The organism is Alkalihalobacillus bogoriensis ATCC BAA-922, assembly GCF_000621445.1.
Classification (GTDB): domain Bacteria; phylum Bacillota; class Bacilli; order Bacillales; family Bacillaceae_F; genus Bacillus_AO; species Bacillus_AO bogoriense.
Genome location: NZ_JHYI01000035.1, coordinates 1 through 51,193, shown reverse-complemented (window position 1 = coordinate 51,193; position 51,193 = coordinate 1). Strand labels below are relative to the sequence as shown.

50 protein-coding genes are annotated in these 51,193 nt (G+C 33.4%); 41 read left to right on the top strand and 9 right to left on the bottom strand.

The genetic code is table 11. The features are described from left to right. Nucleotides 1-683: hypothetical protein (locus T323_RS29190; RefSeq protein ID WP_026673787.1), on the top strand; the 683-nt coding region annotated here is incomplete at its 5' end. Nucleotides 684-751: 68 nt separating this feature from the next. Here the strand turns inward: T323_RS29190 and T323_RS28875 are convergent. After that, nucleotides 752-922: a hypothetical protein gene (locus tag T323_RS28875; protein ID WP_156942451.1), complete on the bottom strand. Its 171-nt coding sequence runs from the start codon at nucleotides 920-922 to the stop codon at nucleotides 752-754. A 163-nt stretch (nucleotides 923-1,085) separates the two neighbouring features. Here T323_RS28875 and T323_RS0113590 point away from each other — a divergent pair, with 163 nt between their 5' ends. The 13 genes from T323_RS0113590 (at nucleotide 1,086) to brxL (ending at nucleotide 19,884) form a co-directional block, all read left to right on the top strand. Beyond that, nucleotides 1,086-1,613 carry a dihydrofolate reductase family protein gene (locus T323_RS0113590; protein ID WP_026673786.1) on the top strand — a complete coding sequence of 176 codons (528 nt, stop codon included), beginning with the start codon at nucleotides 1,086-1,088 and terminating at the stop codon, nucleotides 1,611-1,613. A gap of 28 nt (nucleotides 1,614-1,641) precedes the next feature. After that, a complete protein-coding gene (locus T323_RS0113585; RefSeq protein ID WP_026673785.1) occupies nucleotides 1,642-2,301 on the top strand; it encodes a DNA alkylation repair protein in 660 nt (219 codons plus the stop codon). 714 nt (nucleotides 2,302-3,015) lie between these two features. Further along, nucleotides 3,016-3,456: a helix-turn-helix domain-containing protein gene (locus T323_RS28010; protein ID WP_051556528.1), complete on the top strand. Its 441-nt coding sequence runs from the start codon at nucleotides 3,016-3,018 to the stop codon at nucleotides 3,454-3,456. Nucleotides 3,457-3,747: 291 nt separating this feature from the next. Beyond that, nucleotides 3,748-4,851: a hypothetical protein gene (locus T323_RS28005; RefSeq protein WP_051556527.1), complete on the top strand. Its 1,104-nt coding sequence runs from the start codon at nucleotides 3,748-3,750 to the stop codon at nucleotides 4,849-4,851. Between the two features lie 161 nt (nucleotides 4,852-5,012). Next, nucleotides 5,013-5,276 (top strand): TIGR04540 family protein, encoded by a 264-nt coding sequence (locus T323_RS0113570; RefSeq protein ID WP_026673783.1) that lies wholly within the window; start codon nucleotides 5,013-5,015, stop codon nucleotides 5,274-5,276. Between the two features lie 15 nt (nucleotides 5,277-5,291). Then, nucleotides 5,292-5,888 (top strand): DUF1819 family protein, encoded by a 597-nt coding sequence (locus tag T323_RS0113565; RefSeq protein ID WP_026673782.1) that lies wholly within the window; start codon nucleotides 5,292-5,294, stop codon nucleotides 5,886-5,888. Nucleotides 5,889-5,898: 10 nt separating this feature from the next. After that, a complete protein-coding gene (locus T323_RS0113560) occupies nucleotides 5,899-6,465 on the top strand; it encodes a DUF1788 domain-containing protein (protein ID WP_026673781.1) in 567 nt (188 codons plus the stop codon). Nucleotides 6,466-6,480: 15 nt separating this feature from the next. Then, nucleotides 6,481-10,047: a BREX system P-loop protein BrxC gene (brxC, locus tag T323_RS0113555; protein ID WP_026673780.1), complete on the top strand. Its 3,567-nt coding sequence runs from the start codon at nucleotides 6,481-6,483 to the stop codon at nucleotides 10,045-10,047. Nucleotides 10,048-10,062: 15 nt separating this feature from the next. Beyond that, nucleotides 10,063-13,551 (top strand): BREX-1 system adenine-specific DNA-methyltransferase PglX, encoded by a 3,489-nt coding sequence (gene pglX, locus T323_RS0113550; RefSeq protein WP_026673779.1) that lies wholly within the window; start codon nucleotides 10,063-10,065, stop codon nucleotides 13,549-13,551. A 65-nt stretch (nucleotides 13,552-13,616) separates the two neighbouring features. Further along, nucleotides 13,617-14,621, top strand: a complete 1,005-nt coding sequence (locus T323_RS0113545; protein WP_026673778.1) for an AAA family ATPase — start codon at nucleotides 13,617-13,619, stop codon at nucleotides 14,619-14,621. A 2-nt stretch (nucleotides 14,622-14,623) separates the two neighbouring features. After that, nucleotides 14,624-15,139 (top strand): hypothetical protein, encoded by a 516-nt coding sequence (locus T323_RS26710; protein ID WP_051556526.1) that lies wholly within the window; start codon nucleotides 14,624-14,626, stop codon nucleotides 15,137-15,139. Between the two features lie 41 nt (nucleotides 15,140-15,180). Further along, the gene (gene pglZ / locus T323_RS0113535) at nucleotides 15,181-17,808 is read left to right on the top strand and encodes a BREX-1 system phosphatase PglZ type A (protein ID WP_308417650.1); all 2,628 of its coding nucleotides are present in this window, start codon (nucleotides 15,181-15,183) and stop codon (nucleotides 17,806-17,808) included. 18 nt (nucleotides 17,809-17,826) lie between these two features. After that, nucleotides 17,827-19,884, top strand: a complete 2,058-nt coding sequence (gene brxL / locus T323_RS0113530; RefSeq protein ID WP_026673776.1) for a protease Lon-related BREX system protein BrxL — start codon at nucleotides 17,827-17,829, stop codon at nucleotides 19,882-19,884. 46 nt (nucleotides 19,885-19,930) lie between these two features. On the opposite strand, the gene T323_RS0113525 is transcribed toward brxL, so the two are convergent. Together T323_RS0113525 and T323_RS0113520 are read right to left on the bottom strand one after the other, a co-directional pair. Continuing rightward, entirely contained in the window at nucleotides 19,931-20,203 is a 273-nt protein-coding gene (locus tag T323_RS0113525) for a hypothetical protein (RefSeq protein WP_026673775.1), read from the bottom strand. Next, nucleotides 20,203-21,183 carry a ParM/StbA family protein gene (locus tag T323_RS0113520; protein WP_026673774.1) on the bottom strand — a complete coding sequence of 327 codons (981 nt, stop codon included), beginning with the start codon at nucleotides 21,181-21,183 and terminating at the stop codon, nucleotides 20,203-20,205. The genes T323_RS0113525 and T323_RS0113520 overlap by 1 nt, the downstream gene beginning before the upstream one ends. A 201-nt stretch (nucleotides 21,184-21,384) precedes the next feature. Here T323_RS0113520 and T323_RS0113515 point away from each other — a divergent pair, with 201 nt between their 5' ends. From T323_RS0113515 to T323_RS0113485, 7 genes are all read left to right on the top strand, one after another. Beyond that, nucleotides 21,385-21,837, top strand: coding sequence for a hypothetical protein (locus tag T323_RS0113515; RefSeq protein WP_026673773.1), 453 nt, complete (start codon nucleotides 21,385-21,387; stop codon nucleotides 21,835-21,837). Between the two features lie 303 nt (nucleotides 21,838-22,140). Beyond that, nucleotides 22,141-22,770: a hypothetical protein gene (locus T323_RS0113510; RefSeq protein ID WP_156942450.1), complete on the top strand. Its 630-nt coding sequence runs from the start codon at nucleotides 22,141-22,143 to the stop codon at nucleotides 22,768-22,770. A 169-nt stretch (nucleotides 22,771-22,939) separates the two neighbouring features. Continuing rightward, on the top strand, nucleotides 22,940-23,656 hold the full coding sequence (locus T323_RS28000; RefSeq protein WP_026673771.1) for a helix-turn-helix domain-containing protein: 717 nt from the start codon (nucleotides 22,940-22,942) through the stop codon (nucleotides 23,654-23,656). 132 nt (nucleotides 23,657-23,788) lie between these two features. Beyond that, complete coding sequence (locus tag T323_RS0113500; protein WP_026673770.1) at nucleotides 23,789-26,152, top strand: hypothetical protein; 2,364 nt, start codon at nucleotides 23,789-23,791, stop codon at nucleotides 26,150-26,152. Between the two features lie 1,675 nt (nucleotides 26,153-27,827). Beyond that, entirely contained in the window at nucleotides 27,828-28,748 is a 921-nt protein-coding gene (locus tag T323_RS0113495) for a DnaB-like helicase C-terminal domain-containing protein (RefSeq protein ID WP_026673769.1), read from the top strand. Nucleotides 28,749-28,783: 35 nt separating this feature from the next. Next, complete coding sequence (locus tag T323_RS0113490) at nucleotides 28,784-29,176, top strand: four helix bundle protein (protein WP_035178686.1); 393 nt, start codon at nucleotides 28,784-28,786, stop codon at nucleotides 29,174-29,176. Nucleotides 29,177-29,178: 2 nt separating this feature from the next. Continuing rightward, a complete protein-coding gene (locus tag T323_RS0113485; RefSeq protein WP_026673767.1) occupies nucleotides 29,179-29,553 on the top strand; it encodes a four helix bundle protein in 375 nt (124 codons plus the stop codon). Here the strand turns inward: T323_RS0113485 and T323_RS0113480 are convergent. After that, entirely contained in the window at nucleotides 29,542-30,084 is a 543-nt protein-coding gene (locus T323_RS0113480) for a helix-turn-helix domain-containing protein (protein WP_026673766.1), read from the bottom strand. The two genes, T323_RS0113485 and T323_RS0113480, sit on opposite strands and share 12 nt — an antisense overlap. Nucleotides 30,085-30,201: 117 nt before the next feature. On the opposite strand from T323_RS0113480, the gene T323_RS0113475 reads away from it, so the two are divergent. Together T323_RS0113475 and T323_RS0113470 are read left to right on the top strand one after the other, a co-directional pair. Continuing rightward, the gene (locus T323_RS0113475) at nucleotides 30,202-30,486 is read left to right on the top strand and encodes a hypothetical protein (protein WP_026673765.1); all 285 of its coding nucleotides are present in this window, start codon (nucleotides 30,202-30,204) and stop codon (nucleotides 30,484-30,486) included. A gap of 97 nt (nucleotides 30,487-30,583) precedes the next feature. Then, a complete protein-coding gene (locus tag T323_RS0113470) occupies nucleotides 30,584-31,237 on the top strand; it encodes a hypothetical protein (protein ID WP_026673764.1) in 654 nt (217 codons plus the stop codon). A gap of 345 nt (nucleotides 31,238-31,582) precedes the next feature. Here the strand turns inward: T323_RS0113470 and T323_RS0113465 are convergent, their stop codons facing one another. Continuing rightward, the gene (locus T323_RS0113465) at nucleotides 31,583-32,908 is read right to left on the bottom strand and encodes an MATE family efflux transporter (protein ID WP_051556525.1); all 1,326 of its coding nucleotides are present in this window, start codon (nucleotides 32,906-32,908) and stop codon (nucleotides 31,583-31,585) included. Nucleotides 32,909-33,092: 184 nt separating this feature from the next. Between T323_RS0113465 and T323_RS0113460 the strand changes: the two genes are divergently transcribed. Further along, nucleotides 33,093-34,046: an arsenic resistance protein gene (locus T323_RS0113460; protein WP_026673762.1), complete on the top strand. Its 954-nt coding sequence runs from the start codon at nucleotides 33,093-33,095 to the stop codon at nucleotides 34,044-34,046. A 22-nt stretch (nucleotides 34,047-34,068) separates the two neighbouring features. Here T323_RS0113460 and T323_RS0113455 read toward each other — a convergent pair whose 3' ends face one another. Beyond that, on the bottom strand, nucleotides 34,069-34,536 hold the full coding sequence (locus tag T323_RS0113455; protein ID WP_026673761.1) for a putative iron-sulfur cluster-binding metallochaperone: 468 nt from the start codon (nucleotides 34,534-34,536) through the stop codon (nucleotides 34,069-34,071). A 125-nt stretch (nucleotides 34,537-34,661) separates the two neighbouring features. Then, nucleotides 34,662-35,090 (bottom strand): hypothetical protein, encoded by a 429-nt coding sequence (locus T323_RS0113450; RefSeq protein WP_026673760.1) that lies wholly within the window; start codon nucleotides 35,088-35,090, stop codon nucleotides 34,662-34,664. A 276-nt stretch (nucleotides 35,091-35,366) separates the two neighbouring features. Between T323_RS0113450 and T323_RS0113445 the strand changes: the two genes are divergently transcribed. From T323_RS0113445 to T323_RS29770, 11 genes are all read left to right on the top strand, one after another. Next, nucleotides 35,367-36,296 carry a hypothetical protein gene (locus T323_RS0113445; protein WP_026673759.1) on the top strand — a complete coding sequence of 310 codons (930 nt, stop codon included), beginning with the start codon at nucleotides 35,367-35,369 and terminating at the stop codon, nucleotides 36,294-36,296. Then, nucleotides 36,293-37,855 carry an AAA family ATPase gene (locus T323_RS27995; RefSeq protein WP_051556524.1) on the top strand — a complete coding sequence of 521 codons (1,563 nt, stop codon included), beginning with the start codon at nucleotides 36,293-36,295 and terminating at the stop codon, nucleotides 37,853-37,855. Before T323_RS0113445 ends, T323_RS27995 begins: the two co-directional genes overlap by 4 nt. A 183-nt stretch (nucleotides 37,856-38,038) precedes the next feature. After that, entirely contained in the window at nucleotides 38,039-38,605 is a 567-nt protein-coding gene (locus tag T323_RS0113435; protein ID WP_026673758.1) for a site-specific integrase, read from the top strand. A gap of 182 nt (nucleotides 38,606-38,787) precedes the next feature. Next, nucleotides 38,788-39,633, top strand: coding sequence for a heteromeric transposase endonuclease subunit TnsA (locus tag T323_RS0113430; protein WP_026673757.1), 846 nt, complete (start codon nucleotides 38,788-38,790; stop codon nucleotides 39,631-39,633). Then, nucleotides 39,617-41,737, top strand: a complete 2,121-nt coding sequence (locus T323_RS0113425; RefSeq protein WP_026673756.1) for a TnsB C-terminal domain-containing protein — start codon at nucleotides 39,617-39,619, stop codon at nucleotides 41,735-41,737. The genes T323_RS0113430 and T323_RS0113425 overlap by 17 nt, the downstream gene beginning before the upstream one ends. Then, the gene (locus tag T323_RS0113420; RefSeq protein WP_026673755.1) at nucleotides 41,730-43,340 is read left to right on the top strand and encodes an ATP-binding protein; all 1,611 of its coding nucleotides are present in this window, start codon (nucleotides 41,730-41,732) and stop codon (nucleotides 43,338-43,340) included. The genes T323_RS0113425 and T323_RS0113420 overlap by 8 nt, the downstream gene beginning before the upstream one ends. Nucleotides 43,341-43,342: 2 nt before the next feature. Further along, nucleotides 43,343-45,157: a TnsD family Tn7-like transposition protein gene (locus tag T323_RS0113415; protein ID WP_035178679.1), complete on the top strand. Its 1,815-nt coding sequence runs from the start codon at nucleotides 43,343-43,345 to the stop codon at nucleotides 45,155-45,157. Nucleotides 45,158-45,260: 103 nt separating this feature from the next. Continuing rightward, nucleotides 45,261-45,623, top strand: coding sequence for a hypothetical protein (locus T323_RS0113410; protein WP_026673753.1), 363 nt, complete (start codon nucleotides 45,261-45,263; stop codon nucleotides 45,621-45,623). Between the two features lie 192 nt (nucleotides 45,624-45,815). Then, nucleotides 45,816-46,088 carry a hypothetical protein gene (locus T323_RS0113405; protein ID WP_026673752.1) on the top strand — a complete coding sequence of 91 codons (273 nt, stop codon included), beginning with the start codon at nucleotides 45,816-45,818 and terminating at the stop codon, nucleotides 46,086-46,088. 32 nt (nucleotides 46,089-46,120) lie between these two features. Next, nucleotides 46,121-46,696, top strand: coding sequence for a hypothetical protein (locus T323_RS0113400; protein WP_026673751.1), 576 nt, complete (start codon nucleotides 46,121-46,123; stop codon nucleotides 46,694-46,696). A gap of 15 nt (nucleotides 46,697-46,711) precedes the next feature. After that, nucleotides 46,712-47,008 carry a TIGR04104 family putative zinc finger protein gene (locus tag T323_RS29770; protein WP_026673750.1) on the top strand — a complete coding sequence of 99 codons (297 nt, stop codon included), beginning with the start codon at nucleotides 46,712-46,714 and terminating at the stop codon, nucleotides 47,006-47,008. A 28-nt stretch (nucleotides 47,009-47,036) separates the two neighbouring features. On the opposite strand, the gene T323_RS0113390 is transcribed toward T323_RS29770, so the two are convergent. Further along, the gene (locus tag T323_RS0113390; protein ID WP_026673749.1) at nucleotides 47,037-47,378 is read right to left on the bottom strand and encodes a hypothetical protein; all 342 of its coding nucleotides are present in this window, start codon (nucleotides 47,376-47,378) and stop codon (nucleotides 47,037-47,039) included. An 11-nt stretch (nucleotides 47,379-47,389) separates the two neighbouring features. Then, nucleotides 47,390-48,043, bottom strand: coding sequence for a hypothetical protein (locus tag T323_RS0113385; RefSeq protein WP_026673748.1), 654 nt, complete (start codon nucleotides 48,041-48,043; stop codon nucleotides 47,390-47,392). A 103-nt stretch (nucleotides 48,044-48,146) separates the two neighbouring features. On the opposite strand from T323_RS0113385, the gene T323_RS27990 reads away from it, so the two are divergent. The 6 genes from T323_RS27990 to T323_RS0113350 all read left to right on the top strand — a co-directional run bounded on the left by T323_RS27990 (nucleotide 48,147) and on the right by T323_RS0113350 (nucleotide 50,987). Next, a complete protein-coding gene (locus T323_RS27990; RefSeq protein WP_026673747.1) occupies nucleotides 48,147-48,404 on the top strand; it encodes a hypothetical protein in 258 nt (85 codons plus the stop codon). A gap of 84 nt (nucleotides 48,405-48,488) precedes the next feature. Next, nucleotides 48,489-48,788 carry a hypothetical protein gene (locus tag T323_RS0113375; protein WP_026673746.1) on the top strand — a complete coding sequence of 100 codons (300 nt, stop codon included), beginning with the start codon at nucleotides 48,489-48,491 and terminating at the stop codon, nucleotides 48,786-48,788. Continuing rightward, a complete protein-coding gene (locus T323_RS0113370) occupies nucleotides 48,785-49,288 on the top strand; it encodes a hypothetical protein (protein ID WP_026673745.1) in 504 nt (167 codons plus the stop codon). Before T323_RS0113375 ends, T323_RS0113370 begins: the two co-directional genes overlap by 4 nt. A 36-nt stretch (nucleotides 49,289-49,324) precedes the next feature. After that, complete coding sequence (locus T323_RS0113365) at nucleotides 49,325-49,900, top strand: hypothetical protein (RefSeq protein WP_026673744.1); 576 nt, start codon at nucleotides 49,325-49,327, stop codon at nucleotides 49,898-49,900. Between the two features lie 22 nt (nucleotides 49,901-49,922). Then, nucleotides 49,923-50,081, top strand: coding sequence for a hypothetical protein (locus T323_RS28870; RefSeq protein WP_156942449.1), 159 nt, complete (start codon nucleotides 49,923-49,925; stop codon nucleotides 50,079-50,081). 330 nt (nucleotides 50,082-50,411) lie between these two features. After that, nucleotides 50,412-50,987: a hypothetical protein gene (locus T323_RS0113350; protein WP_245613728.1), complete on the top strand. Its 576-nt coding sequence runs from the start codon at nucleotides 50,412-50,414 to the stop codon at nucleotides 50,985-50,987. Nucleotides 50,988-51,193: the final 206 nt, after the last annotated feature.

Below are 51,193 nucleotides of genomic sequence, written 5' to 3'. Positions count from 1 at the left end.
AGGTATACGATGATATCAATGATACTGCGGTATCAAAAACATGGGCTGATCATTTACAAATAGAAATTTATGGAGCAGAAGATGATTTTGATAGTGATTTCGTTAGTTACAAAGATAAAGACATTCGCTTCGATGAACATGTATTCTTTATGACAAATGAAACGCTTGAAAGCTTTAAAGAAAGATATGAATGGTATAAAGAAGAATTCGAAGCACTGCTTGAATATATAACAAATGATAGTGAGGCTATGGTCGATTCAGCTCTCAATAGATTAGTAGGGGAATTTCCACAGTTAACAGAACTTAAAGAGAACATCCGTAAGAGACTTACTGAAAAAGTAGATTATTTAGAATATAGTCACATGAGGTTAGAAGTAATCGAAGTAAAATTAGACAAATCAGACTTAATTATAGAACAAATTATGAAAAAGGCAAGATCTCTGGCAAATGGTTTAATAGATGAGATTAAAAGAAGGAATAAAAATAAATATACAAATGTAGTAATGGCGAAGAAGATAGATAATGCTATTACTGAAATAAAGCAATATAACGTAACAAATGACAGCAATATAAACGAGGCAATAGGGTATCTAACTGAATTAAAGGCTTTATTTGAAAAGGGAGAAGAAGTAGACGAAATGTTAGCTGATATTTGGAATGCAATATATAAGCAGAAGGCTTAAACGAGTTTACAAGTTAACAAGATGGAACTTAGAGAAAGGAGAAATGTAGTCAGCATCTCTCCTTTTTCTTATTTTTGCTCCTTTTTTAATCGTTCCAGCTCTTTTTCAGCAATTTCTTGTAAACCTTTTTGAAAATTCTCTGAGTTCCAAATTGCCAAAGGTTCTTTTCCGCTCAAACGTGCAACTTCAGTCGCAATTTGAAAAGCATAGTCTTTCAAGTCTTTCGGTACTGTAGTCATGTGTCGGCTCCTTTACTTACGAACGTATATTCCTATATATATTAAATTAAGTAAGGGTAGGTTGCAAGAGTAATACAGTATTTAATCTGGCTGGGCTTTTCTGTATAATTAAGGAAGTTGGTAGTATTTATTCGTTGTTTGAAGTGATGAGAAGGTGGTTATTATGGCTGAAAAGCGAAGAGTAGTTGTATTTATCGCTTCGAGTTTAGATGGATACATTGCTACAAAAGACGATTCATTAGATTGGTTATTTAATGTAGAAGGTGACGGAGATAACGGTTATTCGGAGTTTTATGCTACTGTTGATACAGTTTTGATGGGGAAAAGAACATATGATTGGATAATACAACATGTAACCGAGGAATTTCCTTATAAAGAAAAGGAGTGTTATGTGTTTACAAGTTCTAATCAAGAGCATACGGAATATACAAGATTTATAAACGAGGATATCGTTGATTTTACAAATAAGCTAAAAAAACAAAAAGGCAAAAACATATGGCTGGTTGGTGGTGGAGAAATAATACAATCATTCATAAAAGAAGAGTTGGTTAATGAAGTGATTTTAACTGTTGCACCAGCGGTTTTAGGAAACGGTATACCTTTATTTAAAGAAGTACAATTAGAACTATCACTTATTGGAACAAGAACGTTTAATCAGTTTGTAGAGCTTCACTATGAAGTGAAAAAGTGATCATCTCTATGTGTAGGAGTGACAATCAATGAATGTTCAAGATGTAACAAACCATTTTCAGTTGTTAAAAAACTCGGAAAAAGCAATCGGAATGTCTGCTTATATGAAAAACCATTTTGAATTTATGGGAATTCAAACGCCTGATAGAAAAAAAGCTACTTCTACTCTATTTAAAGAATGGCAAGTTGGCAAGAAGGCGGTTGATTGGGAATTTATTTTTGACCTTTGGGAACAGCGTGAGAGAGAATACCAATACGTAGCCATTGATTATTTAAAAAAATCAAAGAAATTATTGGTTTCTGAGGACTTACCTAAAATTAAGAAACTCATAATTACAAAATCATGGTGGGATACAATAGATAACCTTGCAAGTGGTGTAGTAGGACATATTATTTTGGAATTTCCAGAACAAGTAAAAGTAATGGATGAATGGGTTAATGATGACAATATGTGGGTAAGAAGAACAGCTATTTTACATCAATTATCATTTAAAGATAAGACGGATGAAAAGCGATTGTTTTCCTATTGTCAGAGGCATGGGGATGATAAAGAGTTTTTTATCGCAAAAGCAATTGGTTGGTCATTGAGGCAGTATGCAAAAACAAATCCGCAGTCTGTCATTACGTTTGTTGAAAATACGCCATTGCAAAACCTTAGCAAACGTGAAGCACTAAAACATGTTAAGTAAATCAATCTGCACAGAGGAGAAATAAGGATATAGGGGAATAGTGTTGTATTACGTTTTACCTAAGTCATTCTCCTCCCTTTATCCTGAAACCTAATCTCTACTTAGCAACTTTCGGAAAACATAATACTATATATAGCGATTCATTTTTTAGGCTTCTATTCTTTTCTGGGATGGAAGTCTTCTATGTTTCCTTTGAACATCTTCTATGATTGGCAATCTTCTATATCTGTATTACGTGTCTCCTATATCCACATTCAATGAAAAAAACACCTACAAAGAGCACCGAAAATTATTTAGAATAATTCTAAATAAGATATGATGGACTTTCTCTTGCTTTTTATTACAGTTAGTTTCTTAACTCAATAAAAACGAACTTATGTTCCTTGCAAACTAAGAATCTTAACCATACTGTATGAAAGACTTTCATATAAACTATGGAAACTGTATCTTAACTTCCTACCAACCAAGCTTTTTATATGAATATCGTTCATATGTTTTACAGAAAATGGACATAACATATATGAAAAATATGCATATAACTTATGTAACTTATTCATAGAACTACCACATTCACATAACTGACATGCCGAATTTAAGACTTACTATCAAATTTTCTGTTTTTAAGTTATAAAATCACTCTACTAATCTATAATATAAAGATTTTTAATCAAAAAGGATTTCTATAATGGAAAAAGTAGAACAGGAGTGATTGAGATGGGAAAAGGTAGAAAACAAATGCCAGCGGAGTTTGGTAAATTGATTCGTAGGTTAAGAGAGGAAAAGGGCTATAGTTTAGAACAACTATCTAAAAAAGTAGATGTAAGTGCAAGTTATGTTCATAGGATCGAAACGGGGGAGAAGAAGCGACCAAGCTTCGTTATCATTGAGGAAATTGCAGAAGCATTAGATGTGGATGTGTTTGATTTGTTGCAGATATCTAATTCAGGGCAAGAGCATACAACTAAGACATTAGCTGAATTATTATATGGACATTCATCTGTTACAACAGGTGGAGTTACTCTTCATGCGGATGCAAAAGAGGCATTGTTAAATGTGATTGACGAAATTATCAAGGCAAAGTGGAGTCATTCTACAATGATTAGTGACATTAACAATATCAGTACAGCCATTAGCAAATTTAAAGAAGTGTTTTAATTGCTGGAAAGGGAACAGATTTATTCTGTTCTCGTCATACATAGAGTAGAGTTAAGGGAAAAGGGAAAAAGAGATGGTTAATATTTATTGACATTAGGAACGTATATTCTTATAATGACGTAAATGAAGATAAGGAGGCAAGGAGTATGGTTTTACGGACTATAAAAAAGATTCAAGGGAAAATAGAAGAGCAAAGTTAAAGGGAGCATTGTGTAGCCTGACGGTTATATAATGCTTCTATTTTTTTGTCAAAAATAATTTACAAAATATAGATAAGGAGGAAGGCTAAAGGTGAGTAAGAATGGTTCGAACAAGGAAGCAATCTTTTGCTGGGCGTTAATCAAGTATCCGAGTATTTTAGAAGATGCAATGCAATTGCAATTAGCAAATATCGAATTGGAAAATCGAGCAGGTGGAAAGAAAACAGATATTAGTGCTGTTGATAGAAAGCGAAGACTTAATATTTTAATAGAAGTACAAATTACGAAGTCTAATACTCGTTACTTAGAACGTATTAAGGAAATGATTGAAATTCAACCTGAAGGTGTTATTGTCTGGATTGCATCTGAATTTGAAGATAATCATAATAGAGAGATAGAAGAATGGCTTAGAGCGAAAAACAAACGTTATATTGATTTCTATGCTTTGCAAATTGATCCACAAGTTATGCCACTTTTGATAGAGTTGAATGAGCTTTATAAATTAGAAGTATTTGATGAGTTGTATCGTATAAAAGAGGTAGACAAAATTCTAACAGTGCATCATTCATTACAACAATTGCCTGACTTTTACATAGGGCAAGCTCAAATTACAAAATATGAATACGATTATTCACGTATTGAAGAAGTTAAGAAAGCATTGTTATGTGTTTTAAGAGAAAGGATGCCATATTTTTTAAACTTTTACTATAACAAAAAGGCGTACATCCACGACCATATATTAAATGTAGGTGCAGGGGTAGCAGGGTTAAATTATAGATGTGCAGTTAAAAATCGCAACGGCTTAGCTTTTGTTGAACTCTACTTCGATATTTCAAAGATTGCTATGTATGAGAAGTTTCAAACTTTAAAAAGACAAATGAAAGAAAGAATTAACAGTAACATTACCTTTGTCGATAGAAAAATTGGGATTTATTTTGCACCACCTGAATCGTATGAAGAAACATTTGAAATTATTGCTAAGCTGTTTGAACGGTTTTTGCTCTTTTTCAGTCCGTACATTTTTAGAGTCAAAGAAATTAAGGCTGAAGGAATAGAAGTGAGAAAGTCATATACCGATGGTGATTTAGATTATGAATGTGGCATAATGTCAGCAGAAATAGAAAATTATATTGAGACGGAAGACAGTTACCGAATAGCAATAGAAGATAGAGCGGATTATTATTTGTATAGGTAGTATCAGGATAGGCTTCGCTAAATACAGCGAGGTCTTTTTCGTCTTTTTGTCGATTTATGTAAAACGAATATTGCTATATAGATAAATGTGGTCTTGTAGTAAGTTTGGAGTAAGAATAAAATAAAAGTAGAGTAAATACGATAGTTTTTTGAGGTGACATCATGGAAGTGAAACTATTTTATAAAACGCAACGTGACCTTGCTGTAGCATTAAACGGAATTGTCGATGCGTATTGGGAAAATGGACTTGATGAAAATGAACTAATTACGAAAGTTAATGAACTTTTCATCAACAATAAAAGTAAAGTTCTAAAGGAAAATGAATTTACGACAGTATTAAGGCAACAATGTGGTAAGAGAAGGCTTGAAGTTGTGGAGAGAATACTAACTTTGAATGGTCATACTATTACAAATAGTCAACAATAAGGAAGGTTTTTACATATGAGTAAAGAACTATTATATAGTACATCTTTAACAGGAGCATCGTTTTTATTGTTTGAGTTAAAGCAAGTTTTGCGACTTAAAGAGCAAGGCTTATCAGATAAAGAAATCAGGTCAAAAGTTTTCGAGGAAAACTACTTTCAATACAAAGTGCAAAACAGTGCAAAACGTAGTTTGCCTTCTGTATTAAGGCGAGCTAACACGTTGGATGAAACATTAAGAAAAATGGTATTGGAAGAACCTTTGGAAGTAGGTAAAATGATTAACCTTTATGCCATTATGAAAACGGATCGTTTGTTTTTTGAATTTATGGATGAGGTAATTCGTGAAAAGCTTCAAGCTAATGACTATTTGCTGGAGAAAAAAGATATGAATACGTACTTTACATATAAGTCAGAACAAGACGAGAAAGTGGCAAGTTGGACAGAAAAAACGGTTGATAAGTTAAAACAGGTATTCATGAAGTTGTTGTTTGAAATAGGGATCGTTAAAAATAAGGAAACAGGTGAATTAAGTCGCTTGTTAATCGATGAACGAGTAAAAGAACATCTGTTTTTTATTGGTGAGCATGATTATGTGCGTGCGATGGGGGAGTGAGTGTTAAGTAATGGGTAACTTGAATGCAAGGCTGGATAAAATTATTCCGAAAATACGAGATGACAAATTTATTCAAGGACATGGTCTTGGTAATGAAATCAGCTTTTATGTTTTTGACTATGAACCAGAAGGGGAACTCGTTGTTCGAGACTATATTAACCATATTAAGAAAGAGTTCAGCTATGAGGGTACAAACCGCAAAATCATCGAGTTTGATTTATATAAAATGCTGTTAGAGATTGCAAAAGAACGGAACATATTTAATCGTATTTTTGATATGGAAGAAAAGCAAGGAAAAGAAGCGTTGTTTAAAGCAATGACAACCTTTGCAAAACCTGATATTTTCCTGAAAAAAATTAAAGAACAAATAGGGGCTCATAATGTTGTCTTTTTAACAGGAATAGGTAAGGTTTATCCATTTGTCAGGTCGCATACGATACTTAATAATTTACAAGAAGTGATAGATAAAACACCTGTGATCATGTTTTTCCCTGGTCAATATGATGGGCAATCACTTCAATTGTTTGGAAAATTTAAAGATGATAATTATTACCGAGCATTTCGCTTAGTGGATTAGTGAGGGGGATAAGAAATGATCATTAAAGATATGTTTCAAAAAGACATTGAACGTGACATAAAAGGCGTTATTAAAGTGGCTCAGACCGATGAAAAACATATTTATCAAGAGTTAGATGAGTATGTTGTGACAAGAGAGTTGAACAAACACCTATCGAAGTTTTATGAAAACTATCAAAAAGGAATTGACGGTACAACGGATAAAATGGGTGTTTGGATTTCAGGTTTCTTTGGATCGGGTAAATCACACTTTTTAAAAATTTTAGCGTACTTACTTGAAAATAAAGAAGTACAAGGGAAAAAGGCACTCGAATTTTTTGATGAGAAAATTGAAGATCCAATTATTGTTGCGAATATGAAACGTACAGCCAATGTGGATACTGAAGTGATACTTTTCAATATCGATTCGAAAAGCTCCTTAGATAGTAAGTCAAAAGAAGATGCGATACTACGAGTGTTTATGAAGGTATTCTATGAGCATAGAGGTTATTATGGTGACATTCCTGGTGTGGCTGAAATGGAGAAGTATTTAGATGCAAAAGGGGTTTACGAAGCATTTAAGCAAGAGTTTAAAGCGTTGGCAGGAGAAGAGTGGATAGAGAGGAGAAACACTTTTTATTTTGATGCGGATTATGTCATTGGAGCATTAACAAAAGTAACGGAAATGACAGAGGAATCAGCACGAAATTGGTTTGAAAACGGAGTTAACAACTTTGAAATTAGCATTGAAAAGTTTGCTAAAGACGTAAAAGAATACATTAAGCAGAAGGGCGATAACTTTCACCTTATCTTTTTAGTAGACGAAATTGGGCAGTACATAGGGGATAGCCGTAATTTAATGCTTAATTTACAAACTGTTGCTGAAGATTTAGGTACGCATTGTGAAGGTAAGGTATGGATTATGGTTACTTCACAAGAAAGTATTGACACCATCATTAAGGTAAAAGGTGATGACTTCTCTCGTATTCAAGGCCGCTTCGATACAAGGCTTTCTCTATCATCGATATCTGTTGATGAGGTCATTAAGAAGCGTATCTTACTGAAGAAAGACTTTGTAAATGACAAGCTTAAAGTGTATTTCCCTGAGAAAAGTGCGATACTGAAGAATTTAATTAGCTTCAAAGAAAGCACAGCAGATCTTCGTGGTTATGACAATGAACAAGAATTTGCAGACGTATATCCATTTGTACCTTATCAATTCAAGCTCTTACAAAATGTATTTGAGCAGGTGCGTAAACATGGTTCAAGTGGTAAGCACTTATCTGAAGGGGAACGTTCAATGTTATCTGCTTTTAAAGAGGCGGGTCTACGCTATAAGGATTCAGCAGAAGGAAGTTTAATTCCATTCTATGCCTTCTACGATACGATTAAGGAGTTTTTAAACCCTACGATCTCAAGGGTAATTGAAGGAGCGTATGAAAACCCAGCTTTAAAAGATGATGCATTTAACATGGAGCTTCTGAAAGTATTATTTATGATCAAATACATTAAAGAGCTACCAGCCAATATTGATAATATTGCTACGCTTATGGTAACGAATATTGATGAAGATAAATTACAATTAAAGGAAAAAATCAAAAGTTCACTTCGCAAGCTCATTTCACAAACGTTAATTCAAAAAAATGGTGATTACTATATCTTCCTAACCGATGATGAGCAAGATGTGAATCGAGAAATAAAGGCAGTAAGTATTGAGGAAGAAACCGTAAAACGAGAACTTGCTAACTATATTTTTGAAGATTTATACCAAGGTACACGTTATCGCTACGGTAAAGTGTATGATTTTTCCTACCGACAAAAAATGGATGAGAAAGATTATAAAAACCAAACGGCTTCCATCGGTATCAACATTCTTTCGCCACTATCCGATCACTATGAGAAGTCAGAGCAAGAGCTGATGATGATGTCATCTGGAACAAATGAACTGATTGTAAAATTAGGTGGTAGTGATACGTATATTGAAGAAATGCGGGAAGTTCTACAAATTGAAGAATACCGCAAAAAGCGTAATATCACACAACTACCTGAGAGTATCCAAAATATCTTAAACAATAAACAAGCTGAGGCAAGAGAACGTAGAAGAAGGGTACGAGATTTGTTGGAAGATGCGATTAAATCATCCGTCTTTTATGTAAACGGTGATCGTGTTGATATTAAAGGTTCATCGGTGAAAGAGAAGTTTAATACGGCTCTCGAATCGTTAGTTGAAAACGTATATACGAAATTAGCGTATGTAAAAACGCACTTAGATACGGAGCGAGATCTCATTGATATTTTAGCTGTAAAAGACGAGCAATTAACGCTTGGTGAGGACATGAAACAAATCCCCAATCCACTTGCGATCAAAGAAGTATCTGACTTTATAGGCTTACAGGATGAGATTAAGAAACAAGTTCGAGTAAAACCACTTCTTGATCGTTTCAATGACAAGCCATACGGCTGGAGACCACTCGATATCGCAGGAATTATTGCACATTTACTAAAAGAACAACGCATTCGCATTCGCTACAATGCACAATATTTAGAGCCAGAAGATGGGGTAAATAAAATTATTACTGTCCTAACGAAAACACAAGAAGCGGATAAAGCGATTGTTTTAAAACGAGTAAAAGTCGATGAATCGTTAATTCGAGTAGCTAAAAGTATTTGTAAGGAAGTCTTTAATAAAACCGATTTGGCGGATGATGAAGATGGATTGGTGAAAGATATTCGTACACTAATGGAACGTCAAATCTCTGAAATCAATGCTTTAAAAGCTCGTTATGAAGGGCGTAAATACCCTGGATTGAGCTTACTCGATAAAGGATTAGAGTATTTCGGTGAATTCCATAAAGGCTTAGACAATGCTTCTTTCTTTACAAAATTAAAAGAGATGGAAGATGATCTATTAGATTGGGAAGAGGATATTGTCTATGTAAAGAGTTTCTTTGGAACAGATCAGAAACGTATTTTTGATGAAGGATTACAAGCTCTTAAAAAATACGAAGAAAATAAGATGTATGTCATGAGTGATGGATCTGAGGACTTCATCCAGAAGCTAACAGACATTGTGAAAGATCCAATTCCGTATAAGAAGATTAAGGACATTCCAGAGCTTGTAAATAAAGTGGAAGAAACAATTAACGCTGTTCTTGAAGAGAAGAAAACAAATGCGAAGAGCAAATTACAAGCTGATTATGAAAACTTAGCTATTCTTGCTAAGCAGTATGGTGTATCAACAGAAACGAAGCAAAGAGTTGACCAATATTACAAAGATCTCACAACAAACATTGAAAGCTTCGTAGACATTTATAAAGTCGATGCAACGATTTCTCAAAGTACGAGCTTTAAAGAGAAATATGAACGTGTGATTGATCGAGAAATCAAAGAGTGGCAAAGAAGAAAGCAAGAAGAACAAGGTACAGGCGTGATTGAAACACAACCACCTGTAGCAACGATCCAAAAGCAAAAGGTTAAAGTATCCGAATTACTTGCTGTTAAGACGTTACAGTCAGAAGAAGATGTAGACCAATTCGTGAATACGTTATCAAACAAACTAAAAGAAATTATCAAATCCAATAAACATATCGAGTTCTTGGATTAAGAAGGTGAAAACAAAATGAACAAAACAGCATTGAAAAACTTTGCGACAAGTGCCAGACGTGAGCTACTCAAAAAAGTAGAAGCAAAAGCATTAAAAATAGGAATTTCAGCAGATAAAATTACAAAGGCAGAAATCGAAAGCTCAGATGCCATCTTTATCGATGGTAGACAGCTTTCAAAGAGTGAAAAAGTACAAAGGGAACGACTAATTGATCGAATTAACCAAACAAGTTTTAGCAGAGTAATGGAAGAAGTGGCTTACACTTGGTTTAACCGTTTTACAGCATTACGTTTTATGGAGGTCAACAATTATCTCCCTACAAAAGTTAGAGTATTTTCTTCAAGTAATGCTGATAGTGCTGAACCTGATATGATGAAAGAAGCACTCTCTCTTGATTTAGACCTTGATAAAGAGCTTGTTTATGAGATGAAGGTAAATAATGAGTCAGAAGAACTGTTTAAGTATTTGATTATTAAGCATTGTAATGACTTAAATCGTTATATGCCCTTTATGTTTGAGAAGATTGATGACTTTACAGAGATACTTTTTCCAGAGGGGCTATTAGCAAAGGATTCATTTCTTAGGGAAATGACAAATACAGAGAAAATAGCAGAAGAAGATTGGAACAAAATTGAAATCATCGGCTGGCTATATCAATTTTACATTGCTGAGGAAAAGGAAAGAGTATTTAAGCAGAAATCTAAATATAAGGCAGAGGAAATTCCATTTGCAACTCAGCTATTCACACCTGATTGGATAGTACGTTATATGGTGCAAAACTCATTAGGGCGGTATTGGATTGAATCGCATCCAGAGCATCGTGACTTACTTTCGAATTGGGAGTTCTATCTTGAAAATCCTAATCAGGATTTAGACTTCGAAGAGAAGTTAGCTCCGTATATCAATGGAGATTTAAAAGTCGAGGATATTAAATGTTTCGATCCAGCAATGGGCAGTGGGCATATTCTTGTTTATATGTTTGATGTTCTCTTTGAAATATATAGTAAATGTGGGTATATGGATAGGGAAATACCGAGGTTAATTATTGAAAATAACCTTTATGGCTTAGATATTGATGACAGAGCCTATCAACTTGCTTGTTTCTCAGTGGTAATGAAGGCATTGGAGTATAATAAGCGTTTCTTCAGGAGCATTGAGAGAGAAGGATTGCAACTGAACTTAGCTTCAATTCAGGAAACGAATAGCCTTGATGAAGATGATATTGCTTATATTGCAGGTGAACGTGAAGGAGAACAATTTAATACTATTAAAGAATTTATTGAGCAGTTTAAAGATGCAAAAACGATTGGATCTTTGCTTAAAGTAGAAAAGTTCGACTTAGGTTTTTTAAAAGATAGATTAGATTACATACAGAACAATCCAGCTGAAAATTTATTAGATGAAGAGATAAAGAAGAAGGCATTAAATATAATACCCAACTTGTTAAAACAAACTGAAATTATGGCGAATCAATATGAAATATTAGTAACAAATCCCCCTTATATGGGCTATGGAAGTATGAATAGAGAGTTATCTGACTTTTTAAGGGGGAATTATCCTGACTCTAAATCTGACCTTTTTGCCTGTTTTATGGAAATTGATCATTACATAAAAATTGAAGGGTTTTATGCAACTGTCAATCAGCATTCATGGATGTTCTTGAACAGTTTTGAAAAGTTAAGAGAAAAGATTATCAATAAAAAAATAATTAAATCAATGTTGCACTTAGGTCCAAGAGCTTTTGAAGAAATTGGTGGTGAGGTTGTGCAATCAACTGCATTTGTATTGAGAAATACAAACATTCCTGGAAAAAAAGGAATATATCTTAGGTTGGTTGATGAAAGATCTTCTGAAAAGAAAAAAAATAAAGCAAAAGAAGCTGTTTATAATAGTTCTGTCCCTTATAGGTATACATACGATCAAGTAGATTTCAAAAGTATTCCTCAATATATATTAGCTTATTGGCTAAATAAAAAGGTTACAAATTTATTTAACTCTCGGACACTTTATGATATTTCAATATCAGATGGGCAGACAAAAACAGGCAATAATGATAAATACTTGAGGTTCTTATGGGAAGTGGATCACACTAAAATAGGGGAAGGTAAAAAGTGGGTTATTCATGCCAAGGGTGGTTCATTTAGAAAGTGGTATGGAAACATTGAAACTGTTATAAATTGGAGTGAGGATGCAAGGGCACATTATAAAAATGATTCCGTTGCAAGAATTGCACCTGAATATATTTGGTTTAGAAAAGGTATTACATGGACTTTAATAACCAGCGGGAAATTTTCTGTAAGAATCTTAGAAGAAGATTCAACTTTTAATCTTGCGGCCCCTTCTATATTTATTAAAAATGTTGATGATACACTATATTTTATCGGACTATTAAATAGTAAAGTTCACGAAACAATAATAAGAGCTTTAAATCCAACACTTAATACCAATATATCTGATATTAGAAGAATCCCATTTATTGAAGAAAGTAAAGGGGATATGGATAAGGTGAAAGCCGTAGTTGCAGAAAATATAAATATTTCAAAACAAGATTGGAATTCGTATGAAACATCTTTAGGTTTTAAAAAGCATCCTTTACTCGTTATAGAAACAGAAAAGTCTACACTTGAAAATGTGTTTAATAAGTGGAAAGCCTTTTTAGAGTCACAATTTATAAAATTAAAAAATAATGAAGAATCATTAAATACACATTTTATAGAGCTGTATGGAATGCATAATGATCTAAACCCAAGGGTTGAGGATGAAGATATTAAAATTCGTAAACCAGATATAGAAGGAGATATTAAAAGCTGTATTTCCTACGCCATCGGCTGTATGTTTGGCCGCTATTCCTTAGACGAAGAAGGTCTGATTTATGCTGGTGGGGAATTTGATCCAACTAAATATCAAACTTTCCCAGCAGATCAAGATAACATCCTGCCAATTCTACCTGGAGCCTACTTTGAAGATGACATTGTTTCAAGATTTAATGACTTTGTTAAAGTTACATTTGGTGAGGAAACTTTATCAGAAAACCTTGATTTCATAGCAGACACTCTTGGTAAGAAAAAAGGAGAAACAGCTAAAGAAACGATTAGACGTTATTTCTTAAATGATTTTTATAAAGACCATGTTCAAACGTATAAGAAACGCCCAATTTATTGGTTATTTACTTCTGGTAAACAGAAAGCATTTAACTGTTTAATCTATATGCACCGCTATGATAAAACAACGCTATCGAGAATACGAACGGATTATTTACATGAATACCAAATTCGCTTAGATGCTGAAAAAAGAGATTTGCTAACAATTATTGAAGGTGACTCTACTGCAAAAGAAATCAGTGATGCGAAAAAGGAATTGAAGACGTTAGAGAAAAAGATTGAAGAGCTCAAAAGTTATGATGAAGTATTACACCATATGGCAGATATGCAAATTGAAATTGACTTAGATGACGGAGTAGTTGTGAACTATGAGAAATTTAAAGGATTAGTAGCAAAGATTTAGTTTGGGAAATAGGCGAGTTGTTGGATAAAATGAAGTTAGGATAGTTGTAAGAAGGGAGTGATTGAATGACAATCAAAAAAGTTTGTATCGAAAATTTTACTGTATTTGAAAATGTGGAAATCGACTTTTCATCAGGTGTAAATATTATCATTGGTACAAATGGAACGGGAAAAACACACTTACTTAAATCGTTATATGCGTTGTGTGAAAGTGTAAATAACAAAGGAGAAGACATCTTTGACATATCTCAACCATTTTTTAAAGTAAATCCAATGAATTTAGTAAGGGATCAACGGGATAGAAATAAGAAAACACATGTGACTGCATACTTTTCTAAAAATAGTTACGTTTCGCACGTTATTATTAAACATGAAGGAATGAAGTTAGCAGGAGATGGAGCAAGTTATTCTGACATTGATTTTAAAGTAAAAAATGTATTTATACCTGCAAAGGAAATGTTGTCCCATGCTCAAGGTTTTTTAGCAATGTACAACAAATATTCGTTGCCGTTTGATAAAACGTATGCAGATATTATTACAAATGCTGAACTTCCTGAAACAAGAGCAATTACTCCAATAAATGAAATGACTCTTCAGAAGATTTCCGAAGTAATAGATGGGCACGTCATTCATGAAAAAAGTAGTTTTTACGTTGTTAAATCAAATGGGAAGAAAATTGAATTTCAAATCGAGGCAGAAGGTTTAAGAAAGTTTGGTCTGTTATGGAAGTTAATTCGTAATGGTTTGATTGAGGAAGGAACAATACTCTTTTGGGATGAACCTGAAGCAAATATTAACCCTGAGTTAATTCCTGTTTTAGTGGATATTTTACTTGAATTACAGAGAAGTGGAGTACAGGTTTTCATTGCTACGCACAATTATAATTTAGCAAAGTATTTTGAAATTAAACGTAAGAAAGATCATAAGGTAAAGTTTCATCATTTGTATAAGACAAACGATGGTGTCCAAGCAGATTCAAGCGATTATTTTGGCGAACTACCTAACAATCCAATCATTGAAGCAGACACTGAATTATTAGATCAAGTGATTGAAAGTAATTTTGAGGTGTAAGCATGACAGGAAAAGTATTGTTAGATGAGAATAAACAATTTCAATTTGATTTTTCTAATGCACCTTATGTATGGCAAGTACAAGAACTAACAAAATCTACTATGCTAAGCGATGTTGATTTTATTACTGAGATTGAGGGGGAGATTGTTTTCCTTGAATATAAAAATGCAAATATTCAAGGAGCCAAAGCCCCTGACGCTATGGTTAAAAAAATGAAACATGAAGATTTTTATAAAAAGATAGCTCGGAAATTTTACGATAGTCTTCTTTTATTTTGGGCGTGTGGAGGCAATCAAGAAGAAAAACCTATCACATACGTTTTGTTAATTGAGCATCCTATTATTGATAAAAAAATAAGAAAACAACTTGTTTTGAAAATAGGAAAACAATTACCACTATCCCTTGTAGATGATAGATTGAAAAGAAAAATTTTATCAAGTTTTGCAGTGTATAATATTGATGAGTGGAGAGAGCAATTCTCCCAAATCGAAATAAAATCTATCGTAGAAAATATTTAAAAAGATAAAGAAGCAAGTCCTACATGGGGGTTGCTTCTTCTTTGCAAAAAAATAAGTTACTCGATTTATTCAGTCTATATCGATGGATAAATGGAAAGAAGGTGAATTATTTGAACTTAACCCAAGTCATATCGACTTTGACAGAACATTTCAGTCAACCACTCAATGATGGTGAACAGCGTAAAATCATTTTTTGGTTCGATAAAGATAACGAATTTGCTGAGGACATTGACCAAATTGCCATTGATAACGTGAAAGTCCATCAGTTGACGGAAAAGAATAACTTTTATACGAAATATCTATTAGAAGAGGAAGATCCGACTTCTCATTACTTAATTTACACAAACTTAGAGCTTGGCGTAGAGGATAATTGGGTGATTGATACGGTACTTTATTCCAAGACGTTTTACGCTGATAAGATTTCATTACTATTAAATGATTTACATATTGATTCCTCATTACGAATGGTTGTAAAGAAATATGAGAAGTTCTTTAACAACAAGGATCGCTACAAGAAGTTTCAAGCGTTTAGCACAGAATCCTTTACAGAAGAAACGATTGAAATGATAATCATGGCAGTGCTATGTAATGTGAAAACACTCGACTTTGAAACGATTGTAAAAACAGTATTGATGGATTCGTTAAATGACGAAGAAAATAAATATCTTGAATTGTTGGAGAAGTTTTTTGATACGGAAGTGTTTTGGAAGTATGTTGCTAATCATTATGGCTACGAGAGAGAAACAAATTCATTAAAAATGCTATTCATGCACTTAACCGTAACGGCATTGAGTCATTCCATTGACGAAAGCTATCTATCTAATATTAAGGATTACATTGCACAGCGTAACAAAACAAATGGGTTAGTTTTTATTGACCATTGGATGCATCATAAAACGGATTACGAAGTGTATAACGAATACGCTAAGTTAATCGAGCAAGAAATCCAGCTTTCTGATCTTGTAAATCAAATTTCTGTCGAATCATTTAAACAAGCCGATATTTTCCCTTATTTTGATCGAACCATAATCATTTACATCGCTAACAGCCTTTCAACAAATTTGGAAGATTATGAAGAGTACATTAAGCTCATTAAATTGAGAAGAGCCAAGCATTTCTATGAAACGTATGAAAACATCTATGAAGCTCTCTATTATACAGTCAAGATTCATCAATTTTATAAAGAACAAGAAGCTCGTATTCCACAAGGACAAGCTGTCGAAATGTATGAAGCCTATGTGAACAAATATTATGTCATGGATACGTATTATCGAAAGTTTTATGTGGCGTATGACCAGGAATCCAATAATGAGTTGTTAAAAAAGCTGAAACTGATGGTAGAAAACATATATACGAATTGGTATCAAGGTGAATTGAGTTCCCATTGGTCACAAGCGGTTAGTACGGAGCTAAGAGAACAGTGGTCTCTACCAGGAGTTAGTAACCAACAAGATTTTTATCGAAATATTGTTTCTTCTAAAATGAGTAAAGGAGAACGTGTCTTTGTCATTATATCCGATGCTATGCGTTATGAAGTAGGCGTGGAAATTAGCGAACGCCTGAATGCAGAAACGTTAGGTAGCTGTGAAGTAGAAACAATGTTAGGAGTTATCCCGTCAGTGACGAAGCTCGGAATGGCATCATTGTTGCCATACCGTTCCATTGATTTTGATGGAAACGCAAGAGTTCTTGTTGATGGCAAGGATTCATCGGGACTTGAGAACCGTAAAAAAATTATTGCAAAAGCTGAAAGTGAAAGTGTAGCAATTCATTTTCAAGATGTGTTCAACATGAACAAGGCTGGCAGAAGGGAATATTTCAAAGGGAAAAAGCTGATTTATATTTATCATGACACGATTGATGCAATGGGTGATAAAGCCTCGACTGAAATCTATACGTTTAATGCGGTTGAAAAGGCAATGAATGAAATTTACGACCTTGTAAAAATCATACGTGATGATTTGAGTGGGGTTAACATTTATATTACTGCAGATCATGGTTTCCTCTATCAACGAGAAGCTCTTGAAGAAAGCGATAAGATGGAAAAAGAGAAGTTGGATACGATTGAAGTGAAACGTAGATACATGCTATCAACGGAAAAACGAGAAGTATCAGGACTTTTAAACATTGATTTAAGTTCCGTTGTTAAAAATGAACAGCAACTAACAGCTTATGTTCCGAATGCTACGATCCGCTTTAAAATTCAAGGCTCTGGTGTGAACTTTGTTCATGGTGGGGCAAGTCTTCAGGAAGTTGTCGTGCCTCTACTCATGTTTAAAAATAAGCGTAGTGGACAAAAAGGGACTAAGGAGATTAAAAAGGTTGATATTAAACTAACGAATACGACAAGAAAAATTACGAATAGCATTTTTAATCTATCCTTCTTCCAAACGGAAAAAGTTGAAGAAAAAATGATTGCACGAACGGTTGTCATTTATATGGCTGATGAAGACGGAAGCGTTATTTCTAATGAAGAAACCATTATCGGTGATCGTGAGTTTGACAATCCAGAAGACCGTACATTTAAGCTTCGATTTGTATTAAAATCAATTCCATATGACAGGGGTAAAACTTACTACTTAGTCATTAAAGATACAGAAACACAGGTAACTGTTGATAGAATTCCTTTTACGATCAATTTAGGTATTGTCAGTGATTTTGATTTTTAGGGGATAGGAGGGCTGTGAATGGAAGAGCAAGTAAGGGATATACCAACAACGGACTTAGATAAAAAGTTGAATGATGTTTTTGCTGGGCGTGTAGTTCGAAAAGATTTAACAAAGCTTATTAAAGAGGGAGCCAATGTCCCTGTCTATGTTTTGGAATACCTTCTTGGGATGTACTGTGCAACGGATGATGAGGAAAGTATTCGAGAAGGGGTAGAACGAGTTAAAAAGATTTTATCTGATAACTATGTAAGACCTGATGAAGCTGAGAAAATTAAGTCGAAAATAAAAGAGCTTGGACAATACTCCATTATCGATAAAGTAACGGTTACGTTAAATGCTAAAATTGATACGTATGAAGCAGAGTTCTCTAACCTCGGGTTAAAAGGTGTACCAATCGGTTCTAATTTTGTTAAAGAGTTTGACAAGCTTTTGGCAGGTGGAATTTGGTGCATGATTAAAATTGATTACTTCTATGATGAAGAAGTAAAAAACTCCAATCCTTTTAGTGTAAGTAGCTTAAAGCCAATCCAAATGCCGAACATGGATCTCTCTGAAATTATAGAAGGTAGAAAGAACTTTACAAAAGAAGAGTGGATTGACGTACTCATTCGTTCAACAGGAATGGAGCCAACGCAAATAGAAGAGAAGGTTAAGTGGCACTTACTACTAAGGCTCGTTCCTTTAGTTGAAAACAACTATAATATGTGCGAATTAGGACCGAGGGGAACAGGGAAATCTCATGTATATAAGGAGATATCACCAAATAGTATCCTCGTTTCAGGCGGACAGTCATCGGTAGCCAACCTTTTCTATAATATGTCTACAAGAAAAATAGGGCTTGTTGGGCTATGGGATTGTGTAGCGTTTGATGAAGTAGCGGGTATTAAATTTAAGGACAAAGATGGCATTCAAATTATGAAAGATTACATGGCATCAGGATCATTTGCAAGAGGGAAGGAAGAGAAAACAGCTTCTGCAAGTATGGTTTTTGTCGGCAACATTAACCAAAGTGTCGATTCTTTAATTAAAACTTCTCACTTATTTGCTCCGTTTCCAGAAGAAATGGCGAACGATACTGCATTTTTTGATCGTATGCACTATTACTTGCCTGGTTGGGAAATCCCGAAAATGCGGCCCGACTTTTTTACCGATAAATACGGTTTTATCGTGGATTATATCGCTGAATTTTTTAGAGAGATGAGGAAACGGTCATTTGCTGATTCCATTGATCGCTATTACAAGTTGGGCAATAACTTAAACCAACGTGATACGGTAGCTGTACGTAAAACCGTTTCTGGATTAGTAAAGCTCTTGTATCCACATGGAGAGTACACAAAAGATGATATTGAAGAAGTATTGCAATATGCTCTTGAAGGAAGACGGAGAGTAAAAGAGCAGTTAAAGAAAATAGGTGGCATGGAGTTTTACGATGTCATGTTCTCGTATATTGATAAAGAGTCCATGAATGAAGAATATGTTTCTGTCCCAGAACAAGGCGGAGGCAAGTTGATTCCAGAAGGTATGGGAAAACCTGGTCATGTATATGTTGTAGGTCATGGTAATTCTGGAATGATTGGTGTCTATAAGCTTGAAAATCAAGTGGTAAGTGGTACAGGTAAGTTTGATAAATCTGGTGTGGGCTCTCATCGTGGGGCTAAAGAAAGCTTAGATACAGCATTCCGCTACTTTACAGCGAATAGTAAAAGTATAAGCAATTCTATAAGCACGAAAACGAAAGATTATCTCATGCATATCAGTGACTTGCAAGGGATTGGACTAACTGAAGAACTTGCGATTGCGGAGTTAATAGGACTATGTTCAGGAGCATTAGAAAAGCCTGTTCAAGAAAGCATGGTCGTGATTGGAAACATGACAGTGGGTGGTACGATCTCTAAAGTAGAAGAGTTCGCAAACGTTTTACAAGTATGTGTAGATGCAGGGGCAAAGAAGGTGTTAATACCAGCATCTTCTGTTGTGGATTTTCAAACCGTACCTCCTGATTTGTTGGTGAAGGTACAGCCTGTTTTTTACTCCGATCCAACCGATGCGGTGTTTAAGGCATTGGGAGTTAGCTGAATATAATAAAGGAATAGGGAGCCAGAAAATTTGCTCCCTATTCCTTTTAAAACAATGAATTGATTAGTTCCATCTGCTTTTTGCTAATCTCTTGCTTAAGGTTTTTGTTCACGTTGAATGATACTTTATGATTAGCTCTTAACCTTTCAATCACTTTATCTACTAAATCATCCGAATTTTTACTTCCTCTACTAATGTCTTGGCGAATTAAATTTCTGACGTATAAACTAATAGTGCTATGCTCTTTTACTTTTTCCAAATGAGCAATAATGTCAGTATCCTCTGGTAATAAGCTAACTGTAAAACGAATTCTCTCCATTACGCATTTTTAACCTCCAAAATTTTCAAGAAACTACGCACATTTGCAAAAACGGGATTAACAACAATGCTCGCACTTGAAAATTCCTTTTCAATTAAATTTTTTAATAGCAATGATCCACCACCAGAGAATTGGATTTCTGCATTGTTAAACGTATAGCCTTTACTCTGAGCAAATTGAATAATTTGTTGGAAATGTTCCTTCTTGATTTGCTCGATAAGTTGTTTACTTTCCATGTTAATAGTACCTTTGTGTGTTAAATACCCTTGCTTTATTATTCTTTCTAAGTCGCTTTGTGACAGAGCTATCCCGAATCTTTCACTAAGGCTCTTCCCGATCTTTCCTTTTAAAATGTTAATGCCCATGTTGCTGATAGTCATCGTGTCAAAAACAGGTTGAATACCATTAAAGGTGCAATAATTAACGTTTAGACCACCAATATCAATGATAATCGTCTGCAAGTCCTTGTTATCATATTCATCCATTTTTTCGTAGACAATTCCCATGCCCTCAAAGCAAACTGTAATATTAGAAAGTCGGAAATTATAGGTTTTTCCATTTACTGAAAGTAAGGTGAGGTTTCCGTTGTTTTCAATGAAGTTTTTATAGCTTTCCTTAAATGTTAAATCAGCATAAAAGTTAATGGGTATATTTACAGCTAAACGAAGATTGACTTGATGGGGCTCTAATCCTGCTTTTTGAAGTAAGCAGATGATAGTGGTGTAGATGGCAAGTTTGTGAGGAAGGGAAGCTTTGTTGAGATCAAAATTACTGTAATCTTCACTAACCATATTACCCAGCAAATACTCCTTGTCATCGTAGTGAATGTGATACGAATCATCTTGTAATTCAATTCCAAGGTTTTTGACCTCTTGTAGCTTTGTTCTGAACATGCAAGTGTGAATGATGCCGTCATGAAGTAATTGTGATTTAGTAGTGTGCTTTCCTGCATCTACGGCAATTAAAACAGTTTCTTTCAATATAGATCTCTCCTTTCGATTTGAAATTTTAATAATCTATCATATGCAGTTTGATATGAAATATAAGAAATTTCATATCAAATTTTGTCGTAGCTAATCGGATATTGATGAAACGTCATAAATAATAGTAAAAATAAAAAAAGGAGTTATATCACTAATCTCGTATTAGTAGGGCTATGGAATCGAGTGGAGGTATTAAAAATGATATATGCTGAAAAAGGCAGTCAATATCAACTACAAAAATACGTCAATGAACATAGAACAGAGTTTAATAAAGCAGTTTTGCAAGCTTCACCATCGTTACTGTCTTTCATCAATAAAGAGCTAATTTTTGAATGGAAATCACCGTTGAGAGATGATAACTTCCATGAATATCAAGATGACTTTCTCAAAACAATAATCAAAGACGAAGTAGAGTTAAAGAAACAAGAACAGCTATTAAGGCAGTATTGGACAAGAAGGGGACCTGTTTGGGATGGAATTGCGATAGTAGATGGAAAAGATGATAGAAAAGGACTTATTCTTGTTGAAGCAAAGGCTCATGTCAATGAAACATACTCACAAATGAAAGCAACAGCAGACGATAGTATTAACAAAATTAAAACGACAATCCATGAAACGAAAACTGCTTTCGGTTCGTCAGGTTCGGAGTAAGTTTGGTTAAAAGAATATTATCAGCTTGCAAACCGCTTAAGCTTTTTGTACTTATTAAACGAGAAATTGAATATACCAACTTGGTTAGTGCTATGTAATTTTGTAGATGACCAAACTTATAAGCCGACTCAGTTAATAGAATGGCTTCAACACTACCAGGAAGCTTTCGATAAGTTAGGCATCCAATCAGATTGTGCTTTAATGGGAAAAATTATTACAGTTTATATGCAAAGTAAATGATATTTGAAAGAATGATAACTTTATCCTAAAATATCTATGAAATATTTTTTTGAGGTGATTGAATTGAAAAAGTATATGATCTATCTGACATTACTTGCTATGATAGGAGGGGTTATGACAGGTTGTGGTACTTCTAATCAACAATCCGCCCAAGCCAATGCAGAGCAAGAGGAAGAAAAAGTCTATACGATCTATGATGAGTATGAATATGACGAAGAAACCTTAAAAGGCTTAGAGATCGAAGCCAATATTGCCAACCAACCTCTTCAATTTGAAGAAATGACAGCCTTTATTACGAACCTTAAAAATCAATTTAGTGAAGAAGGTTGGGGAACGTATGACAATATCCATTGGGATAAGTATGAGAAAACCGTAGAGCCAAACATCTTTGAAAATGTAGCGTTGTTTGGCAAAATTCCAGACATGGATCTTCATCGTGATATTGAACACATTCAAAAACTGCTTATTATAGCAAGATACAATCAGGACAGCGTTGCCTTAGAGAAAGCGTACCGTATTGTGCATGACTTAGATATTGCGTATAACGGGGCAGAGGGTGAGCCGTATGGCTATGCTGTATTCTTAAAAGATTACGAGAATGATATCAGGCATATTACGGACTATATTATCGACAATGACCGTTATTTAACAATGGATATCGAGAAGCATGGCGAGCAGTATTATGGTCAATAGAGATAGTAGTATATAAAGAAGGAGGAGTTAGTTCGGTTAATAGGACTAACTCCTTTTAATTTAATAGCAAAATATAGTAAACAAAAGATATAGTTAAAGGAGCAAGGAATTTTGGGATTTGATATAATAAGGAAAACATTGCACACAAGCAATAAAGGGGGAACTTTAAATGGAAAATGAGTTTGGCTTGATAATTAAAAGAGAAAGGAATAACCAAGGATTATCACTTGCGAAATTATCTAAAGTCATATTTAATGAGTTAGGCGTTTCGCTAAATGCTTCTTATATTAACAGATTGGAGTCGGGTGAGCAACAAAATCCATCTTTTGCTATCGTTTGTGCGTTGAGTTCAGCACTGAACCTGGACATAAATGAAGTGTTTCGAGCGTTTAACTATGAAAACTTAATTGCTGACTATAATGAAGAAGCTGAATTTACAATTGCTGAATTGATACGGCTACACAAAGTTATAATGCCAGAGGGTGATAGGTTAATAAATAAAGAGGAGCAGGAAATCATCATTAGCATAATCCATACCATATTTAATATCGCAAGGAAAGACGTTAGTTTTGAAGATTTATCCCCGCTTCTATATCATATACAGCAACTTCACAATATCCAGAAGCGTTACGTGGATACTGTTGAAGTAGCCTTTCAAACAAAAACTCTCATTTTTAATATCACAGTTATATTAGAACAAAGTGATCTTAGTGGAGAAGAAGTGGTAGGAGCACTTAATGAGCAAGTAAAGCAAAAAGGAAGTAAACTTTTAGACATTAACGATGAACTAATTGTTTTCACATTAGGTAATGAGGAGTGGTTAGCGAAAAAAGAACATAATCAAATTACGTTTATTGCGAAGTACAATGCTATCGTATCATTTTAGTATATTAAAACATGAGAACTAAAGTGTCACACACTAAAAACAACATTTATATGATTGTTGCATATAGTCATTGACAATGAGTTGAAAATCTCTTATCATAATAAAAAAATTATGAAGGGAGATATTCTTTCTATGTCTACTAAACAACAAATCTTTTATAACAAAGTACCTATTGAGCTTCAGCAAGAAAATCGCTGGCTCACTTTGATCGAAGCCGATCAAACACTTGTACCGTATACAAGTAAAGGCGGTGCGGTATTGAAGAAATTTAATCAGTCTATGTTCTGGAAATCTTATAATGAAGCTATAACGACAATAGGTCATAGCACTTCTTCGTTAATTTATAAAGGCGTTGGCTATGTTATTACTGAAAATGATAAGTATGTGCTAATCACAATTAAAGATGCAGTTCAAAACGGGAGCATTAAAGAACAATACGTTGAAGTTCTTGATAAATTCAAGGGAAAGGCATATGTAGAAGTGTCGCATGATGGCAATGATATTCACTTAATATGTATTGCCAAAGAGGGTGTAGAAGAATTCTCGACACAAGATATAAGCGTACAAACGAAAGATTGCTATTTTCGCTTCACCCAAAATACTCCGCTTAATGGTTTTTGTGATCTTAAGAGTGATTGCTCCCACGAAATTGCCACTTTAAAGCAATGGTATAGCGAACTTGATACAACTACTCCTTTACCCGTTCAAACAGACCAAGAAAATGTAACGTCAACCGATACTGATATTGTACTATCCGATACTTTCCTCAAAAATTGTGCTTCGGAGTCATATTTCCTCCAATTAAAGGAACAAATCTTTAATAGAACATTGTGGGATCCAAGTCGTTTTATGGTATTCAATCATGAAGCGAGTTCGGGAAAGACGAGGTGGGGCCTTGCTTATTTAGCTGAATTAGTAATGACAACTGATGCAAGAGTGCTTTTTGTTCAGAAGTTTGCGAAGGAATTAGCCGATGAAGCTGGGGCATTGAAGAAAACGGCTCAAGAGATTAACCGTTATTCTAAAAAGAAAATTGCTGGCTATATCAACAGCAAAATGAATCAGAAGCATCATAAAGAAGTTGATGAGATTTTAAAATTACCGATTTTGGTGATTACGCATAAAATGTATCAGCAAATTTGCAGAGGGCTTCATAGCAACTTCATTAAAGACAGAGATGTACTCATCATAGACGAATTTCCTCATTTAGTAGAAAGATTAAGTGTATCTTTTCGGGATTTCGGAACAATTTGGTCAAATGCTCATTTGTTCAAAAATCAAGCAGAGATAGAAAGTATGGCATATGATTTAAAAATGCTTTTACAATCCTATCAAGATGAAAAGAATTATAAAACAAAAATCCCTTTAATTCGCTTTAATAAAGAAAAACACCTCGAATATCAAGCTCTCATTAAAGACTGCCTCCAAAGTGCTCCCAACAATCCCAAATTAAAAACTTCCTTAGAAAACCTTCTCCATATTATAGAAAATGGCTGTATGTATTATCAATCGGGCTTTCATACGTTCAATCATGATATTGAATATAAACTGTTAAAAAATAACATCATCTTAGATGCCAATGCTGAATTTGAAAAACGCTACGAACTTTCCCCACTTTTCCACGTAGTACTGCAACCAAAATACTACGACTATTCCAGCTCCACTTTTTACTACTACAAAGGAAACACAAGCAAAACATCCCTTTCTAAAAAGAAGAAATTTTTTGAAACAGTCTTAAACCGACTTGATCTTAATCATAAGGAAAAAACATTGTTTATAACAGATAAGGAAAGAAAAGCTGATTATGAAATCCAATTAGCTATGGAATACACTGATGAGCCTGTAAAAGTAAATCAAAAACCTAAATTAGGATTTGTTGAATTAGAAAATCACTCTGCTGTCGATTATTTTGGGAACTTGGTTGGTGTTAACACGTATAAAGATTATCAACATGCGGTCATTTTGAAGACACCTTACTTTGATTTTCCATCCTATGTACTCGATTATCTGTTTTTCAAGGGGGAAGGAATTAAGGATGGAGAACTATTTTCAGCAGATGATTTTACGAAAGTGCGTGATTCGATTGTAGCTGGGGAAATCTATCAAGCTTTGAAGCGAGTGAACCGTAGCAACCGATTAAATTCAAACTTCATCGTTTTTATGAACAATGAAAATGTACTACAAATGCTCGTAAATCAGTTTCCGAACATTCAATTGATAAGAGATGAAATCCAAGTGCAACGTGAAAAGAAGAAAAGAACGAACACAAATAAAGAAAAGGCGAAAGCGGTTTTATTGCAGAAGAAAAAAGAAGGAAGAGAAGAAATAAGGAAAAAGGAAGTGAGGGACAAATTAGGAATATATTGTGCAAGTAATTTTAAAAAAATCTTAAATGAACTTGAGCAAGAAGGTTTCTTTAAAGAAAATCAGATCAAGTGTCCAGATAAGGGGCAAATGATTTATTTTGTTGGTGATCTATTACAGCAATCATCATAAATATAAAGAGTAAAGCTGGCGGATTCGCAACCGCTGGCTTTTTCTTTTCTACAGATCGCTTTACTTCAAAAGTTGTATAAACTCGTTCGATGAAAATCTTTTAGTACCATCATCGGTTTAATCAAATGAAAAATCATTGGCTTTAATCATTAAAAAGTTGTATAAAATTAACGCTTATATATAAAAGAAGGTAGGAAAAAATACAACTTTTTAGAGTGTACAATGAAATCCACTGCCAATGGATAAATACAACAAAAATGATGATGTACACTCAATTAGATGCAGGGAATTTGTTAAAAATTTGCTGTGAAATCACCAATGAGGTAAATGGAACAAAGCAACATTAGAACTAAGCAAAAGAAGATGAATCTTGGAACTCTACTATAAAAGTATAGAAATATTTTCCTGTGAACTCTTCTATGGTTGCTTTGTTCTGGGATGATACATCAAATAGAAGTAGCAGAAATCCCCATAAAATTCTTGAAATCTAAATAGAAGCTACTTCTATTTGGTGTGCCAAAGCAACAATGTTAATGGATAACGTATAAATTAAATCTCCTATGAAGTTGTTTTGATTAAATGTAATAGAACTAATACAATCATGGATTGCAATGCAATAATTTATAATTGTGTAGCTTCTATAGTGGCATTTTCCATTCATTGTAATGTATATCAGTTGTAGTAAATTCTTCTATGTTGAGTGTTCATGTCACATTAAATGCAATGCTATAGAAGCCATTGAATTTATAGTTAACGTTCAATCCAATATTGTTGGCTTCTATGGCAATTGGTTTACATTATATTGTTGTAGTGAATTCTCCTATGGTTGCATTGTTTCCATTGAATTCTAAGCAAATAGAAGGAAGTGTTCAAAATACTAAATAGGAGATTATACAATTCTTTCACTCTTCTATTTGCTTATGCATATGCTGTTCATCCATTATTGATATTTTCTCTATGACGGATGTACCATTTTCAAAAGTTGTATAAACGGTTTTCTTAATTTATATAGAAGGATTGAAAAACATACAACTTCTGATGATGAAATAGGAGATTTTTATTCAATTATTTAATCAAATGAACGGGTTTTCACAACTTTTATAAAGGTTAACTAAATGTTGGTAGTATGCAGTAAATGGAAACTATCATATCTAAGATGGACAGATGGGGCATTATGACTAACTGAAAATGTTGAGCCGTATAGTAAAAGCTGATGGCAAAAATAAAAAAATTATACGGTTAATTTGTAGTGGCGGACTGCAATGAAACCTCCAAAAACAAATGAAGAAATGTGCGGCCGCTGAATAGTTGAGTTAACGTGAAGGTAATATAATTATTTTTAGTTAACTATCATGGGAAGTTGAGTTTGCAAAAGATTAAGTATAATAATCTTCATCTCATTTAAGATATAAAACAAAATACATTGCATATAGGCATTGACTTTTGTTTTAGTGTAAGCTATAATTTTAATGTAAACCACGATGGTAGCAACCTCATTTCATTATTCCTCTTAATATTCATTTCAAGATACAACCCTTTTGCTAACCGAATTTTTTCAAATAACCATTTCTCTTCCTTAGCTTTCTTTTACATACAGGTTAAAAAGATAGAACGACATATGAGTGTAGCAACGTTTACCTGTTAATTATTTCTATTTTTAAGGAGGAATGCCGTAATGCAAAGCAATGTAGTTGCTGTTGGAAATGAGGCAAGACTAAAAATAGTAGAGAATATTAGTAAGGAGAAAGGAGACCTGGCCTTTTCACCATTGCTTTTCTATCTGCAAGGTGGCTTCCGAACAGACCTTAGCAAATTTAAGTGTGAAACAACACATTTATTGTCCCTTGGACTTAGCCATTTAGATGTTTCTCTTAATGGTGGGTTAACACCAGGAGTTCATCTAATTGCAGGAAAACCAGGTGATGAACGAATGGCATTTATAGTTCACTTGCTTGACCATTTTGCGAGACAAAAGTTTGCTTGCATCTACCTGAGTAAACAAGAAAATAAGTCTTCATTTATCATGAAGCTGTTAATGAGAAATCATTTTATTCAAGACCGAAACACTCCGATTCAAGCACAGCAATTAGTAAATCACCTTCAGAGAGATCCGCAATATTTTGAAACCGCAATTGAACCAATATCCCAGGTAGTAAAGTTTATTAGCTTAGAAAATGACTTGCCAGAAGATCTTTCACATTTAGAGGAAAGAATGAGGTATCAAAAGCAAAGATGTGAAAAGTCGGTTTTCATAATCGATATAGAGGAGAATTTAGCAGAAAAGACAAAAGTCATGCTTGACCAACTTGTTAAAATTGCACATGAATTGCAGGTTCATATCATTGTAAGCCTCGATCTCAGCGAAAATGATTTTAATAACGCAAAAAATGGCTATGTAACAACCACGAAAATTGAAAGTGCAGTAGATAGCTTTATTTTGTTCTCTCGCAGTAATACCCCAGAAGTGTCAACCACAAATGATTTCAATTCTCCGCACTTGATTGAAGGCTTAATCCGTACCAACCATCCCTTCCCAACGTTACACAAAACATTTATTACGCATTTTCCAAACTATTTTTATTTCCAAGATGCTTAATTGAAACAATGAAATGTTATAAGGAGGCTTTGCTAATGACAATAAAGAAAGATTCAATTGGTAACTTTAGAAATCTGGATGTTTATAAAAAATCCTTACTTTTTAGAAAGGAGATTTATCGCATCGTAGATAGATTTCCTGTTTATGAAAAAATGAACGTTGTTGATCAGCTGAGGAGAGCATCTTGTTCAACATCAGCTAATATTGCTGAGGGAAATGCAAATTATTATTGTGCTAAGGAATTTGATCGACTAAATACAGCATTGGCAAGTATGGCAGAGTGTCGGTCATTTCTGGACATTAGCGTAATGGAGAACTATATCACGCATGAAGAGTATCAGTCACTTGATAAGAAAGCCGAGGAAATTATGGCAATGTTAATCGGTATGATGAGTCGAATAGAGGAAATCATTGGGAAAGAGGTTTAATAATGTGGATACAAGAATTCAGGAAAAGTGCGTTATATCAGCGATCTTTGGAACTTTGTGAAATGGTATACCGAATTACTACCGAAGTGGATTTAAGTGAACAGGAACAGTTGCTTTTACGTAAGAAGGTTGTACGAATTTCAAGCAAAATTGCAAAAGGAATCAGTCAACACAATGTCAATATTCGATTCAGGAATTTCAATGAAGCAAAAAAGGAGCTTCTGCAACTCGTTGAGCTGTTGCAAAGGCTCCTTCATCAGCAGAAATTGAATGATGCGTTTTATGATAAATTTAAAAATCAGTCTGATCATGTTGCAAGACTATTAAATTATTTCTTTGGACAAATGAAGAACAATAAAGTTCATTCATTTAATTGAGTAGATCGTGGGCTGACCGTAGCGTTCTAATTGTGTGTCAATGTCCCAAATGTTATATCGTTTCTTTTCTATGAAATAAGCAATGATCGATTCTAATACTGTTAAATCTTTGGTAAAACTATAACCAGCCATCCTTAGTAATGTCTCCGTTTCTTGAAGATCTAAACGAAGAGCAATCGCTATGCAAAGTAGTTTTGCTTTAGAAGGTTGTTTGATTTTTCCCTTAATAATTTTATGCCAATATTCTTTGGTCACTCCTGCTCGCATACTGAAGTCAGCATAGCTCTTGTAATTCTTCTTCTTGATTAGTTCTTCAATATGTTGTCCCAATGGACATGGGTGCTGTTGCTCAATGTTTTTCACCCGTTTATGTAATTCAGGAATGAAATCGTCATCTTCATAAACCTTCCCCAACGTAATTGAAGCTTCTTTCTTAGGCAAAGTAATAGACATTTTTTCGACAAGCTTAATGACCTGATTATCTTTGATAAACAAGTCTAACTCAATTTGAAAATCAAAGTTTTCACTCATGCAATTAACCTCCCAAAAAAATTTCATTGTTGCCTATGAGGCAACCATAAAGACTTGTTGTCCATATACAATAAAATCATAGAAAGAAATTAAAGATTTTTCAAGGAGGTAGTACGAATGAAATGCGAAACAACTTTTTTACAAACTTATCTTGATGATTTAAGTGTAGAGGTACTCGAAATGGAGGTGGCAGAATTAACAAGCACGTATAATCTTTCAGAATTAGATTTCAATAAAATCCTGAATTCTGTAATTGTCATAGCAAATTCTCCAGAAGAAAACGAGCTTAATACCATTATTTTCAATCATAAGTTACCAGATGAGCTTAACAATAAGTTAGGGATGATGACAGTTGATGAAATGACAACCATTAGCAAAAGGCTATGGTCACTTGTCTTTTAAATGGTGGATACAGTGAGGCTTCTCGGGAAGAAATCGTAGATGTAATTGAAGCAAAACTATAAAAATATTTAACTTACTTTATGAGGAGGAATAAAATATGTTTAAGGATATTTATAATTCAAGTGAAATGATTGAGGAAATTATGGCTGTTCATGGGGTAGATCAAAAAGGGGCAGAGGAAATTTATAAAAGTATTATTTACGGTCGTGAATTATCAAATGAAATATTGATGAATACAGGTGGTTTTCGAAAACGAATACAATCAGAAAATCCAGATGATTGGTATTATTCAGAAGAAATTAAATTACGGGGTGATGAAATTAAACATGCATTGGATAATTTCCCAAACACTCAAATGTGTATGGGGACAGGTGAAAAGGTAAAAACTATGTTAATAATGCTAAATGAATCTTATAAAAAGGCTAAAGCAGAGATGCAAAATCTGTTTACCTATGAAGAAGCAGTGCTTATTTGTATGACTCAAAACTCGTATATGAATAACCTTTATATTAGTGATAAATTTCAGTTAATCTCAAGTGTTGTAGATGCCATTGTATATGAAGCTTTTATACCAGAGGGAGTTAACCTTAAGACCTTGATTGAAAAATTAGAACGATTAAGTGAATTTGAAACATTTACAGTAACAATGATGGCAAAAGAGATAATTTGTAGCAAGGGCTTCAACAAATTTGATGAAAAATTGAAAAGAGTGTTTAAGCCTATTGATGTTGAAGTAGAGTGTCAACAATAGGAGTAATTAAAAAATGTGCTCGAACTTGCATGAGGCAAGTGAAGCACATTACATATTTTACAGCATATTGCTGTCTACAATTTTTTGAAGTAGCTCTTTGAATTTAGAGATCTGAAAGTCATAGTTTGCTAAGTTATTTTCATATAAAGTTATACTAAGTTTTTTCCTTTTTTCATGTATATGATAATCGTCTTGCTATTTGATTTGTTAGACTATACGGAAAGTTAAATAGGTCAGGAAAATAAACTGAATCACTTTTGTCTTAATTATCGGTATAATTCAGTTATGATGTAAAAACTATTTATTAAACTAACGCTTCTGTTAGCACAAGAACTGTTAAATTTTTTAAGTTAAATCTTTAATCCATTTTAATGAACGATAGCGTACAATTAAAAGGATCGCTCTAAAATAATTGTCTAATCCAATAGCTATCCAAGCTCCAACAAGTCCCCAACCTAAATAGATACCAAGGAAATAAACCCCTACTGTTCGTATAGCCCAAATTCCTATTGCAGTCATATACATAGGGAATTTGGTGTCCCCACCAGCCTGCAAAGTAGCAGTAAGTGAAGCTACAATTGCAGTCGCTGGTTGAGTTATCAAATCTATGGCAAGAACAGTAGTTATTAAACCGATGACAACTATATCAGCAGTGAAAATTGAACTAATTTTAGAAGACAATAGAAATGTAATTAACAAGGTTGTGGTCATTGAAATGGTCATCAGTTTTATGGATGATATGCTATAATTCTTTACTGCCTCTATATCCCCTGCCCCTAAACTTTTTCCTACAAGTGTAGTGGTAGCCACTGCAATACCTGTTCCTATTACAGAGGCAAAAATAGTAAAGTTCCCTGCTAATGTATGGGCCGCATAAACTTCAGTACCCATCCGAACAATTAAACCAAAATAAATAACTTGTCCAAAACGCATCAAGAGTCGTTCCATTGATGCAGGAATACCTAATTTTACTAAGTCCTTAATTACCTCAATCTTTATTATCCACTCACTAAGCTTATAGGAAACAAATCCTTTTATGAATAAATGATGCAACAATAAATATACACCAAATAAACGTGCAATAACGGATGCGATGGCCGCACCTTGTAGTCCCAACCCTTCAAAAAACACTCCAAAAATCAGGACATAATCCAATACAATATGAACAATATTCATCCAAATTCCTATACGCAAAGGTGTCTTGGTATCCCCTGAACCTCTAAGGATTGCACCAATTGTAAACATTACCGATATTAGAATAGCAGGGGTAGCAACAATCCTAAAATATACAGAACCGATTTCTATAACATCTTTTTCAGCACCCATTAATGCCAATAAATTCTCTGGAAAAAAGAAGGATATAATACCGAAAATGCTTCCAACTACGAGTGTAAGAATAATAGAATGTGAAGTGATAACCTTTACCTTTTCCTTCTCATTCGCTCCTAAATATCGTGAAACGAATACAGTCGAAGCAGTTCCCAACGCTAAAAATACGGCAAAATATATTTGAAGAATAGCATTTGAAATTCCTACTGCTACAACTTCTTTTAATCCTAATTTAGAAATAAATAAGATATCTACAAATCCTACCATACTTTGTAAAAGACTTTCGAGAATAGCAGGAATAGCAAGGATTATTAAAGTTTTTGAATACACATTTAATTTCAACTTGATTACACCTTTTTAATTATATCTTATCACGAATATCGAGTATTTTTTGTTAAATTCTTCTGCTCCGTCTGCATTATAAAAGTTTGCCGTTGTAACGCTAATGCTTTCGTTACTTTAATAAGCAATACAGTCAAGTTATAATAAAATTCTGTCAGCATTTTTTATTAGGGTGTGGTACAAAATGAACTTATTTGAAAAGCTATATACTCTTATTATTTTCGTAGCAGTAATTATAGGTATAAGTATAGGACAAGTAGAACTAATTAGAGATAATGCCGAAAGTTTTATTGTTCCTTTATTAGTAGCTATGTTATATATTACTTTCTTACAAATTCCTATTGAGGAAATCAAAAAAGCATTTAAAAACATCAAATTTACATATACTTCAGTCACCATAAATTTTGTCTGGACACCTATTTTAGCATGGCTCTTAGCAATAATATTTCTTGGAGATAATCCAGCCTTATATATTGGCTTTATTATGCTGATGGTCACACCATGTACGGATTGGTACTTAATCTTCACAGGTATTGCAAAAGGAAATGTTACACTATCAACAGCTATTTTACCTTTGAATCTAATCTTGCAAGTCATATTGTTGCCTATTTACCTTCTGATTTTTGGCGGAACAACAGGAGTGATTCAACTTTCTTTTTTAATCGAAAGTGTCCTTGTTGTCTTATTCATTCCACTTGTTTTAGCTGTTCTTACAAATACACTTCTAAAGAAAAGGGAACCGCTTAGAGAGAAACTACTATCAAGATTTAGCGTATTGCCTATTCTTTTTCTTAGTCTCGCTATAGTTGCAATGTTTGCTACACAAGGGCAATTACTTCTAAGCAATTTAGATTTAATGTGGAAGATTACGATCCCTATTCTTTTGTTCTTTATAATCAATTTTATAATTGGACAGAAAATTGGAGCGTTGCTGAATTTCTCAACGAAAGACAAGACGAGTTTAAGTTTAACGACCTTAGCGAGAAATTCACCAATTGCTTTAGCTATTGCAATGACTGCATTTCCCGATCAACCTTTAATTGCTCTAACATTAGTGATTGGGCCGCTATTGGAGTTACCGATTTTGGCAGTTATCACTCAGTTGCTTCTCTTTAAGAACAGAAATGCAGTCCATTAAGGAAAAACCTCGAAAACGTTAGTTATTTTTCGAGGCTTTTCATATAACTTGTTACATTCGCTAAGCAACAACTTCCCTGTGGGTTATTTACTTCACAACCACAACGGTTTTGTTGGATATTCTCCCGTATATGCTCAACAGGGTTAGGAGAACTCCCTTCTTCTACATACTGTATCAGTTTTTCTTTTGTCCAATTAAAGCAATAGCAAATAGGAACATCTAAAGAAGTATTTTTTTGATGTACAGAAACCTTGATTTCTGAAGTTAAATACTTTTTTTTAACCGTATCAAAATAAACAACATCGCAATTACTTGTAGAACAAAAGTAATGAGTTAAGCTTGCATTTAATGTACTCAAAATCGTTGGTTGTAGCATTGATTTTAACGTAATAATCTTCACTTTTTTTCCTTTTCCTCTACATGCTGGACACAATCCAGATCCACTTTTTTCTGAAACTTCCTGTACATCAGTAGAACAGCAATCAGACATAATTTAGTCCCCCTTTTATGTAAATTATAACATTTAATCTTAAAGTTTACTGAATCGTTATCGACACAACAGTAGTAATAGCCTTTACCACTAAATCTCTCGTTGGTGCAACATAGAGCATTAGTTTATTCGCTCTCTTTACGTTTTACCTCGCCTAAATTTTCTTTTTTAGTCGAAAAGCTGACTTGGTAAATGTTATTCTTCTCTACCCAATAATGATAGGTTACTTCTGGCTCGTCTTTGAAAACTACCCCAATGTAATAAGGATTAAGGTGTTTATAACCATTTTCCCTAAGAGGAATCGTTGTAATCATCCATTCGTCATTCGGATACCGTTGTTCTAAATATGGTTCTAACATCTCAACTTTTTTCTCAATTTGTGAATCAATCCAATAGGGGCGAGCTATAAAAAATACGCTATATGCTAAAAGAACGACTGTGGCGAATAACAATCCAAACTTTCTCCCATTACCTTTTAAAATAAAAGAAATAATTATGATTACTGAAATAGCTAAACCTACAACCATAAACTCTATTACTTCTGTTGGGTGCATAATACCTCCTTTGGTTATTTTGTTACTTCAATTCTAACATAATATACCAATTTAATAATATTGCTGGCACAAAAACTGTAGATTTTGATATTACGTAAAATAAGTGTAAAAAAATATCATTTTTAATTTGATATGTACCAGAATTAAATGATAGATTTTGAACCAATATTTTTATTTAACATTATGTATTTTTTTGGTATATTCATAGATAATGAATTTGATGATTTTAGGTTAGTAACCAAAAAGTATGCATTCGTAATTGATAGGAGGCTAAAGATGTCATCTGAACCGAAAAAGGTATTTAATATTTATTATATTAACTTTTCTAAAGTGTATGAAATATCCATGATGATAAATAACGTTATACTATCTACAATTCAAAGGGAAAATAGCTTATCATCTGAGAAAACAACTTCGGTTTTGACAAATGCCTCAATTTCAACAGCATTAGATAATTTAGCTTCAATTAAAAGTTTTGTGGGTACACGATTGGCAGAAAAAAATACTAACTCCTCAAAAATGATAGAGTCTCTCGATGTGAAGACAACCAAGTCAATCTTATTAAAACAAATAGACAAAAGAAGTAAGCAGATAAAAGATTTTTCTTCCTGTTCTGAGGGTGATTTGATAAAAATTGATAATGTTAATTTACAGATATTGAATGAAGAGAATTTAAGAGAGTTTAAACTATTCAGAAGTGACGCACTCAAGGGTTTTCGTGTTGATGGGGTAGATGTAAATAATCTAATAACGTCTATGCTAAAGGATTATTCGTACTTATTATTTGGTGAAATGCCAAATTCCTCAGAAATGGTAGTCATTAAAATTCCAATGGAATTAGAAAATGAATTTGAAAGCAATTATAATATTGATGATATTACAATAGGAAGAGTTTCGATCATAGGAGTATATAAAGGAATAGTACAAGAAGCACTTATAAACACTAATACTTTTAATCATTTATATGATATTGGACTTAAACATCAATCGAATGATGATAATGTACAAGAAAGAAAGGTATTTTCAAGTGCATATAAAGAAGAAACTATCCAACCTAAGCGTAAAAATCTTAATAGAGAATTTATTTTTGTGGATGTTATTGCCATCATCCAAAATGTTCATTTTGAGGAAGAAATAATTGACAAAAAAGAAGTTTCTTGGTTTAAAAGAATTATAAGTTGGTTTAAAAGAAGAGGGAGAAAATGATAAGATTTATCTTATACACCTATAAAGATAGAGAAGAATTTGAAAATTATTATAGAGAAACTGAAGAAAAAGGAAACTGTATAAGTCCATTTATTTTTCAAGAAACAAAAGAGTTACTTGAAGAGAATTCTGCTTCCATAATAGATATATCAAGTTTAGTTCAATATCTATCAGTAAATACTGCTGATATAGTACCAGCTATGAATAATTTTTTACCTGCAAGTGAAGAAACGCAATTTATTATATTGGAGCATTTATCAGAAAAGGCATTGGATGTTTTTCGTCACTTGTTTAAAGAGAAAGTGCCATTATATCCCACAAATAATGAACACGAAAAAGTATTTAGTGAACTAAAAACAAAAAAAATACCGTTTAAAAGAATTACATGCTATTCTTATGAAGATTCTGGCGATTTAGAAAAAATAATTGAATACTTAAATAGTAAGGAAATACCACTTATAAGTTTTAGTCAAATCAATGAAGATTTAATAAATGACTTTATAAAAAATGTTATAGAGGAAACAGATGTTTTTGTTGATATTACATCTATGGTCTCGGCAATAAAAGATAATTCTAATCTTGCTTATTATTCAGAAAAAATATTTATAGAATATCCAAATTTAACTTACATAACTCATACTAACAAAATTAAAGAAGTTTTAGAAATATTTAGGTTGATTTTTAATGAAGTGAAACCTGTAAATACTATTATTCCAATTGAAAATGATAGTTTAGATATTAAGGAAAAAAATAATATTGTAAAAATTATTGACTTACCTTTAGAAGAATTAAATAAAGCAGTAAAAGAGATTACCAATAGATTATTTGGACATAAAAAGTTTAAAGATCAGCTGTTAAAAGCATTTTATGATTTTATTTTGTTAAACAGAATCAATGAGAAGAAAGTATTTTCTATTTTTCTTTTAGGTGATACAGGATTGGGTAAAACTGAATTTGCAAAGTTATTAAAAGATCAATTATACACTAATACTCCATTAGTAAAGATCAACTTCGGTAATTATAGTAGTCAAGATGCATTAAATAGTCTTATTGGTAGTCCCAGAGGGTATATTGGATCAGAAGAGGGCGAACTTAGTAATAAGATTTTGAAAAGTAAGGCAGGAGTAATACTTTGCGATGAATTTGAAAAAGCAAATAATCAAATCGTTAATTTTTTCCTTGAATTACTTGAAGATGGGAAGTTTACGGATACTTTGTCAAGAGAACATGATGTTAACGGGTACATAATTATATTTACATCAAATATAGATCAAAACCGATTTTATAAAGAAATGCCAAAGGAATTTCAATCACGTTTAGATTTAGTGTGTGAATTCAATCCGTTGTCGGAAGATGAAAAAAAAGAATTTGTTAATTATTATGTAGATAAATTTATAGAAAAAATTAAAAAGGATAAATCTTTACAAGCAGAATTTACGACTCAAAGAATTCAAGAAATAAAAAATATTAACGTTACAGGTCATGGTGATATTAGGGATATTAAAAGGCTATTATCAAAGAAGATTTTAGAGCATATTCAAGTTAAAGGTATTTTATAAAAGGAAAAAAATATGTGGATATAAATACAAAAAAATTATTTACTTTACAAAATCGGATTTTGTAAAGTAAGAAATCCCTTAAAATCAACATTCTGATTTAAGGGATTTTTTGTTGAAGTGGTGGACTTTACAGAATAATCAGTTTATAATATTTGTGTAAAATTGCTCATGGGAGGTGAAATTTTGAACGTAGTTAACCCAATTCGTGATCGAAAACAACTCGAAGCTGTAAAAGGATACCTAAGAGGTAAGAATAAGCGAAATTACTTGTTATTCATGGTTGGAATTTCGTCAGCTCTACGAATTAGTGATATTCTAAAGTTAAGAGTGAGTGATGTTTGGGATGGGAAGCAACCCGTTGAATTCATAGAATTGAATGAAAAGAAAACAGGTAAGTACAAACGTTTTCCTCTCACGCAAAATCTTAAAAAAGCGGTTAAAGAGTATATGAAAGAATACGAGCCTAACCTTAATGATTATTTATTTGTAAGTAGAGTTGGAACTAATAAGCCAATCACTCGTCAATATGCTGTGCTAATGTTAAATGAAGCTTGTGATATGGTGGGGATTAAAGAATCATTTGGCACACATGGGATGAGAAAGACCTGGGGTTATTGGGCATTTAAGAATGGTATTTCTTTGGATTATATTTCAATCGCATTGAATCACCGATCGATTGCAGAAACAAAACGATATCTTGGATTGTTGCAAGAAGATCTGGATAACATTTATCTTCAAGTAAATCTGTGACAAGTTTCTTCTATTATAATAGTGTAATGGAGTGATAGGATTGGAAAGCAATCAACTAAATATTGTATTGGAAACCACGTTTCTAAGTTAACCATTCAAAAAAAAACGGATGGAATTGACTATAGAAAACGTGGTTTTTTATTTTGCTCAAAAACAAGAATACTAATAGGGCGGTGATTGCTGTGGCGAGATTTAATTATGATTGGTCAGATACCAGGCTCCAACGGTTTATAAAAGAGGGGCGTGGTCAAGGTGAAGGAAAAGAGTATAAACCTTGGCTTCAAGTAAATGATATTTCCAGCAAAGGAAGAGTGACAAGGTTACATGGGAATAAAGCGGACAGAATGCATCATTTTCTGTCCGATATGGAAAAGAAAGTATTTTATTTGTATGAGTTTGAGCCTGTTGTGGTGGATATTAGAGAACACTATCCACTTTTGGATTTGTTAGAAACACCTGAAATTTTGGATAGCAAAATGAAGAAAAGACTAATAGATAATAAGACGAGCCTTCCTCACATCTTAACAACAACATTTCTTATCAAGTTGCAAGAAAATGGTCAAACCACGTTTATTGCGAGGAGTGTAAAACTTTCGAAAGAACTTGAAAAAAATAGTGTTATTGAACTTTATGAAATACAGAGGCGGTATTGGAGCGAAGTTAAGAAAATTGACTACGGAATTATTACAGAAAAAGAAATTCCAGAAGTTCGTTGTAAAAATCTTGAGTGGCTTCACTCTGCTTATGATTTGCAGAAATGGAATTTAGAAATGGCAGAAGTTCAAACATACTGCCAGCTACTTATCGACACAATTAGGAATAGTAGTGATAGTCTTAGGTCGGTGATAGATGCTTTTGATCAGGAACTTCATTTAGAAGTAGGTACAGGATTATTGTTATTTAAGCACTTGATTGCAAGACATAAGCTAATTGTTGATTTAAACAAGGAAATAAATTTTAATATGTCCACCTCTTGTATTCAAGTTGTGTCAGAGATAGAAGGTGGTTCAATTGCTCCTAACTGTTAACGTACTTATTAAATATGAAGAAAGTGGTGTGATAGAAAGAATTTTATGGATAAGTGATAGAGGAGATTATTGCTACACAATAGATATAAATAATAATTCTTATCCTGAAATATGTGAAATATTAGCTATAAAAAATGGACTTGATAGCAGAACGGTTAGTGTCACGACTGATGAAAATAACTTGGCAACAATAGCTGAAACACTTTCTGCAAAAGAACTTGAATATCAAGAAAGGGCTTGGAATGTCATACAGATGATAGCCACTAAAGACAATGAGCCAGCTATTTATATTCCTAAATACCGAAAACATTTAATAAACGAAGCTTCTATTAAATTCAACATAAGTGAAAAGAGTATTAGTCGCTATTTAAAGCAGTATTGGAAAAATGGAAAGACGAAACAAGCGTTGTTGCCACAGTTTAGCAACTGTGGTGGACGTGGAAAGGAAAAGAAGGCAACGAAAAAAATGGGGAAGCGAAGTAAGTATAGGGAAAGTGGAATTATTGTTACAGAAGAGGTAAAGAACATTTTCCGATGGTCTTTAAATAAATACTACTATAAAAAAGGAAAAGCTACTTTAAAGTTTGCTTATGAGCAAATGCTAAAAGAATATTTCTCAAAAGGATATAGAGAAAAAAATGGTATATTAGTTCCAATTTTAAAAGAAGAACATTTAATTCCTACATTTGATCAGTTTCGCTATTTTTACCGCAAAGAAAATCAGATTAAGAAGGAGATATCATCGAGAAAAGGCTGGAAAAATTACGACCTAAATTATCGAAGTGTATTAGGCTCTTCGACACATGAAGTTATGGGTCCAGGTAGTAGATTTCAAATTGATGGGACATCTTTTGATATTTATCTAATTAGTGAATTCGATGGTTCTGTGATTGGGAGACCATGTTTATTCTATGTTCAAGATGTGTTTTCAAGGATGGTCGTAGGTATGTATATAGGGTTGGAAACTTCATGGGTTTCAATAATGATGGCAATTGCGAATGCCTCAGAAGATAAGGTGTCTTTTTGCAAAAGATATGGTGTAGAGATTACTCAAGATGAATGGCCTGCTTATTATTTGCCAGAGACGCTAATTGGTGATCGAGGCGAGTTGTTTTCTAATAAAGCGGAGGCTTTGATTAGTGAGCTTGGAGTACGAGTAGAAAATACAACGAGTTATCGAGGGGATTTGAAAGGAATTGTTGAACGTCATTTTCGTACAACCAATGATTATGTGAAGCCACTACTGCCTGGATCTATCGATGTAGATTTTCGAAAGCGTGGTGGTAGAGATTACCGATTGGATGCAAAGCTGAATATCAAACAGTTTACAGCAATCATCATAAAGTGTGTTCTACACCATAACAACCATCACTATTTAAGCAATTACAATCGAGAAGAAATGATGTTAGAAGACAAAATAAAACCAATTCCAATAGAAATCTGGAATTGGGGCATCAAAAATCGTTCGGGAAAGTTGAAAGTATTACCTTATGACAAAATATTACTTAATTTAATGCCAAAAAGTCAAGCCACTATCACATATCTGGGAATCAGATTTAAAGGGATGTATTACAATTGTGGGCTTGCAAAAGAAGAACATTGGTTTCAGAAGGCAAGAAGTTATGGTAGTTGGAAAATGTCTGTTTCGTATGATCCAAGAAATATGTCGAAAATATATTTGCGTGGTGTAGGACAAAATGGCTATGAAACTGCCTACCTATTAAATCATCAATCTCGTTATGAAAATAAATCTATAGAAGATATTGTTTTTCTGCATGAATCAGAGAAACAACTACAGGTAAAGCAACAGGGGACTGAATTAAAATCAAAGGTTCAATTACAGGCTGAAATTGAAGCTATTGTGAACGAAGCTGAGTTTAACCAAAAAACAACTATAAAAAGTGACCGTAAACAAATAAAAGATATACGTGCTAATCGGTTAATAGAAAAAGAAGAAGCACGTAAGAGAGAGGTATTTGATTTAGAACAGGAATATGAAAAGGAGTTAGGATTGCCCTTAGAAAATGTTGAAAGTAACTTTTCCTACTTTGATGATTTTGATTTGTTATTGAATAAGCAAAAGGAGCAACAAAGTGATGAATAGTAAAATTGTTCAAGCTGATTATAAAGAGCAAGTAATTAAGGAGTACCAGGGAAATCCTTTAATAGAAGCACTGCCAGAAATTTGTTCAAAAGAGAAGGTGGTTAGTCATTTAGCAAGCTATCCATTTTTTACTGAGGTAGAAAGAGAGTTAGATAGTCACTTTCGTTTTCATGTTATACAAAGAGTATTTCAGTATTTTCAACCTTTGCCTATTCATTTGGATTTAGAAAGTAGAATATCGAGATTAGTAAGGCAAGGATATATAAATCGGAATCCGCTACAGGTAGAATATGTGAAAAGCTTTGTTGACGGAAGAAAAGATATTGAGGCACATGAAATAACATCTCATACATGTGATAATTCTTCAGGGCTTACTATCGTAGGGACTTCGGGGATGGGCAAAACAGCAACGATGACAAAAATACTTAACACGATGCCACAAGTGATCGTTCATTCTCACTATAAGGGGCAACATTTTGTTTTATCTCAAATTGTGTGGCTGAAATTGGAGTGTCCATATGATGGTTCTATCAAAGGGTTGTGTTTAAATTTTTTAATGGAAGTAGATCGTTTACTTAACACGAATTATTACAAAGTATATGGAAAGAATGGTAGATTATCAGCTAATTCATTGTTACCTGTCATTGCTCAAATAGCACGTAATACAGCCCTGTCACTTTTGGTAATTGATGAAATTCAACATTTAAGTTTAGCGAGAAGTGGTGGTGCTGAAAAGATGTTAAACTTTTTCGTTACATTGCAAAATGCAATTGGAATACCTGTAATTTTAATAGGAACACCAAAGAGTTTATCTATTTTACAAACAGAATTTCGTCAGGCAAGAAGGAGCAGTGGTAAGCAAGGGGATGTGATTTGGAATCAGCTTAAAAAAGAGGATAAAAGTTGGGAATTGTTTATCAATGGATTATGGAAATATCAATGGGTGAAATATCCGACAAATTTAAGTGGGGAAATGAATGATGTGATGTTTCAAGAAAGCCAAGGGATTATTGATATTGCCAAAAAATTATTTGCGATGGCCCAAATACGTGCGATCACTTCTGGAATAGAAACGATCTCACCAAAGGTAATTAAAGAAGTAGCAAAGGAGAACTTCAAGTTGATTCAGCCTATGTTGCAAGCATTAAAAACGAATAACCACAAAAAGATATTACAGTATGGAGATATTTCGCCTATAAGTTTTGACCAATTTTATGCTACTGAACAGAGTAAGTTGCAGTTAGAGCAAACGGCTAAATGGATTGAACAAGAACAACAAACGAATCAGTTCAATATTGAACAGATAAAAAGTGAAGTCATTGTTCGATTAACCCTATTAGGCATTGAAAAGGATGAAGCAATAAAAGCAGTAAAGCAGTATGTTACTGAAGCAGATGTAAATAAGAATTTAGGTGAAGTAGTAAAAAAGGTCTATCAAGGGTTAGTTAATAACGTTGCGAAAGAACAAGTAAATCCTGAAGTTAATACTGATTTTGATTTACGTCAGCTTATAAAAGAAGGAAAGGAAAAAGGGTTGACGGCATATATAGCTTTGAAGAAAGCTAATTTTATAAAACAAGACTTTGAATGGGGAGGCGGCTGATTATGGTTGCTTCTTTTTTTCCTCGAATGTATCCAGATGAAACTCTTCATAGTATTATAGGTCGCTATCATTTGAGGAGTGGTAATGCCAATATTTTGAGGTCACTTGAAGACTTACTTTCACATGTTATTGAGGTTTCTGTTGATCTACCCTCTGGTATTGAAAAGATCATTTCAGCATTACCTGAAAGTTCAAGAATTACAGCAGAGGAGTTAGTTTTTAATCACACTGCATTTTTATTTTATACAAATTTCCTTCCAAGTGAACGAGCAAATGAAATTTACAATGGAATGCTCAATAGTAAGGGCGGATATGTTCATTATAAGTCAGGTATTATGGGCAGTTCGATTCTATTAAATAAGCATTTACGTTACTGCCCTTTATGCAGTAGGGAAGACTTAACGAGCTATGGAGAAATGTATTGGCATCGCATGCATCAATTTCCTGGGGTTGAGATTTGTACGAAACATAATACTTGGCTTCAAGATAGCAAAGTACCTATAGTGACACATAATAAGTATGAAATTCAAGTAGCAACGGAGGAAAACTGTGATCTTAACCATATAACGATAGTAGAAGATCCAGATTTAATAGAGAAGTTTCAGAGCTTCTTTAATAATGCTAAAAAGGTTGCAACTACTAACTTTCAAAATCGATCATTTGAATGGTTTACGAATTTATATCGAAATCGGCTAATGGAATTGGGATATATCAATATACGTGGGAATGTGGATCAAGAAAAGTTAAAAAAAGCATTTGTGAATTATTATGGAGAAGAATTTTTAGAGCTGTTGCAAAGCCCAATAATCGGAGAACATAGTTGGCTTTCTTATATGATTCGAAAACCTAAAAAGAGCATTCACTCAATCCGTCATTTATTGCTCATTGAATTTTTAGGGTTAGAGGTAGAGAAAGTTTTTGAACAGAGATATGAGTTTCTTCCATTTGCAAAAGCACCTTACCCTTGCCTAAATCCAGCTTGTGATCATTATAAAAAAGATGTTATAGAAACGGTACAAGTAGATATTTGTGATAAAACGAGAGAACCGATTGGAATCTTTACATGTGAATGTGGCTTTACGTATTCGAGGAGAGGTTTCCAAAAAAGTGAGGAAGATCGTTATAAAATAAGTAGAGTTAAAGATTTTGGTCAAGTGTGGAAGAATGAGCTAATTAAATTATGGAATCAGAATCTAAGCATAAGGGAGATTGGCAGAAGATTACATTGTGATGGGAAAACAGTAAAGAGATATGCAAATTCGATAGAAGTGAATAGAGTTAGGATACTAACAGTAGCGACAGAAAAATTTGAGTTATATAGAAATCGATGGTTGGAAGCACAAAAGAAACACCCTAACAAATCGAAATCGCAACTTAGAAAGGTAGAGTCTAAAGCGTATTCCTGGTTATATGAACATGATCGGGATTGGTTAAATAGTAATTCTCCTAAGCCAAAACATGTGATTGTTAGTGAAGATAGAGTAGATTGGGAAGCGAGAGATCAAGAGATTTTAGAAGAAGCTAAAATCGGAGTGCAAAAAATATTAAACATAGAAGGTAGACCGCAAAGACTAACGATTACAAGGATTGGAACAGAAATAGGAAGATTGGCATTGCTACAAAAGAAGATGAACAAGTTGTCTTTGACGAAAGCATATCTTGACACTGTAACGGAATCAATTGAGCAGTTTCGACAAAGAAAAGTAGAATGGGCAATTCGAGAGTTAGGAAGACAGGGGGAAGAGGTTAGACCATGGAAAGTGCAGAGGATGCTTGGTTCACATGTTGATGTATCACGAGAAATGTTAGAGGGATAATCCTAAGTACCAATTATTTTAGTGATAGTTTTTTGATTTAACTAACATTGTGACTTATTCTTCGGCATACATATAAACAAAAATGCCAAATGAGGTGGTTGCAATGTACATTTTAAAAGACATTGATTTAGAAAATGATGAAGTAATTGAAAGCAAACCTATTTGTTTGAAAAATAAACGTAGCAATGAAATATATTGCTTAGGTATGTTAGTTGAAAGAGAAATGGTTTGCGAGAATTTTGAGGGCGAACGCTATTATCAATTTGTTTATTTCTACGGTAAGAGTCCAATTAACTTTAATGTTGGAGATTATGAACAATTAGAAAAGGATTACTCGTTTAATATGGATTTAGAGATGATATCTGATTTTCGTTATAGTTATAGTGATTACAGAAATGATCCAGCAGTAATTGATAAAGATAATATCCGAATGATGCAAGTTAACTCGTCTTGGAGATATAAATAGTATGTTAGAGTTGTGTAATTTGGAAGAAAAATTTCTATCGTAATTTTTTATATGTGAATTTCTATAAAGAAAACATAACTTGTTATTTAAAAACAGGTTATGTTTCTTTTTTTAGAAATAAGAACTAATGGTTACTTGAAAATTCAGGTAATGTATAATATAAGGGAATATTTAGAATTAGTAGGTGAATAAATGAAGCTAATAATACAATCGGTCATACTTTCAATTCTGGCACACGTCATTTATTTTGCAGGAAGTCTTATTCATGGTATATATCTGACGAATCACTATGTTTCCGACATTGTAAACGAATATGCAAATGTTACGTATTTACAAAATGAAGTAGCTTTTGGATATGTAATTAGTCCAATCTATTATGTTATCAGCTTCGTTTTAATAGCTGTGATTGGGGCAGTAGTGATACATTTTTTTAATAAATTTCGGGTTTCTCGAAAAATTGCTTAGTATATGAATAAAAGCATGGAGAGGAGGAAGGTATGGATTCATATAGTATTCAAGAATTAAGAAAAAAGCAGTTTTTAAGTATCAATCTGTATTCGATCACAGTCCTCGTAACTGCAGGTGCGTTGATATTCTTATTAGAACCATCCAGGCTCATTGTTTTGTTGTTGTTGTGTTTTTTTATGGCAATTTCATGTTTGTTTACATGGCGTGAAATGGATGGAAAAGAGTGGCGAAGGTCGGATTGGGCAAGGCAGTTGGTAGCATATGAAAAAGAGAAGATGGGAAAAGAGTGGTTTAAGTCCAAACGGGGAGAACTAACATCAAAGTTATTTCTGATCGTTTTATTTATTTTTCAGCTTTCTATAGGCAATGCAAGCGATCCATTTTTCCCTGATATTATAGGGATTGAGTATTACGTATTCTTTTTACTCGCTCTTATTATTCTGACCAATGTCAGCCTCTATTTTAGGAATCGGAAAATTGATCGCTTAACTACAGTTGAGTTGCAGGGATTTACGAAGAGGGAATACGGAAAAGGAATGGTCATTGGTATTATATTTGCTGTCATTGTTATTGTTGCAACGTTTAATTTTATTATTAGCATGTAAAAGAAGGTGATATAAGTGGCAGAATGTCCTCACTGTAACGAGCAAATAAGCCATGCTCAAATGTTTCTGTTGAATTTTAAAATAAAGAAAAAATGTTCATATTGTGGATGTAGGCTGTATGAAACAAAAAAATCAAGAAATCGACAGTTTTTCATGATCTATTTTCCACTTTCTTTTTTCATTGGCATTCTTACTGCGTTTGGCATACCATTTGGGTTTGTAATGCTTTCTTTTGTGGCTTGCTTATTATTACTACTGTTAATCTTGCCTAAGTTCCAAAGTTATAGCACAGAAGAAGAACCTTGGTTTTAAATGTAAGTGATGCCGTATGATATTCTCATTACCATCCACCATAATGTTTTAATATTTGATAAATAGCAATCGCTAAGCCTAACAAACTTGCTTTCATTTTGGATGGATGGTATTTTTCACTTTTGAACAAATAAAGGGCAATAAAAATAAAACCTAATGGAACCCAGAGTTGAAAGAGTCCGTCTTGGGAACTATGAGAATAGAGAGGAGTAATATAAGTACTTATTAAAAAGTAGAAGAAAATTTTAACACCGCTTATTTCTGATTGCTTGCTCCACCGAACTAATAAGTAAATGATTGCGATTAGAATAACTGTAATGTGCAAAGGAGGAAGCACAAGATAGGTCTCTCCAAATAGTCGAAACTCCATTTTAAATCCTCCTATAATTCTCGATACTTATTTCCGTCACGCATAATAATGTTTACGTAAGAACTTGTGCCACTCGAAATGTAGTTGTCTAAATTGGATACGTCAATTTCTTTTGTAATGATAATAGGCTTTTTTATCTTGCCTTCAACAATAATCTCGATAGGCTCTTCACTATTCATAAGTGATACCATTTTTGTTCGATCCATTCTATAGTCATAGAACTCTACTGTGAAAGTGACCTCGTGATTACTATGATTTTGAAACCATAATTCACAATGTCCATGTAAAGTATCTGAATTAAACGTAGTAAACTCGCATTTGCTATCCCCTGGATTATACTCAATTGCATAAATTCCTGTTGCAATTGTTTTTTGAAAAACATTTACTAAAAGTTGAGGGGTTATGGACACTAAAACAAAGGCTAAAATAATAAGACGGACACGATATTTTTCCAATGAACGATGAAGAATGATCAAACCAATTATTATTACAAGTACCGATGCAATACCTATGTAGTTTAAGCCATATTTATTATTAAGTGGAATATTAAAAAGTGTAAGGTTAGCTCCAAGTGTTGTATGAAAATGTGGGAATGGTATATTTACAAAAATGACAATGACAAATAATGCAATGGCTAATATAAGTTGTTTTTTGCTTTTAATCACTATGGAAGCAACTCCTCTTAATACAAGATAACTATTCTTATAGTTTATCACCATTTATGGTAAAATTGGGTAAATGTTTGTTAGATGATAGTTGGAGGTAGTGATGCAAATTATTGTAGGAAGTAAAAAAGAAAATTTAATCATTGAAACGGATGCGTTAGTAACAGGAAACGTTGAAGGTAATATCAAGGTACTTAGTGGTGCGAAGCTCAATTTGACAGGTCGATTGTATGGAGATTTGCACCTCTGTAAGCACTCTGTCGTTTCCATCCAAAACAGGGTGTTCGGCAACGTTTATGACCATGGTTCGTCTATTGAAATCGTAAATGCTGACATACATGGTGAGATTATTAGAAAGTAGAGAAGGAGTATCAGCATTATTGGTCAGGGACTTCATTTTTTACATTGCCTATGTGGTGATACCAAGTTAAAAGGAGGAGGCATTATGGAGTTTGATAACATATTGGGTTTGATCTTAACGATTGCACTTTACTTGCTTATTTTCTCACCTTTACTTTCAAAAAAGGGTTCAAAACCAGAGTCAGAAAAAGTAGGATGGTACAACATATTCTCTTCAAAATGGTTCGGCATTCCTTTCATTTTTCTATTGTTATTTGGAAATTATAGTGAGTTTCAATTCACGAATCTTTTTTATCATGTAGCTGTTGTCTTTGTAATCGCACTCATTATTTCGTTAATTATGCATAGAAAGTCGATTATAAATTTGAAAGGTAGAATGGAATGAAAAATAATCCTTTGAAGTTCGGGTTATACGGTGGTTTTGGTGTTTTTATTGGGATGAACCTTTCAAGTTTTATGTACCATAACCAATTACGTTGGGAAGGCATGTTTTCGGGTTTGATCGGGGCAATTATCTTTCTTGCCCTTTCTTTCGTTGTTAAGCGTTTAAAGAAGAATGGAGTGTTTCTATTTTGGAGATATCGAGGTGGTAAAGAAATTGAACCACTCTCAGAGGTAGAAGTTCAAAAGCTACTTGGTCAAACAACTAATATAGACAAAGGTAGAAAAGCAACAGACGAGGATATTAAAGTTGTAAAAAGTTTGTTAGAAAAAGAAAAACAACTAAATCCAGAGGGTTCGATAGAGTACGAAAAAATGTCCGCACAGCTTGATGGGGGATTTGAAGTTTGGATAAAAGAATATGATGAACGCATTACAGTTACGTGTGAGCCATTGGAAAAAGGTGTGGAAGGTTCATACAGGGTGTTTAGTGTATTGCGATAAGGAATCCGACTTTAGCATGTTAGAGGGAGGGAGCTAATGGTAGATTATATTTTTATGTTTCTGATTTTTTCCATAACTTTGTATAGCCTCTTTTTTAAGAAGGAAAAGGAGACAGCGGAGGATTGGAAAGAAATTAGCCCAAAGACAGTTTCCATGTTCTATCGTTTTCTTTATTTTGGAGCCATCAATTCATTTTTTGCCAAAATGATTTTTGATATAGAATGGATGATTTGGATAACGGTATATTCGGCTTTAGGTATGGTAATTTGCTACAAGTCGAACAAAACTAAACGGTCAACAAAAATAGTATTGGTTATCGCTATCGTCATTTTCTTTTCAATCTACCGAGTCCCTGGCAATCCTATTTCCTTTGAAGAGTTCGTTAATAGTAGAGACGATATTCAATGTAAATATCGGTTTGAGTGTGTGATGATATCCCATGACGAAACAGAAGAGACACTTAAAACCATTACGAAAATAATTCCTGTCAGGGGTTTTTCTTATGATTACTACTTCCTTTATTCAAAAGGATCAATAAAACTTGGAGAAGATGCTGAGGATGAAGAAGAAATTAAAGGGATAAATATAGCAGGGTTTTGGTTTGAATACTAAGTTGTAAAAAAGGAGCATTCTTATGAATTTTATATTGTATTGGAGGATATTCGCTCTCCTGGCATTGGTGTTGCTCTTTGCAACAGATGTGATAGAACTTGAAATATTTTTATCTGCTATTGCAGGGATAATAGTTTTTTATGGAATTCCGACTTTAATAAGAATTGCAAAAAAAAAATAGGTCATCGTGGAAAAGGAGTTGGTTTATTATTTTAGAAAGTTTATTTGGTATTTTAATTATTTTGTCCATATTGGGTATATGCTTCTTTTTAATGTATTGGGGGTTTAACCAAATCTATAAAACTATACTAAAGCCAAAAAAGAGCAATGACGCAGAGTTGGTGAAAGATTTAGACACTTTGAAAAAACGAGTAGAAATACTTGAAAGAAAATTTGATAATAAAGAAAAGTAATAATACTGATTCATAATTCAAGTAACGGTGCTGTTAATAGAGGAACTGTTGTAATGTCAGTTCCTAATGTTATTGAAATAACGAGCAGGTTAATTGAGTTGGGTAATCAAAAAAAGAAACCTTATCTCTCACTTATAATTTTTTTATTTATAGGGAAAATTACTCCAGATAGAGAAATCGGGAGGTGGCTAATTGATATGAAATATTCGAAGCTACTCTTAGTTTTGATGATGGTTTTTTCTTGGTTTTCGCTTGTTTTTTTAGATAAGAAATCGATTAAACGTTTTTTTCCTGCCTCTCTCTTTATGGCTATTATAGTGAGAATGGTAAATGTTATAGCGAAAAAAAGGAAATGGTGGTGGTGGTACGAAAAAATCCATCCTTCCGTTTCGGGCTCATTTCCTTTTGTCTGGGGTTCGTTCTTTGTAAGTTCTTTTTGGATTTTGAAATATACTTATGGCAATTTCATGAGATATATAGGATTGAATTTATTTGCACATTCAGCCTTTACATATATTTTAGAGCCTTATCTTCAAAAGTTTGGAATTGCATCTTTGGTACGTATGAAAAAGCACCAGCTAATGTATGTTTTTATAGTGTTGGCATTTCTTTTATACGGTTTTCAAATGGTTCGAGAAAAAGCAATTGTAAAGAAAAAGGTTTCGTTAAACTAACGGATTGCTATAGTTTAGGAGTTGTTTATTGTGCAGTTCCTATTGCTGTTCTTGTTTGGTGCTAAATTTATTAAGGTTAGGGAGGAATTTCCTAATTCCTTACCTTTACTCTGAACCCCCCAAAAAAACTCTGTCCGCAGGTAAAAAACCTTGTCCAAGGGTAAAAAACTCTGTCCAAAGTATTTTTAAGGTGAAAGGGATAAGGG

Excerpts from the sequence above, each read along its gene's own strand:
- T323_RS0113375 (WP_026673746.1), top strand. The coding sequence starts at position 48,489 with ATGGAGTTTGATAACATATTGGGTTTGATCTTAACGATTGCACTTTAC.
- T323_RS0113420 (WP_026673755.1), top strand. The coding sequence starts at position 41,730 with ATGAATAGTAAAATTGTTCAAGCTGATTATAAAGAGCAAGTAATTAAG.
- T323_RS0113415 (WP_035178679.1), top strand. The coding sequence starts at position 43,343 with ATGGTTGCTTCTTTTTTTCCTCGAATGTATCCAGATGAAACTCTTCAT.
- T323_RS0113450 (WP_026673760.1), bottom strand. The coding sequence starts at position 35,090 with ATGCACCCAACAGAAGTAATAGAGTTTATGGTTGTAGGTTTAGCTATT.
- T323_RS0113515 (WP_026673773.1), top strand. The coding sequence starts at position 21,385 with ATGATATATGCTGAAAAAGGCAGTCAATATCAACTACAAAAATACGTC.
- T323_RS0113585 (WP_026673785.1), top strand. The coding sequence starts at position 1,642 with ATGAATGTTCAAGATGTAACAAACCATTTTCAGTTGTTAAAAAACTCG.
- T323_RS28870 (WP_156942449.1), top strand. The coding sequence starts at position 49,923 with ATGAATTTTATATTGTATTGGAGGATATTCGCTCTCCTGGCATTGGTG.
- T323_RS0113525 (WP_026673775.1), bottom strand. The coding sequence starts at position 20,203 with ATGGAGAGAATTCGTTTTACAGTTAGCTTATTACCAGAGGATACTGAC.
- T323_RS0113500 (WP_026673770.1), top strand. The coding sequence starts at position 23,789 with ATGTCTACTAAACAACAAATCTTTTATAACAAAGTACCTATTGAGCTT.
- T323_RS0113495 (WP_026673769.1), top strand. The coding sequence starts at position 27,828 with ATGCAAAGCAATGTAGTTGCTGTTGGAAATGAGGCAAGACTAAAAATA.
- T323_RS27990 (WP_026673747.1), top strand. The coding sequence starts at position 48,147 with ATGCAAATTATTGTAGGAAGTAAAAAAGAAAATTTAATCATTGAAACG.
- T323_RS0113400 (WP_026673751.1), top strand. The coding sequence starts at position 46,121 with ATGGATTCATATAGTATTCAAGAATTAAGAAAAAAGCAGTTTTTAAGT.
- T323_RS28010 (WP_051556528.1), top strand. The coding sequence starts at position 3,016 with ATGGGAAAAGGTAGAAAACAAATGCCAGCGGAGTTTGGTAAATTGATT.
- T323_RS26710 (WP_051556526.1), top strand. The coding sequence starts at position 14,624 with ATGACAGGAAAAGTATTGTTAGATGAGAATAAACAATTTCAATTTGAT.
- T323_RS0113565 (WP_026673782.1), top strand. The coding sequence starts at position 5,292 with ATGAGTAAAGAACTATTATATAGTACATCTTTAACAGGAGCATCGTTT.
- T323_RS0113365 (WP_026673744.1), top strand. The coding sequence starts at position 49,325 with ATGGTAGATTATATTTTTATGTTTCTGATTTTTTCCATAACTTTGTAT.
- T323_RS0113475 (WP_026673765.1), top strand. The coding sequence starts at position 30,202 with ATGAAATGCGAAACAACTTTTTTACAAACTTATCTTGATGATTTAAGT.
- T323_RS0113390 (WP_026673749.1), bottom strand. The coding sequence starts at position 47,378 with ATGGAGTTTCGACTATTTGGAGAGACCTATCTTGTGCTTCCTCCTTTG.
- T323_RS0113490 (WP_035178686.1), top strand. The coding sequence starts at position 28,784 with ATGACAATAAAGAAAGATTCAATTGGTAACTTTAGAAATCTGGATGTT.
- T323_RS0113570 (WP_026673783.1), top strand. The coding sequence starts at position 5,013 with ATGGAAGTGAAACTATTTTATAAAACGCAACGTGACCTTGCTGTAGCA.
- T323_RS27995 (WP_051556524.1), top strand. The coding sequence starts at position 36,293 with ATGATAAGATTTATCTTATACACCTATAAAGATAGAGAAGAATTTGAA.
- T323_RS0113590 (WP_026673786.1), top strand. The coding sequence starts at position 1,086 with ATGGCTGAAAAGCGAAGAGTAGTTGTATTTATCGCTTCGAGTTTAGAT.
- T323_RS0113470 (WP_026673764.1), top strand. The coding sequence starts at position 30,584 with ATGTTTAAGGATATTTATAATTCAAGTGAAATGATTGAGGAAATTATG.
- pglX (WP_026673779.1), top strand. The coding sequence starts at position 10,063 with ATGAACAAAACAGCATTGAAAAACTTTGCGACAAGTGCCAGACGTGAG.
- T323_RS0113405 (WP_026673752.1), top strand. The coding sequence starts at position 45,816 with ATGAAGCTAATAATACAATCGGTCATACTTTCAATTCTGGCACACGTC.
- T323_RS28000 (WP_026673771.1), top strand. The coding sequence starts at position 22,940 with ATGGAAAATGAGTTTGGCTTGATAATTAAAAGAGAAAGGAATAACCAA.
- T323_RS0113545 (WP_026673778.1), top strand. The coding sequence starts at position 13,617 with ATGACAATCAAAAAAGTTTGTATCGAAAATTTTACTGTATTTGAAAAT.
- T323_RS0113480 (WP_026673766.1), bottom strand. The coding sequence starts at position 30,084 with ATGAGTGAAAACTTTGATTTTCAAATTGAGTTAGACTTGTTTATCAAA.
- T323_RS28875 (WP_156942451.1), bottom strand. The coding sequence starts at position 922 with ATGACTACAGTACCGAAAGACTTGAAAGACTATGCTTTTCAAATTGCG.
- brxL (WP_026673776.1), top strand. The coding sequence starts at position 17,827 with ATGGAAGAGCAAGTAAGGGATATACCAACAACGGACTTAGATAAAAAG.
- T323_RS0113410 (WP_026673753.1), top strand. The coding sequence starts at position 45,261 with ATGTACATTTTAAAAGACATTGATTTAGAAAATGATGAAGTAATTGAA.
- T323_RS0113560 (WP_026673781.1), top strand. The coding sequence starts at position 5,899 with ATGGGTAACTTGAATGCAAGGCTGGATAAAATTATTCCGAAAATACGA.
- T323_RS0113485 (WP_026673767.1), top strand. The coding sequence starts at position 29,179 with ATGTGGATACAAGAATTCAGGAAAAGTGCGTTATATCAGCGATCTTTG.
- T323_RS0113460 (WP_026673762.1), top strand. The coding sequence starts at position 33,093 with ATGAACTTATTTGAAAAGCTATATACTCTTATTATTTTCGTAGCAGTA.
- T323_RS0113445 (WP_026673759.1), top strand. The coding sequence starts at position 35,367 with ATGTCATCTGAACCGAAAAAGGTATTTAATATTTATTATATTAACTTT.
- T323_RS0113455 (WP_026673761.1), bottom strand. The coding sequence starts at position 34,536 with ATGTCTGATTGCTGTTCTACTGATGTACAGGAAGTTTCAGAAAAAAGT.
- T323_RS0113370 (WP_026673745.1), top strand. The coding sequence starts at position 48,785 with ATGAAAAATAATCCTTTGAAGTTCGGGTTATACGGTGGTTTTGGTGTT.
- brxC (WP_026673780.1), top strand. The coding sequence starts at position 6,481 with ATGATCATTAAAGATATGTTTCAAAAAGACATTGAACGTGACATAAAA.